The following is a 42,033-nucleotide window of genomic DNA, read 5'->3' as shown; positions in this document are numbered from 1 at the left end:
GATGAGGGGGATGTGGAAACGGGGATTGCAGAATTGGGCAACAAAAGGCACCGGCTCGTAGCTACGAGGCGGCCAACGGCAAATGCTTCAGGATGAAATCTACCGCGCCACATCTCTACTCTACGCACAGGAGCCGACTGTGCCGACCTTCTGATTTTTCGTGGTGGATGACTGCTTTGGAGAAATTGGCTCAGCGAATGGCCGCTTATGAGCACTGATTCCCAATGGCAGCATCTGGTCGATGGCAGGTGCCTGCTTTGACGAAGTGCCCGTCACATTGCTGCCCTTCATTGCCGGTTTGCCAACGGCTGCTTTGGAGCAAACAAATCGCAAATTTCTATGACCGGATACGCTGCCCTGCCGACCGCCAAACGAAAAATTTGATCCTGAAATTTGGATGACTGCTTTGGCTTGTCCGGCCGAACCCGCGAACGACCGGTCCCCACTTTGCCCACTGACTCCTACGGGCACCGACACGCCGATGGCCAATGTCAGCTGTCCGGCATTTCCGCAGTCAGAACGAATTGACTATTTGCGCAACCAGTCCACAGTGGTCTTCCCTCAATTTTTAGGAGAACACTGTGGACACAGCAATCGCCCCACCTGCCAAGATTCCATGGAACAAGGGCAAAATTGTTGGCCAAAAGTCCCCGCTCAAGCTCAAGGACATCTGGGCCATCAGGATTCGGCTACAGCTCAACAACAGAACGCGAGAGCTTGCGTTGTTTGATCTGGGGCTTGATAGCAAACTCAGGGCCTGCGATTTGGTGAAATTGCGCGTCAAGGACATCTGTCATGGTGATCGCGTTTCAAAGCGCGCCATCGTCTTGCAGCAAAAAACGTCATTGCCGGTACAGTTTGAAATTACACCGCCGACCCGTGAAGCGATTGAGGCTTGGATCAAAGAGTCATCGCTGCAGCCAGATGACTACTTGTTTCCGAGCCGTGTTCATGAGTCACCGCACCTGGGCACGCGGCAGTACGCCCGAATTTTGGAGGGTTGGATCAAGGAAATCGGTTTAGATCCTGCCCAATATGGAACCCATTCCATGCGCAGAACCAAAGCGACCCTGATCTATCGCCGAACCAAGAACCTTCGGGCAGTTCAACTGCTGCTGGGCCACACCAAAATTGAGAGCACTGTGCGTTATCTGGGAATCGAAGTCGAAGATGCACTGGAGCTCGCCGAGCAGACAGACATCTGACTGACCAGTTTTCTCTTTGATTTGTTGCACCAGGAATGGCGAAAAACCAGCAGTGCTCCGTTGGCACACCAGATGGTCCCTGCTGAAAGGGATTACTGATGCAGCAAATTGACAGAGCAATCTGGCTGGCGGACAGCAACTGGCCCGTTGCTCAAGCCGACCCAAAGCGGATGGGGCTGATTTCGAACGCGGCGCCATTTAGTCGACATTTGCTGATGCCATAGACCACACCGCATATACCTGCTTACCTGGGAGACTCCTCTTTCAGACAGGCGTAACGTCTTGAGCCATGAACAGCCGCTGTTCAATCAGTACAGTCGACACACATTCAGCGCCTTTCAGGCTGGTTGCGCCAATGTCTGAAACCTACGACTTATTTTGAGATATTTATCGCCGCATGCAGGCCGACGGCGGGTAGCCGAAGGTGCGCTGAAAGGCGGAGGAAAAGTTCGATACGGTCGAGTAGCCAGCACGGTAACCTGCCTCGCCGACGGTCAAGCGTCCTTCCCGCAACAGTGCGCGGGCCGCGTTCAGGCGTTCGGTGCGCTGGAACGCCATCACCGACATGCCATAGGCGGCCTTGAACAGCCGTTGCAGGGTGCTCACGCTCATACCCAGCTCCTGGGCCAACTGCTGCGGCGTGGCATTCTGATGCGCCTCGCTCATCAGAATGCGGTCTCTGATCATGCTGGCCCGGACCATGTCACGGTCATTGACCTGAAGGGTGGCAGCCGGCAGGTGTGGGCGGGTCTCTTCATGCGTGATACGCAAGGCCTGCTGGAGCATGGACAGACCGGCAATAGAGGACTGCAAGGAGTGCATGCTGTTGCCCGGTCGACCGCGCTGGGTCAGGATGTCCTGCGCGCAGCGCAGGGCCTGCGGCGACGGCGACCAGCTTACCACGCTGGGGCGCGGGGTATCCAGACCGATGTGCTCCCGGAGTTCACTGGGTAACTGAATGCTCTCCACACCTTCCATAGGCACGGTGATATTGACCTTGCGCACACGCTGACCGGCCTTGATGTGACGCACCAAAGCGCCGGGTTTCGTCATCAACCAGAGATAACCTGTAGGACCGTCATGGGCGGACATGCGACAACTGGTCTGGTTGATCGAAACCTGGATGTCGCCTTCAAGCAGCAGCATCACGGTCAGTTGGGCGGGAATGTCAAAGCGCTGCGACAGGGACTTGCGCTCCAGTGTGTCGTTGGCATGGATCTGCATTTGAATGGACAGGGTATCGAACACACACAGGCCATCCACTTTCTCGATCAGTGTGTTCGGCGCAGGCAGATCATTGGCGTGCGCCATCCCCTCGCCAGCCTTGCTGGGCCCAAGCTTGACCTCAGCTTGCCTTCCACGCAAAAGCACTTGACTGTTTTGCATAAGTGCTAACAAATGAGAATGATTACTATTGACACATCCAAATTGTAGCGGCTGCAGTACCGCGCCGTTCACCATCACCCACCCAGAGTATGTCCATGTCACCAGTCATCAACTTCAAACGTCCGGCAGTTGCCACGTTGCGCCGTCCTGTTCCCTCCGCTCTTGCCCTGGCTGTGCACTGCGCCATACTGGCCATGCCAACCCTCACCTTGGCCCAGACGACTGAGGCCCCGCAACTGTCCACCGTGACGGTGATGGGAGAGAAGATGGGGCGAACAGAGCAGGACTCGGTGACAGCCGTCACCGTGTTCACAGCCGCTGACATCGAGGCCAAGAACAAAAAATCCGTGCTTGAGCTGGTGGCCGAAGTGCCCAACGTGACCATCGGCGAGTTCGGTGGTGTGGCCAACATCCGCGGCAGCAACGGCGCCGGCCCAGGCTTTTCCTCGCTGGCCTGGAAAGGTGCCACACGTGCCAGAACAGCCACCATCGTCGACGGTGTCAGCCAGGTGTGGACAGGGGGCAACCTGCTCAGCACCGATCTTTGGGATATCGAACAGATGGAGGTCCTGCGGGGACCGCAATCGACCATGCAAGGGCGCTCAGCAGTGGGCGGGGCCATCGTGCTAAAAAGCAAGGACCCGACGTTCAAACAGGAGGGCGCGGTGCGCCTCGGCATGCAAGAGGCCAACGGCAAGCTCCTGAACCAAGCGGCGGCGGTCCTCTCGGGGCCGCTGTCTGATAGCCTGGCCTACCGCCTGAGTGTGGATGCCACCCGAGGCGACAGTTTCATCAACTACGTGGACAACAACACCCGTGCCGGGATGGATTTTTCATCGGACCCAGGCAAGGTGGAGCGAAACGACGTCAAAGCCAAGCTGCTCTGGGCTCCCAGAGACAACCCCGATCTGGTCAGCCGACTGGACTTGCAGCACCAGTCGCAAAAAGGCCCGTACCTGAATCAGGTCAACGTGGGCGACAACGGGGACTACACCGCGTCGATGGACAAGTTGAATCACCGCATTGGTGACACCACGATGAACACCGTCATCTCGAACACCAGCTACCAGATTGACGAACACCGGTCAGTCGAAGTTCTGCTCTCTGCGTCCAAGCTGGATGCGGGTTTCATACACAACCAGACCGCCGGTGCGATCAATACGAGCAACTATTTCAATGCGAGGTCGACCCAGGACGGGGTAGGGGCTGAGGCCAGGCTGGCCATGAGTTCGCCGAACTCTGCCGTCAAGTCGCTGGTGGGTATGTCGTACTTCAAGGACGACCTGACGGTGTTGGCTAAATCCTATGCCAACGCGATCCGCTACTCGGGTGACACGCATACCGATGCGGTGTCGATCTTTGGTGAGGTGGACTACCCGCTCAATGATCGGTGGGCGCTGATTGCCGGTGGGCGGGTCGAGCGCGAATCCCAGAACCGTTCGATCACCGATGGCACGGTGACTCAGGCGCGCGAGGCAAGTGACACCTATGCATTACCCAAGATGGGTGCACGCTACAAGTTCGATGCCCAGACGGTGCTTGGCCTGGATGTGCGGCGGGGTTACAACCCGGCGGGCATCAGCATGGACACCGACAGCGGCGCCATCTCCAGCTACGAGACCGAATACGTCACGGCCACCGAAATCAGCCTCAAGCAGTCCTTCAACGGTGGCAAAGGGTCCTGGTCGGTGAATGTGTTCAACAACGCGTTCAAGTACTACCAAGCCAGGAATGGCACCTTGATCTCCAACATCGACGAGGCCAACATCCGCGGCATTGAACTGGCGGTGTCGTCCGAGCTGGGTCGTGCAACCCGGGCCTACGCCAATGCCAGTCTGCAAACCAGCAAGATCGAGAAGTTCTCCGCGAACAGCGCCTATGTGGGCAACAAACTGCCCTATGCAGCGCCCAGAACCTATGGTGTGGGGATCTCCCACCAGTTGACGCCCGATCTGCAGCTCAGTGCCAATGCCAAATACGTGGCCTCCTACTACGTGGACATCTCCAACGCGGCAGGCAGCACGGCGGGTCAGAAAGCCAAGGCAGGCGACTACACCCTGGTGGATGTCAGTGCGAACTACGCCATCAACAAGAAAACCTCGGTGCGTGCCTATGTGAACAACCTGTTTGATGAGTACGTGGTCAATACCTACTTCCAAGGAACCACCACACAGGACGTGCTGGCCCCGCGCACGGTGGGTGTGCAACTCGATTACAAGTTCTGACGGTGCAGTCACGTTTGGGTAACCCTGCCGGGCTGAACCTGCCCTTTGTGCAGGTTCATGAGTTCCTGGACCCGGCCACAGGCGAGCGCAGAGAGCTGTTCCTCAGCGAAGCCAAATCAACCGCAGGCGCGGCCGCTCGTCTGCTGGTGCTGCTTGACGGGAATCTCAGTGCAGTGCCCGCCGCGCTGATGCAGCATGCGCGCATGGAAAGAGGTCTTGGCAACCCGCCACCGTGCACGGTGGTGGGTGTCGGCTACCCGGATGTGCAGTTTTATGACCGCGCGCGACGCACCCGCGACTACCTGCCGCCAATGCCTATGGGGCTGGATACCTCGGCCTGGCAAGGCGGGCGGGCTGACACTTTTGCTCACTTCCTCGATGCCAGTCTGCTGCCCTGGCTGGAGGCGCGCCAGGGCGCTGCGTTCTCCGAGGTCGGCCTGTTCGGTCACTCCTACGGTGGCCTGTTCGCTTTGCATAAACTGTTGCACCAGCCGGGCCGCTTTGATGCCTTTTTCAGCATCAGCCCTTCGCTGTGGTGGGCCGATGGCTGGCTGCTGGACCAGCTGCCCGGTGCCGTCGGGCGCTGCACGGGCCGCACACTCTTTCTGGGCATCGGTGCAGACGAGCGGGCCATGCCTGGAGACGATGCCCAGCGCCAAGCTTTGCACCAAGAGCGCAACCTGCAAGCACGGTTTGCCCGCCTGGTGGCCGAGCTGCAAGCGCAACACCTGTGCTTCACAGCCGAAACCTTTGCCGGTGAAGACCATGGATCGGTGCTCTACCCCGCGATCTCCCGCGCGGTGCGCTGGCTCATGCGGCCAGCACCGGGCGACCAACACAACACAGACCAACACCAAGACATCACCCGACCGTGAACTACGCCTCCACACAGATCCCGACCGCCGAAGCCTCCAAATACATTCACAAGCTTTGCCGCCACTTTGCGCACAAGGTGTCGGTGCTGTTCAGTGAGCAGGATGGACAGGTTCAATTCCTTCAGGGCCAGTGCCTATTGCAGGCAAACGCCCAGTCCCTGAACATCTACATGCAGGCAGAAGCCCCCGAAGGCATCCCGGCCATGCAGTTCATCATCGATGACCACCTACGGCGTTTCGCCCGTTTCGAGACCCTGTCCTACCAGTGGGGCACCGAAGTCCCGATGGCGGTCAAGACAGAACTCGCAGCGCTCACCCAAGCTGGGAGTGCCCCATGAACCGGCGCCTTGCCCAACTGCTGCTGGCCAAGCTGCTGTGCCTGGCTGTCTTGCCGGTGGCTGCGGCCAGCTGGCCCGTGGTGCATCGCAACCCGGACGGATCACAGGTGTCCATCCCCGCGCCGCCCAAGCGCATCTTGTCCGCTTCGGTCACGCTCACCGGTTCGCTGCTGGCCATCGACGCACCGGTGGTCGCCTCGTCCCTCAATGGCAACCGGCGTTTTTTCGACCAATGGGCGCAGGTGGCCGAATCGCGCAAGGTGCGGCGCCTGTGGGCACTCAACGCGGTGGACCTGGAGGCGGTGTACCTGGCCAAGCCGGACCTGATCGTGGTGTCGGCCAGCGGGGCAGACTCGGCGCTTGAGTCGGTGCGTGAGCTCTCGCAGATTGCGCCGACGATTGTGGTCGATTACGCAACCCACAACTGGCAGGAGACCACCCGCCAGCTCGGTCGCGCCACTGGCCTGTCGGAGCGGGCAGAACAGCGCGTGGCCGAGTTTGCCGAGAAAACGCGCAGCGTCGCCCAAGCCATTCGTGTGCCCGACGGCCTCACGGCCATCATCAGCTACAACGGGCCTGGCATGATCAACCCGGTGGCCATGCCCAAAGGCTCACACGGTTTACTGCTGTCGGCCCTGGGCTTTCGCATGGAGTCGCCCGACCCGCACTGGCACAGCGGACTGGACAGCGCCGACGATTTCGTCAAAGCGCAGTACGAACACTTGAGCACACTCAAGGCCCGCACCGTGTTCCTGCTGCGTCAGGATGAGAACGATGTGGATGCCTTGTTGCGCGACCGTGTGTTGGCGCGGATGCCGGCCGTGCGAACCCGGCAGGTTTATGGCCTGGGCAAGAACTCCTTTCGCATCGACTACTACAGCGCCAACGAGATCGTGGATGCGATCCGCCGCCGTTTTGCCAAGACCACTTCGCCCCAATGACCCGTCCCGCTGTTGCCCCTGCAGGGCTGGCGCTGCGCCAGCGCCGCCTGATCGCCAGCTTGTTGTTGCTGAGTCTGCTGCTGCTGTCGCTGGCCGGGCTGGCGCTGGGCTCCAAGCCCGTGCCCTGGGCCACGGTGGTGGAGGCCCTGCACTCGTTTGACCCGGACAAGCCCGACCACCTGCTGGTGGTGCACCTGCGCCTGCCGCGCCTGCTCATGGGCCTGCTGGTGGGCGCTGCGCTGGGTGCGGCGGGGCTGCTGATTCAGGCCGTCACACGCAATCCGCTGGCCGATCCCGGCCTGCTCGGTGTCAACGCGGGCGCCAGTCTTGCCATGGTGGCGTCGCTGGCGCTGTTCGGTCAATTGGCCATGGGGTTGCAGATCGTTTTTGCCATGTTGGGTGCTTTTCTGGCCGGCCTGGTGGTGCTGGGTCTGGCCGGTGCGGGCACGGTGCGCACCAGCCCGACGCGCATCGTGCTGGCGGGTGTGGCGGTGTCAGCGGTCTGCCTGTCGTTCTCGCAGTTGGTCATGCTCAACAGCCTCGACCAGGTCTTTGATCACTACCGCAACTGGGTGGTGGGTGCGCTGGAGGGGCGTGACCTCGGGGTGCTGCAGACCAGCCTGCCCTTCGTGCTGGTCGGGCTGGCGCTGGCTCTGTATGTGGCCAGGCACTTGGACGCACTCGGCCTGGGACAAGATCTGGGCAGGGCGCTGGGTGTGCACCGCCACCGCATCCTGGGCCTGTCGCTGCTGGCCATCGTGTTGCTGGCCGGCGCGGCCACGGCAGCGGTGGGGCCGATTGCCTTTCTTGGCCTGATCGCGCCGCATCTGGCACGTGCGCTGGTCGGGCCCAACCACGGCTTGTTGTTGCGCTGGTCGATGCTGCTGGCGATGTTCACCCTGCTGTTGGCCGACGTCGCGGGTCGCGTGTTGGCGCCGCCAGCCGACCTCGGGGCCGGCCTGATGGTGGCCCTGATCGGCGGCCCGTTCTTCATCATGCTGGCCCGGCGCGACCGGCTGACCGACCTGTGATGGCTGCTTTGGACTGGACAAAACCGCGTGTGCTGCGCCGAGGTCACCTTTCGCTGCAATGGGTACCACGGCAACTGATCGTGGTGTTACTGCTCTTGACGGCGCTGGCCGTGTTGGTGCTGCTGGCCATGGGCACCGGGCGGATATCGCTGGGTTTGCTGCAGGTGCTGGACATCGTTTTTTGGGGCGACGGCTCGGCGCTGGAACGCAAAGTTGTTTTCGACATCCGGCTACCGCGTGTGCTGACGGCCTTGCTCACCGGGGCGGCGCTGGCGGTATCGGGGGCCATCTTTCAGTCGCTCTCACGCAACCCGCTGGGCTCGCCCGATGTCATTGGTTTCACCACCGGCGCTGCTTCGGGTGCGGTGGTGTACTTTGTGCTCGGTGGCACCTCCAGCGTCACCTCGGCGGTGTTTGCGGTGGGTTCGGGCCTGCTCACCGCGCTGGTGGTTTTTGCGTTGTCGCTGCGTGGTGGCGCGGTGGCCAGCTACCGGCTGGTGCTGGTGGGCATTGGCGTGGGGGCCACGCTCTCAGCGCTGAACGAAGCGGTGCTGCTGCGCGGTGCACTCGAACAAGCGCTGTCGGCGCAGCTGTGGCTGTCGGGTTCGCTCAACACCCGCACCTGGGGGCATGCGCTGCCCCTGCTGGCGGGAGTGGTGGTGATACTTCCCCTGGCGCTGCTGGGCCAGTCGCGCCTGATGCTGCTGGAGCTGGGCGACGACCTGGCGCGCCAGTTGGGTGTACCCGCACTCAAGGTCAAGGCCTTCATGGCTTTTTGTGCTGTGCTGCTGGCCTCGCTGGCCACCGGTGCGGCGGGACCCATCGCCTTCATCGCCCTGGCCGCGCCACGTCTGGCCGCTTTCCTGACCGGCGAACACGGTCGGCCACTGTGGCCATCGGCGCTGACCGGTGCCTTGCTGTTGCTGGGCGTGGACGTGCTCAGCCAGACCCTGCCTTTTGAACTGAACCTGCCGGTGGGCCTGATGACGGCGCTGATCGGTGGTGTTTATTTGGTGTTTGCCATTCCCCGACTGAGATCTCTCTGATGCATCCCCTATTTGTTGGCGCCGGTCTGCGCCTGTCCTACGAGCAGCGGGTGGTCTGCGATGGCCTGGACGTGCAGATTCCGCGCGGCGCCATCACCACCATCATCGGCCCCAACGGCTGTGGCAAGTCCACACTGTTGCGCGCCCTGTGTCACCTGATCGAGCCGCGCGCCGGGCAGGTGACATTTGACGACCGTGCACTGGCAGCCTACGGCCGACGTGAACTGGCACAGCGTCTGGGTTTTCTGCCCCAGGTGTCCTCCGTGCCACCGGGCATCAGCGTGCGTGAACTGGTCTCGCGCGGGCGCTTTCCCTACCACGGCTTTTTGCGCCAGTGGAGCCGCGAGGACGAAGCCGCCGTGGCGCACGCGCTGGCCGAGACCGGCCTGACCGACAGCGCTGAGCGCCTGGTCGAGCAGCTCTCGGGCGGGCAACGCCAGCGGGTCTGGATCGCGTTGGTGCTGGCGCAAGACACCGATGTGTTGATGCTCGACGAGCCCACCACCTACCTGGACATCGCCCACCAGCTGGAGGTGCTGGAGCTGTGTCGGCGTCTGAATGCCGAGATGGGCAAGACGCTGGTGATGGTGTTACACGACCTGAACCTCGCGGCCCGCTACTCACACCACCTGATTGCCATGAAGCAGGGCCAGATCGTGGCCGCTGGCACACCGACCGAGCTGCTGACACCACAACGTGTGCAAGAGGTGTTCGGTATCCAGGCGCAGGTGATACAGGATCCGGTCACCGGCTCACCCTTGGTGGTGCCGGTGGCCTCACTACAGGGCGCCTCAGCCGATGCGCCTCCCCATCGTTGAAGGAGAGATGTATGACAACCCCCATGATCGCCGGCCTGTCGCTGGCCAGCACCTGGCTCTCGGGCAGCGCCTGGCGCCGCGCTGACAGCCAGGCAGAACGCCACCACGACGTGGACCTGTATGTTGGGCTGGCCCAACGCGCGGAACGGGCCTGCCTGGACTTTGTGTTCCGACCGGACACGGTGTTTCTCGACCCGTTGTCGCAGGCGCAAGGGCCGGGCACCAGCGCGCTGGACCCGACCCTGTTGTTGACCTGTGTGGCACGTGCAACCCAGCACATCGGCGTGGTGACGACGATGTCGACCAGTTTCCAGGACCCGTTCCACATCGCACGCAGTCTGGCTTCCTTGCAGACCATCAGTGCGGGCCGGGTGGCGTGGAACTTGGTCACCGGCCTGGAAGGCCAGGGCAATTTTGGGCACCGGCCCTTCCTGGAAGCCAGCGAGCGCTACCGCCAGGCCGAGGAAAGCCTGCAAGTTGTGCAGGCGTTGCTGCGCAGCTACCCAGCCGATGCGCTGCGGCTTGACCGCGACAGCGGCCTGTATGCCGACACACAGGCGATCCGCCCCATCGATCACCAAGGCAAATACTTCCAGGTGCAGGGGCCGCTGACACTGCCCGCTGGCCGTTTCGGGCGGGTGCCGATTTTTCAGGCGGGCGCCTCCGCAGACGGGCAATCCTTCGCAGCGCGTTTTGCCGACGCGGTGTTCGCCGCCGCGCCGACGCTGGCCGTGGCGAGTGAACTGCGTACCGGCTTGCGGCAACTGGCCGCGCAGGCGGGCCGCTCACCGCAGGATGTGCGCGTGCTGCCGGGGCTGAGTCTGTACCTGGCCAGCACCCGCGCCGAAGCACAAGACCTGTTCGAGCAGGCGCACACACACCTGGATAGGCCACAGCGCCTGGCCAAGCTGGCATCCATCCTGGGTATCGCGGTTGATGGCCTACCGAATGACCGCCGCCTTGGCCCCGAAGACTTTGCGGCGCCAACACAGCCGGTGCGCAGCCGCACCCATGCCGAGCTGCTGCTGCGCCGCATCGCCAGCGACCGGCCCACGCTGGAGACCCTGCTGGCCCTGCCCGAGGTGGTGTCGTCTGCGCATTGGCAGGTGATCGGGACACCCGCTGATGTGATCGAGCAGGTCCTGGCTTGGCGAGCGGCCGATGCCATCGACGGGTTCATCGCCCTGCCCGGAGGCAGCCTGGGTTCGCTGGCGCTGTTCCTGGACCAGGTGGTCCCAACCTTGCAGGCGGCAGGTGCCCTGAAAACCGCCTATCACGACGTCGGGCTAGGGCGTGTCATCAATCAATCCCCCTGTAATTGAAAGTCACGAGCCAATCACCATGTAGAGTGCATGAGTAAAAGATATGCCCTCAGTGATGCCCAATGGGACTGCATCAAGGATCTGCTGCCCGGTCAGGCAGGTCAGCCTGGAGCCACAGCAAAAGACAACCGACTCTTCGTAGATGCAGTGCTGTACCGCTACCGCGCAGGCATACCCTGGCGTGATCTGCCTGCGCGCTTTGGCGATTTTCGCGTCGTACACACCCGCCACTCGCGCTGGAGCGAAAGCGGCGTTTGGCAACAGGTGTTTGAGGTCTTGGTACAGGACGCGGACAACGAGTACACGATGATCGACTCCACCATCGTGCGAGCCCACCAGCACAGTGCTGGGGCAAAAGGGGGGATCCAGACAAGCAGGCCATCGGACGCAGCCGCGGTGGCCTGAGCACCAAGATCCACGCCACTGTGGATGCACTGGGCAATCCGACAGGTTTTCTCCTCACGCCAGGGCAGGAGCATGATCTCAAAGGAGCCGATGTGCTGCTCAAGGACACGCCAGCGCAAAGCGTCATCGCAGACAAGGCCTACGATGCCCACGCTCGGCTGATCGAGCCGCTGCTCACCAAAGGCAAGGCGGTGGTCATTCCTTCAAGGGCAAGGAGCAAACAGCCGCGAGACTATGACCGCCATCTGTACAAGGCACGCCATCTGATTGAGAACTTCTTCGCACGCTTGAAGCAGTACCGCGCTATTGCTACGCGCTACGACAAGACGGCTAGCAACTTTCTGGGTGCCATCCACCTAGCTGCATCCATCGTGTGGCTCGCATGAGCGGTGCTAAACCCTTCGCACCATCGGAATTGATTGATGACACACCCTAGGGAAACAATAGGTAAAAGCGTAGCCGCTGGTTGGAGCCTAAACTCACAACAGCACCAAACTCACGTCCCCAAAGCTGTCACTCACAAACGACAGCAACTGGCCCGGACATGTCGCGGCAGTCGACCCAAGCCCGACCTAGAGCCAATCGAATTCAACTCCCGGAAACCGACATGCAAGCAATTCAGGGGCGCAGGCGCTTGTTAGGAGCCGTGCTAACGGGCTATGCGAGATCCGACGAGCGATTGAAAAAGCTGGAGAATGTCAACCTTTGTTCGTCCGCTGCTGATATCCGTTGGGCACTGGGTGGGTGCGTCGAGAATGTCCTCACCGCCACGACGTGGTTTGCAAGGTCAGTCACCGCACCAACGTTTTTTCTTCATCTTCCTACAATCCGTCCCGCTCGGGACCATAACTTGATGTCTGGACAACCGCGATCCAGATCGTCTTCTATTAATCCATCCGGTGTCCTGACCCGTTTGAAGTTGTCTCTTTTTTCCCTTTCTATCCAAGGACCTGCTCTCCATGCCAATCTCCCCTTCAACCCTCAGTACCCTGCAAAAGCTCGGTGCCGCCGCTTTCAATGCTGATGAAAAACTGAAGAACGAAGTCGCTGCCTACGCCCAACGCGCCAACGCCGCCATCTTCAACAACCCTTACAACCTGGGCAACGCCGCCCTGATCGAGAGCTGGCAAGTGGCTGCACGGCTGTCCAAAAAGCTGTCGGGCATCGAAGAAGAGTTGCGCGAGCTCTATCGCATTGCCGGGGAACTGACCGAAGAAGACCTGCCCATCGTGCGCGAGACCCGCGCCCTGAGCGCACCGGCCAGCGCGAGCACCAAGAAGGCGGCCAAGCAGACTGCCACCGAAGCCGTCGACCTCAGCGCCACCACCGTCAAGGTGAAAAAAGCCACCAAGAAACAGACGGCCAAGGCAGCCAAGGCGCCAACTGCTGCGTCCACCGCCAAAACGGCCACACCGCCAGCCAAAGGTAAAAAGACCGCGGCCAAGACTCCAGCTGGCAAATCGGCAGCTACCCCCACTGCACAAGCTGCTAAACCCGCCAAACCGGCCAGCAAAGCGCCTGTGACCAAGTCCGCGACCAAAGCCATTACCAAGGGCGCAAAGGTCAAGGCCACCAAAGCGGCAACTGCCACTCAGGAACTCCAAGGCAACCCAGCCAAGCTCCTGGCCCATCTGTTGAAGGTTCTCAACACCGACAGCTTCGAACACATCATTCAGACCGTGGTTGCCAAAGAAACAAACATTCCCTTGGGCTCCATGACCGCCGCGCTAGCTCGCCTGACCAAAGAGGGCCGACTGGTGGCCGGTCCTCAGGGCAGCTACAAGCTGGCCAAGGTGGTGGTCAAGGCAGCTAAGAAGAGCCCGGCACCGGCAAAGACATCAGCTGCAGCACCTGAGAAGACCCCGGTACCAACAACAACCGCAGCACATACACCAACACCTGCCCAGCCCGAAGTCCAGGCAGTGGCGACGCCTGAGGCACAGGCCTAAGCTGGACGATCTCTCAGGCGTATGAAGCTGCTTGTGCGCCTTCTGGGTCTAGGCTTGTGCCTGAGTCTTTGGCTCGGTGCATCCCAGGTCCAGGCCTGGGGCGTATCTCACTGGCGACTACTCGTAATACGATATCAGCCTGGCTGCACCCAAGCCAATCATCTGTCACGCTACGTTTGCGCCTCCACCCTGACCTGCTTCACCATCAGGCGATAAGTTCGGATCTGTTGATTGCGGCCATTTGTCAGTAGTTGGTTGGAAGTAACTTGTGGCAATACTTCAGAGGCCTCCGGCGGCCTGGCGGGGGCCTCTTTTAAAAGTACCAAATCCGAAGCCCCGGGTTCCGACAACCCCGCCCTGGCAACGCAACTGAGGTGGGCACTCAGACACAGGCGATCAATACCAGGATGGTTTGATCTATCGTTCAGCCAAGTGCAAGGTGGCTTTTTTGAACCGGAATGACCGGCAAGGTCGGGGCCGTAATGGGTGGCTTTTTTGAATCGGAATGACTGGCCGGTTTGAATCGGAACAGCTGGCTTTTTTGACTGGAATACGCAGGGGCGTGAGCAGGCGTGCGCGAAGGCGTGAAGTCTTGTCCGAAAGCCGGATGCGGGAAATCTGCACGTCCGGTTTGATGAGGGGGATGTGGAAACGGGGATTCTTATGATGGGCAAAAGTAGGCACCGAGTCGTAGCTACGAGGCGGCAAACAGAAGCGGCTTTATCACTGGAGCTACCGCGCCACATCTCTACTCTACGCGATCCGGGTCTACGATTTTCCACGTTCCGGACGTTCAATTTTGATAGGCCTGATAGGCTGCTTCCGAGAAAGTTGGCGGCCTCATAAGGGGCAAATCAGGTATAGGCCGACACCACATGTAGAAACACATCGCCGCTGGTGGGGTTCGGCCACAGACGGATGCAAAGCAGGTCGCCAGCCTCGGAGATTTCGATCACTTCCGAGGCTTGACCGGCGTAGCAGTGCCACGCCTGACAGATGACCTTGGGGCTATCACCTCAAACCATTTTCGATCAAAGCGTGACGCAAAATCGCAAGCGTGGCTGCAGACTTGCCGCAACTCCATACGCGAGGTCTTACCCGATCCGATCGCTGTCAAAATTAGTGCTCGGTAGTGATCACGCTTTTCGGTCAAACCCGCAGTCTTTAAGATGCGGTGCTGACTTGGCAAAAAACTGCTCAACCATTGGCGATCCAACCGCAATGCGTTTTGATAGAGGGTCGCATTTATTCCCTTAAGTTGACTGCGTGAAGTGCAACCATTGGCAATAACCTTCTGAATTTCACCTCTCATTTTGCAAATTTTTTCTTCTAGGTTCGATGGCTCTCTTTTGTTGACTTTGGATTTTCTGTCAGCCGAGCCCTGTCGATACTGACGAACGCGGTCGACGAATTGCTCGCGTGCCTTCTGGCTTAAGCCTTCCAAGATCAGAAATACGTTCAAACCGCCTACCAATTCGGTCGCCAACAGGCGGTTGCCCTCAGCTAAGTGGTCTGCCACGTTGTCGGGAAGATGAAAGCGCCTCGCGATCACTTCAATTTCGGCATGAAGGTTGTCCTCCGAACGAGGCTCGACATTCACCGTTCCCACCAAGATTCTCGGTTCGATCTTCCCATTCTCCAATATATCTTGGCGGTCAGACTCAATGGTTTGCTCCCACGCGTAAGCAATGACGGCGGTCAGAAACGAGATACTGATTGTGGCGCAGCCATCGCGAAATAGTTTGAATGCACCCCTAATCCCGATACGGCATTGAAGAATCGCCTCCAAATCACGCAAATTCAAAACATTCCAATAGTCCAGAAATCGAAACAGCAGTTCAGTTGGATCCGAATTCGTTTTGAAAATATGGCGTCTTAGTAAACAGGTCCTGATTTCTGGCCTAAGCTCTGGTGCTTGTCCCTGAATTGCACGACTGATCGTGGCTGCAAGAGCCCGGTAACCCTGGCTTTCCGGCGCAAAAGGCATCGGTTTTGTTTGACTATGACCACAACGAATGCAAGGCTCTCCAGGTAGTCCCCAGCCTGATTCAACTCCGAAATTAGCTCCACAACCAGCGCATTTATCGTGCAGTACCTGGTTGTGAACATCACAAGTGTGAACGGCAGGAATCTGATGCATGACGTGCCAATGCCCAGTGCCATATTTTGCTTTGTCTTCTAGAACACAGGCCGTACATTGCCGAAGCCCTTGCGAACGACGAATCCCATCACGTGTCACTGAGTTGAATCGGCGGTAGGCATCTGGATGGCCGCTGACCAATGCTGCGCACCAACGCTTAGTCACGTCGGACGTGAGGAAGCCGGAGATAAATGGAAACATCGAATGACGCTCAATCAATGCCTCTGGCGGCACTGTCCCATCCAATGCCCGTTCAACGAATTCATTTGCTCTATACCCAAATTGGTTATCGAGATTTACCTTGGCCCCATAGAAATCATTGGAAGAAGATTGGAGGCTGTAACAGCGCCCTACGCGCAGACATGCCAAATGGATTGACAAAATTGTGGCATCACACGGGAAGGTTGGAATCATCAACGCTGACAAGGGGTTTTGAGAATATGTTTTAAGCCCGAACTTCAACTTCGAATGGAATTGTCAACAATGTTAAGAATTTGCATCGTGAGCAAAAGACTTTTTATTTGACATTTCCCTGTGATGCAATTTTGAGAATTTGTTATCAGCAGCCTAAAAGATGGCTGAGAACAGATGGCTGAGAACAAAGGATTTGTTTTCTCTGAGTATGCCTCTGATCACACCCAGCACGCCTTGTCTATCCGGGCACTCACCATTGACCCTCTGTCATCAGCCTGTGTTTGACGAATAACGCCGTCAATGAGCCACAAGTCGCATCGCATATGATGCGAGTAATTCGCATTTACATGTTTCCTTGCGCGCCACTCATGCACATCCACTATTACCGAGAACTGCTGAACTTTTGTGCCCAGGCACTCAAGGACCGCGACGCTGCGGCTGATGTGGTTCAGGAAACTTACGCGCGCGTGATCGCACTTAGCCGGGCACAGATCGTGACCGAACCACGTGCGCTGCTCTATCGCGTGGCGCGCAACCTGCTGACAGACCAGCATCGGCGCGATACCTTGCGCCTGCACGACAGCCTTGACACGCTGAGCGAACTGGAGCACCCACACGCGCCACAGATGTGCCAGCCCGAGCAGGCGCTGGACGCTCGCCAACAAGCCCTCGCCATGCTCGAAGCCATCAACAAGTTGCCCAAGCGTTGCCGTGAAGCTTTTATGTTGAACCGTTTCGATGGCCTGTCGCACCAGGAAATTGCCGACCAGATGGGCATCTCGCGCAACATGGTGGCGCAACACGTCATCCGGGCGGTCCTGGCCTGCAAGGCATGTGATGCGCAAATGCAGGGCAACCACAACGGCAAGCTCTAGACCCCATTGGATGCTGCAAAAGGCTGGCACACTCGTGTTTGACGTGTGGCTTGTGGACGGTGACATCCACTGATGTCACGTTCATGCGTCTACTCTTTGAACAGCCTGCATCACGCCCATGCCCCACCGTCCTTCTTCGCCTTCTTCGACGCATCGTTTGCACACGGACGAAGCGGATGAGCATTCGGCGTTCATGGCGCAGCAGAGTCCGCTGGACGCTGCTGCGGCCGAATGGCTGGTTCGCCGCCAGGATGGACTCACACCTGAGGAGGAGAGGCAGTTCCAGCTTTGGCTGGCGGCTGATGAGCGTCATGTCCAAGCCTTCCAGCAGTTTGAGCTGCTTTGGGAGCGACTGCCTACATCTTCGGTACCGACCCCGGCACCCGTGAAGCAGAAGGTGGCTCAAAGCCGCTGGCGTTTTGGCGAGACACTGAACGCGTGGTTGCCCCAGCTTTCGGCAGCGGCCATCGCCTTCGCCGTGGTCAGTGGCGGTTGGTGGGGCTGGGAGCAGTGGCATGATGCGCCCACTTTCACAGAAAGCTACGCCACCGTGCGAGGCCAACAGAAAAAAATCCGCCTGCCTGACGGCAGCCAACTGTGGCTGGACACAGCCACCCGTGCCGAGGTCACTTACTACCGCGACCGGCGCGAAGTCAAGCTGCCCGAAGGCCAGGCACAGTTTGCTGTTCAGCCAGATCCTGAGCACCCATTCAACGTGTTGGCCGGTGCGGTCCGGGTGACTGTTGTTGGCACACGTTTCTCGGTGCGCAACACCCGCGCTGGTTTGCACGAAGGCGATGTGGGTGTGGTGGTGGAGCAGGGCCATGTGCGCGTGGCGGCCAACAGCAAGGCCACTGCCAGCGCGCACCAGTCCAGCATGGCCGACCTCACGGCCGGGCAATCGCTTGTGGCCAATGCCGTGAACGGACTCGGCCCGGTGCAACAAGAAGACACGGGCCAAGCCGCTTTGTGGCGTGAGGGTCGCGTCAACTTTGACAACACACCGCTGGCCGTCGCCTTGGCCGAGTTTGGTCGCTACAGCGATGTTCACCTGGTGGTTCGTGACCCGCGGGTTGCGGCGCTGCGTATCAGCGGCAGCTTCGACCTGCGCCGACTTGACGCTTTTGAACGGGCGTTGCCACAGGTGTTACCGGTCCGACTACACAACGCAGACGGGGTGACCGAGATCGTTGCCAGCCGGACCTGAAGCATGGCGCCTGGGTGCGGCTTCGTACAACGCAAAATATTTCATATCAGACATCAACACGCATGCATCTGGTGCGTCTCCAAAGCAGAACCTCATTTTTCTGCTTCTGGAGCTTTACCCACATGGTGCACCCCCATTTTCGCCCCGCCCCTGTCGCCCTGGCCATGGCCTTGGCACTTGTCAGCCTGACAGGTACCGCTGTTGCCCAGTCTGCGGCACCCGCACCAATCGTCAGCCTCTCGCTCTCGGCGCAACCCTTGGGTAGTGCGCTCAACCAACTGGCCCGGCAAGCCCGGCTGCAGCTGCTGGTCAACCCCGCACTGGTGGACGGCAAACAGGCACCAGCGGTACTGGGCAACCTGACGGTACGCCAGGCGCTGGACCAGTTGCTGACAGGCAGTGGTTTGGAGGCCAGTGTGAAAGGCGCCGAGGTTGTGGTGCGCCGCGCCGCGCCTGCATCTGGTGGCGATGCCACGCTGGCGGCTGTGACCGTCACCTCACAAGCTGTAGGTCTGGCCACCAGCCTCAAGAGCAAGGCCTCTTCAGGTGCATTGGGCAGTCGCAGTGTGTTGGATACACCGTTCTCCATCAGCTCGGTTGGCAGTGCCGAGTTGGAGGAGCGGCTGGTTACCACCACCGAGCAGGCCTTACGTTACGACGCTTCCACACAACAAACTGGTGGTGAATACGGCCAGAGTGCTTCATTCAGTGTGCGGGGGCTGGGTCTGGACGACAGCAATGGCTTCAAGATCGACGGCCTGCCTGTGGCCAGCTGGGGCAACACCATGCCGATGGAGGCGTTTGAGCGGATTGATCTGCTCAAAGGCTTAAGTGGCTTCATGTATGGCTTTGGTGCGCCTGGCGGCACCGTCAACTATGTTCTCAAGCGCCCGACCGAAGACACCCAAACCAGCGTCGCCGTGGGCTACAAGTCGGACTCGCTCTGGTCCGAACATCTGGACATGGGTGGACGCTTTGGTGAAGACAAACGTTTTGGCTACCGTTTTAACCTGGCCCATGAAGAAGGCGACACCTATGTCAACCGTGGCAGGCTGGACCGGACCACAGCCTCGCTGGCCATGGACGCACGCCTCACCAACGATCTCACGGCCACGTTCGACGTGTTGTATTCCAAACGCCTGTCCAACGGCAACAACTTCTGGGGTGTTGACCTGAGTGCACTGCAGGCCATGCCAACGCCGGTCAACCCGACACTGGCCACACAGCCGGATGGCAGCTACTACAACACGGTCGACCGCATCGCCACTGCGGGTCTGCAGTGGCGCATTGCACCCGACTGGAACGCCAACTTCTCCTGGCGCACCACGCGCCGCGACATCGACTACAACTACAGCACGCTGTATGTGAACAACCTCAACGGCAACTACACCGCCGACCGTTCCGATTACCGCTTCGCTTCGGACTACGACGTGCTGCAAGCCATAGTCCAAGGTAAGTTGCAGACCAACGGTATCGATCACGACCTGACCTTCGGTGTCTCGCGCCAGGAACTCACCACGCGATCGGACCGCGCATCAAGCTACACCGACGACATTGGCTCCGCCAACATCTACAGCGATTCAACACTCGCCATCACCGGCAGTGCGGCAGATCATCCGCTCTACAAGAGCAGCGTTATCACACAAACCGCCTTGTTCGCCAGTGACACGCTGGCCTTCAATGACAAGTGGTCACTGATCCTGGGTGCGCGTTACACCAAATTCGACCAGGTCAGCCTCAACCGGGCCGGCGCCACAACGACGCGTTATGAGCGCAACCCGCTCACGCCCACCGCCGCACTGCTGTTCAAACCCAGCACCGACACCACACTCTACGTGAGCGCTGTCGAGTCGCTGGAAAAAGGTGGTACCGCCGGTGTGACAACCGCCAATGCGTATGAGGTGATGGGCCCCATCAAAAGTCGACAGTACGAAGTGGGTTACAAGATCGAGCACGCTCACTGGAGCGGCTCCGTGGCACTGTTCCGGCTGGATCGCACCGCCGAATACACCAACGCCGCCAACTACTATGTCCAGGACGGCATCACACGCTACCAGGGTCTGGACATCAATGGCCGCTTGAGCCTGACACGTGATCTGTCGCTGTTGGGTGGTGTGATGCTGCTGGATTCAACCTATGTCCAAAACACTTCGGGGCTGGAGGGCAAACGCACCACCGGCACACCACACGTGCAGGCTGCATTACGCGCCGATTGGCGGGTTGCGGGGGTGCCCGGCCTGGGTCTGTCGCTGGGAGGCAAGTACGTTGGCTCGGCCGCGATGAACACCACCAACAGCTACAAGATTGCGGCCTACACGGTGCTTGAAGCAGGCGCCAATTACGTCACACGCATCAGCGGCAAGGAGGTGACTTTCACCGGTGCCATCCAGAACCTGGCTGACCGCCAGTACTGGGTCTACAACGGTGACAACTACGCTATGCCCGGTGCACCGCGCACGCTGAGCCTGTCAGCACGGATTGCGTTCTGAGGTACGCCGTGACATTGGGTCCCGGCCAGCGTCTGGCGGTGCGCGTGCTGCTGGCGGTCTTCGCTGGCTACGCGTTGGCCTCGGCCTTCGCCGTGGCGTTGCCGCCGCTGTTGCCCATGCCACGCGCGCAGGCCGTGCTGACCGCCACGCTGTTGGGTTTTGTGGTGCATTTGGTGGCGGCACTTTGGGTGTTCACAGAACCCGACTTGCGGCGCGTGGCTACAGGCCTGCTGTTGCCCGCTGTCCTGTTGACCACTCTGGGCTTGGCGCTGCAACGGACCGGCACATGAGAGCGACACACACGCCTGAAACCGGGGCGGCAACTGGCGGTTTGCGCCAATCGATGGCCTGGCTACACACTTGGTGTGGGCTGTGGTTCTCTTGGCTGCTGTTTGCGGTATTTCTGACGGGGTCGCTGGCTGTGTTCGAGGAGCCGATCACACATTGGATGACGCCCGAACACCATGCCGAAGAAGAAGCAGAAGAAGCTGCCCGCGCCTCTTTGCCAGCCACCGCCCCCGTTGCCAGCCGGGCCCAGCGCCTGGCCTACGCCATTGACTACATGGCCAAACACCACCAGAGCAAAGACATGTGGGAGATCTGGCCAGCTGATGCCGAAGGAGGCGGCGAACTCAAGGTGTATTGGTTCGATGACCAGCACCTCTATGCCCAGGCCAAGTTGGATGCCAACACTGGTGCGACACAACTCGAACCACCCCCGGCGCTGCCTGCGCGCGGCACCTTGGGCGGGCAGCATTTCGTCGACTTTCACTACAACCTGCACGGCGGCACATTGGGTCTGTGGGTGGTGGCCTTCGCCGCCATGGTGATGCTGGTGGCTCTGGTCTCCGGCGTCATCACTCACAAACGCATCTTCAAAGACTTTTTCACCTTCCGGCCGAAAAAGGGCCAGCGCAGTTGGCTGGATGCACACAACGCCGTGGCCGTGCTGAGTTTGCCGTTCCAGTTCATGATCGCCTACACCGGCATCGTCTTCACTGCGACCACCTACTTGCCAGCCGGTGTTCTGGCGCACTATGGCAACGACACAGGAGCGCACCTGCGTTACACAACTGAGTTGACCGCGCCGGGCCTGCAGCCACGTAGCGGGAGACCTTTGCCCGTACCCGGGCTGGAGCCGTTCGCGGCACAGGCTGAGGCCTTGATAGGACAGCCGGTGCGTGCTGTGGTGGTGGATCATCCGGGAGATGCCAGCATGCGCATCAGCGTTTATGGCTGGAACGATCCAGAGGATCTGGTGCGGCGTATGTCAGACACCACCGGCATGGTGGCATTTGCGCCCGATGGCAAGGTATTACACATGCGGATACCGGGCGGTAGTGCCGACGGTGTCGCCAGTTTCACCAACCAGGTCATGAGCAACCTGCACATGGCCGGGCTGGGCGGATGGCCCATGAAGTGGCTGTTTTTCCTGTGTGGACTGGCGGGCACCGCCATGATGGGCACGGGTGCTGTGCTGTTCACAGTCAAGCGGCGCAACAAATCTCTGAACGAGTTCGGCCCTCGAACCGCAAGCGTGTATCGGGGTATTGAGGCCCTCAATGTCGCGGCCATCGCTGGTCTGGCCCTTGCCTGCATGGCCTACCTTTGGGCCAATCGCTTGCTTCCCCTGGCGACGTATGAACGCGCTGTGATGGAGTTGCAGGTGTTCTTTGGCGTGTGGCTCATGACACTCGTGCATGCTTGTGCACGGACACCACAACGCGCGTGGCGCGAACAGCTCTGGGCGCTATCGGCACTTTGCCTGCTTCTGCCTGTGCTCAACGGGCTGACGGCTGGAGATCACCTCATTGCCGAGATCTCGCGCGGGGACTGGGAAAGCGCCGGAGTTGAGCTCACCAGCATGGCTTTCGGCCTGCTGGCTGGCTGGGGTGCACTGCTGCTGCGCACAGACAAAGCAGGGCAGCCGCGTCGTACGGCACACCCCTCTCTGGGTCCAGCCGGAGAGAGACCATGAACCTGCTGCCCGCAACCGTGCTGGCTCTGAGCTTGGCCTATGCCGGCATGGCTGGACTGTGTATGGCCATGGACCGCCACCATGAACAGCTGACCGGGCGCCGAGACGTGCCGATTCGCCTACGGTGGGCGCTGCGTCTGGCAGCTGGTCTGTTGCTGCTCGCCTCATTACACGTCAGCATCGACGGTTGGGGCCCAGGCGTGGGCTGGGTGGCCTGGCTGGGTTATCTGACGACAAGCGCTTTGCTGGTGGCTGGCCTGTGGGCCTGGCGGCCACTCCTGGCCATGGGCATCGCCGCGGCAGGTGGTGCCTGCAGTCTGCTGGCGTTTGTGGCGTCCCTCCAGTCAGGCGTGCCAGCCTGACATCCGTCCCATCACCATCGTGGCCAGCACCCCCACCGCCAACACAACCAACACCCCACCCGACACCCGCTCCAGCCACGGCAGTGTTTTGCAAAATCGGCTGAGAACCCTTGTATTTCCTATCGCTACCGCTATCAAAATGTCCCACAGTAGCACCACACAAAACATCCACAGACCGTAGCCGATCTTGACAGCCGGGCTGCTTTGGCTGGCACCCACCAGAGTGGCCAGGCTCGCATAAAACAGCGCGTTCTTCGGGTTCAGGACACCCGACACAAAACCCATGCCGGCGCCGCGCCACCACAGGCGGGCCGCCGCTGCGGGTTGTCCGGTGCGAGCTGCCATCGGGCGCAACGGGCTATGGCCCGCATGGCGGATGAACATCACCCCCATGTACAGCAGGTACAGGCAACCACACAGCTGCAGCAGCATGAAGAGGGCGTTGCCCGGCTGCAGAACAGCCACCCCGGCAAAAGCCACCACGATGAACACCCCGTTGGCCAACGCGATGCCCAGGCAGACCCCGCTGGCCACGCGCCACCCGGCAGACATGCTGGTGCGGGCCACCAGAAAGAAATCCGGCCCGGGTGACAACAAGGCCAGAAAATGGGCAAGGGCAAACATCACAAACGACTGGATCATGGTCCAACTTTCTCAAGAGCAAAACCCTGGAGTCTGCAGACCGCCATCGCCAATGTCTTGAAGAAAATTGCGACCTTGGGTGTCGGACGCCGCCCCGCCACTAGGCCTTGTAGCGCCCGGGTGTCACACCCACATGAGCCTTGAACACCCGCTGGAAATGCCCTTGGTCGGCAAAACCCAGGCGATAGGCAATGTCAGCCAGCGGCTCACCTGCACGCAAGTGATGGCGAGCCTGGTTGATGCGTTGGTTCAGCTGGTAGGCATGGGGGGTCAGGCCGGTGGCTTGGCGAAAGGCGCGGATCAGCTGGTAACGGCTCATGTTGGCCATCTTGGCCAGTTCGGTCAACGAGATCAGGGCACCCGCCTCGTGTTGCAAATGTGCCAGAAGAGGCTGCAACTTGTGGCGACTGTCCGGGGCCAGGGACGGCGACAGGGAAGGCTGTCCATGGCTGGCGCAGTCTCCCAAAAACGCGATCAGGGCGATTTCCTTCTCTGGCGCGCTGGCGTCAGAAAACAAAACAGCATTGAGCTGGCAGAACCGTGCGTAGATACCGGCATCCTGGGTCAGCTGCACCGTCTGCAGTGGAGGCACGCCGGATTCCTGCCACAGGGCCTGCAGCCAGCTGGCCTCCAGATGCAGCATCTGGTAGCTCCAGGCCAGGTTGGGCAGGGGGTTGCAAGCATGGACGTGGGCGGCTGGCACAAACACAACGGTGCCGGGCTGGATGACCGACGACCCGGTGCCCGCGCTGGTGAAACGGCTCGAACCCTGGTCCACCGCGCCCACGGAAAAGCTCGGGTGGCTGTGGGCTTTGTAACAGGCGCGGCTGTGGCAAGCCCGGCGGCTCTCGGCATACGGTAGGGTCGGGTCACGCCAGAACTCGGCGCTGGCGGGTGGTGGGGCGGGCATGGCTGGGCAGCTGGCCATCACGGATCAGCAGGCCTCGCAAGCTTGCACCGCGCTGCTGGTTTCCCGGCGTGTGCGCTCGGTCAAAAACTCCAGGAACACACGGGTGCGTTCGGGCAAGAACTGGCGGCTGGGCAAGGCCGCATACAGCGCCAGGCGGCCGGTGATCCAGGGGCGCAGCACCCGGATCAATTGGCCACTCGACAGGTAAGGTGCGGCCAAATCCACCGCCACCGAGGTGATGCCTGCACCATCCAGTACCGCCCGCATCAGGGTGTCGGTGTGGTTGCTCCACAGAACGGGCTGCACGGCCACATCCAGCACCTCATCCTGAAGCGCCGAATTGAACAGGCGCCAGCTGCTCTGTGGACGACCCGACATGTTCAGGCGCAGCACCTCGTGGTGGGCCAGGTCTTGCGGGATCACCGGTACATTCTTGCGCTGGATGTAGGCGGGTGAGGCCACCAGGATGGCCTCGGTGGCGGAAATCTTGCGGGCAATCAGGTCGGCATCAAAGTCCGCCTCGGTGGGCAGCAAGGTGATGTCGTAGTCCTCAATCGGTGGCTCCTTGAACGAGGCCACCTCAATGTTGAGCTGGATCTTCGGATGCAGCTGCCTGAAGTCCGCAATCAGCGGCGCGAGCACATGGGTGGCCAACACCGGTGGTGCCAGCACCCGCAAGATGCCTTCGGGCTCATGTGTTTGTGAACTGGCCAGGCTGTCGGCTTCATCAATGTCCTGCAGGATGAGGCGTACCCGCGTCAGATAGGCCTCTCCCGCCACGCTGAGTGACAAACGCCGGGTGCTGCGGTGTAACAAACGTGTGCCCAGATGGTCTTCCAGGTCGGCTACCAGGCGCGTCACCACCGCAGGCGAGATGTCGAGCGCACGTGAGGCAGCCGCAAAGCCACCTTCGTCGATGACTTTTTGAAAAACCCGCATTGACAGCAATCGGTCCATGGTGCCTCGAGATGAAATTTCAAGGCTTTGATTATTTCGCAAATAGCAACACAGCGATGACGCAGACGCTATTTTTCTTCTTAAACAGAAACTTTACAGTTCATCCCATCGACGAAACACCTTCAACACCGTGTTTCGAAGAACCCGGACGGACCTCAAAAAATTGTCTGCCGAGATTTTTAAACTCTTTCAGGAAATACATCATGAACCGCAAAACACTCTCTGCTCTGACCCTCTCTTTGGCTGCTTTGGTGGCTGGCAATGCCTTCGCTGCCGACTTGTCCGCCCCCAAAACACGTGACCAGGTCCGTGCTGAGTTGCTGGAAGCCCAACGCACCGGCAACATCCAGGCCAACGGTGATTCTGGCAAGTTGCTCAACGAGTTGTACCCCAGCCAATACCCAGCCAAAGCCGTGACCCAAGGCAAGACCCGCGCCCAAGTGCTGGCCGAGCTGGCAGAAGCGCAACGCACGGGTGACATCGTGGCCGACGGTGACTCCGGCAAGTTGCTCAATGAGCTGTACCCCAACCAGTACCCTGCCAAGACTGTGACACAAGGCGTGCCCCGTGCCCAAGTGCTGGCCGAGCTGGAACAAGCACAACGCAGTGGCGACGACTTCAGCAAGATCTACGGCCACCACTGAGATAGCAGTGGCCGATCTGGCCACCGGGCCTGGGGAAACCCAGGCCCATCAAGGGTTCATTGTTTCGAATTTGGAACAGTATTTCCCAAATCAGCTGGTTATCAAAATATATCGCCAAAAATAGAATCAATGAACCCTCAGCACCGCTGTGCTGGGTTTTCCACCCAACCCGAGTTTTCACCATGAAATTACTGCACATCGACTCCAGCATTCTGGGCACCTACTCTGCTTCGCGCCAGCTCACCGCCGAGGTGGTGGCGCAGTGGCTCAAAGGACATCCCGACACCACAGTCGAGTACCTTGACGTGGCCGCCAACCCGATTGGCCACTTCGGCGCGGATGCGCTGGCCATCAAAGGTGTGGCCCAAGCTGAGCCGACCGAGGCACAACGTGCTGAAAACGCTTTGTCCGAGAAGCTGGTGAGCCAGTTCCTGGCCGCTGATGTGATTGTGGTGGGCGCGCCGTTTTACAACTTCTCGATCCCGACCCAACTCAAGGCCTGGATTGACCGTCTGGCCCAGCCGGGTCGCACCTTCACCTACACCGACAAAGGTCCGACCGGTCTGGCCACCGGCAAAACGGTGATCGTGGCCTCCACCCGCGGTGGTGCTTATTCCACCAGCGAAGGTGGCCAAGCCATGGAACACCAGGAAAGTTACCTGAAGGTGGTGTTTGGCTTTTTTGGCATCACAGATGTGCGCATCGTGCGTGCCGAAGGTCTGGCCATGGGTGATGCCGCCAAGGCCACAGCCATGAACGCGGCTCAAGGCGAGATCGCCACCGCCGCCCACTAAACTGTCTGTGTTTCTTGGCTTGCCGCGCTGCTTGCGGCAGATTCACAGAGGTCCTCAACGTGCTCAGAACCCTTTACACCCTGTCTACTCAACGCCGCTCCTGGCTGCTGCTGGCGGCCCTGGCGCTGGCGCTGGATGGCATCGCCCTGTTTTTGCAACATGTGTTGCACGTCGAACCCTGCAACGAATGTATTTACATCCGTGCCGGGGTGCTGGGCATTGCGGTCGCCGGGCTGGTCGGTGCCTTGGCGCCCAGATTCTGGCCAATGCGGCTGCTGGCCTTGGCCGCCTGGGTGGCTGCCTTGGCTTGGAGCTTGTCGCGTGCGGTGTTGTTGCTGGACCTGGAGCGCATCGTGGCGGCTGGCGGAGACGCCAGTTGCAAACGTTTCAAGGGTTTCCCGGACTGGCTGCCGCTGGAGCAATGGTTGCCCAATGTGTTTGAGCCACGGGCCATGTGTGGCACCGTGAGCTGGACCTTTCTGGGCGAGTCGGTCACGTTCTGGATCGGTATCGCTTTGGGCGGTATGGCCCTGCTGGCTGCTGCGGTGGTGGCGGCGCAAATGTGGCCCAAAAAAGGGCGTGTGTAAGCGGGTGCTGATGCATCCAGCCATAGCCAAGGATGCATCAGGTGCGTTTTAAGCCGACGTCTGGACGGTTGCCGCAAGAAGGTTCATAACCAACACAAGCCTCACAGACAGTCAACGGCCCTCAACATACTGGTTTACCAGCTTGTTTGCCATTAGCCGACACGGACGCCACTGGCCTGGCGGTCGCGGCATTCACACGCTGACCCGTGCCAAAACAGTCAGATGCTCAATTGAGTTGGCGCTGCGGTTGCCGGAGCTGCTCCATCAGCGCGTCTGGCTGGCCGCCTTGCGCGAGGTGGCTTTTGTACCAGACCGTCAGGATGCTGGTCACCACCGGCCCGGGGTCCTGGCAGACCTTGTCAAAGTCCAGGCCGTTGATGCTGCAGATCAGCTTGACCAGATCCATGTCCAGGTCAATGGCGTCGTCCGCGCAGCGGCGCAGCTTGAGATCGGCAAAAGAGTAACCCTCGGGCAATTTGAGGGTCAGCAGGGCGTCTGTTGGCATAGGCAGGCAAAAAAATCAGCGGGTCAAAATTGCTACACGGTTAATAGCTGCTTGAGCAATCTATAAAAGGGCTACAACCCGAAAAGCATCATAACCCCAATGCGCAGCCAGGTCGCATGGCATGCGCTACCTGTCAGACCCTGGCTTGGGTTGATCCGCGCACCATCAACTCGCCACGCAGCACCACCCGGCGCACCGCCCGCTCGGGCATCACCACCCGCTCCAGCAACAGACGCAGCGCGGTCTGGCCGATTTCATTGGTGGGTTGGCGGATCACGGTGATGTCCGGCGTCACCAGACTGGTCCAGGGCAGGTCGTCAAAACCGGCGATGGCGATGTCATTGGGCACCGTCACCCCGGCCTCCTTGACCGCCTCAACAACACCTTGCAACACCAGCCCACTGCTGGCCATCAATGCGTCGGGCAGGGGCCTGCGTCGCAACATGCGCTCGGCCACCTCGCGGGCGCGTTCGCTGCGCGGGATGATCGGCTCGGCCTCGGGTGTGATGCCAGCCACCGACATGGCGGCCAGGTAACCCTGGTAACGCTGCGGTCCGGTGGAGCCGACCGAACCATACAAGAACACAACACGGCGGTAACCTTGTGTGATCAGGTGTTCGGTCAGGCGGTAAGCTGCGTCAAAATTGTCCAACATGACGGCATCTGCTTCCACATCGCGCTCGCAGCGGTCCACCAGCACCATCGGAAACGGGTGATCCTGTGGCCGAAAGTCTGTCAGCAGCGACAAGGTGGGCGAGAGAATGACACCGCTGACGTTTTCATCACGCATCATCTCCAGGTAAAAAGCTTCTTTTTCGGGGTCTTCGTCGGCATTACACAGCAACACACGCATGCGGTGTTGGTAGGCCACATCTTCCACTGCGCGGCTGATTTCGGTGAAGAAGGGGTTGCGAATGTCCGACACGATCAGTCCCAGCGTGTCGGTGCGCCCGGAGCGCAGGCGCCTGGCGGCCAGATCGGGACGGTAACCCAGTGCCTTGACCGCCGCATTGACGCGTTTACGGGTCTCTTCGCTGACGCCGGGCAAACCTGAAATGACCCGGGAGACGGAGGCTGTGGACACCCCAGCCTGCTTTGCCACATCCACGATCTTGACCATCACGCCTCCGAACTTACCATGTAATCGATTCCATTTATTGTGCATCAGAACCGGTTATGAAGCGCCTTTTCAAATCTGCAAGACTCCAAATTTAGGGTAAACCCTAGTATTTTTCACCCAAAAATCGCACAGAAATCCGATGATTTGGTCGACAATGAATATGTAAACGATTACATCATTTTGCAAAAACCTCGAAGTACGCCATTGATCTGCAAGGAGACACGGATGGAAACCATGACAACCGCCTGCGTGAAACTGAACGCCCAGGCCAGCAACAAGACCGAAGCGGTGCGCCTTGCCGGGCAACTGCTGGTGGATGCGGGTTATATCGACCCCGGTTATGTGGACAGCATGCTCAAACGCGAAGAGGTGGCCAACACTTTTCTGGGTTCGGCCGTGGCGATTCCACACGGCATGGTGGAAGACCGGCATCTGATCCACCACACCGGGGTGGCGGTGGTGCAGTTCCGTGATGGCGTGAGCTGGAAAGACGGTGACCGGGCGCAACTGGTGGTGGCAATTGCCGCCAAATCGGACGAACACATCGTGCTGCTGCGCCGCCTGACACGCCTGATGCAGCGGCCACAAAGCATCGAAAGCCTGGTGGCCACCAACGACGCCCAACTGATTATGGGTACCCTGGCTGACGAACCGGTACAAACGACCAGCCCGGTCACAGCCGTGCAGGAATGGCCCAACGATGCGCAATCTGTCTGGACGCTGGACTACCCCAATGGCTTGCATGCGCGCCCGGCCACGCGCTGGGTCGACACCGCCAAACGTTTTGCTTGCGAATTGCGTGTCTACAAAGGCCAGGAATTTGCCGACGCAAAGGCGCTGACCGGCTTGTTGTCCTTGGGCGCGTCGCGTGGCGACAGCCTGCGTTTCGCTGCCCGTGGCCCGGACGCCCGGCGCGCGGTGGATGCCTTGCTGGATGTGGTGCACTCCCTGTCTAGCGAAGAGAAGGCCGATGCCGAACGTGCCCGCCGCAACGCGCTGGCAGCACGGCGCAGCGCCCCCGACTGGCTGCCCGGTGGCAGCCCACAGGCGATTTACGGCATTGGTGCCAGCCCCGGTTTGGCGATTGGCGCCCTGGTACGGCACGTCAGCCACCAGTTTGATGTGCATGACATCCCGGGTGATGTGGTGGCCGAGGGTGAAGCCCTGGAGGCTGCGGTGCTGGCCATCAGCCAGGAACTCGAAACCCTGGAGGCCCAGACCCGCAGCCGCCTTGGCGCCACCGAGGCCGCCATTTTTGCCGCGCACCGCGAACTCATCGCAGACGCCGACCTGCTGCGCGACGCGCTGGCCAGCATTCTGCGCGGCCATGGTGCCGCCTGGGCCTGGCAAAACGCTTTGCAGACCCGGGTCGAAAAACTTCAGGGGGTGGCCGACCCGCTGCTCGCCGCACGGGCGCTGGACCTGCGCGATGTGGGTGAGCGGGTGCTGGCCCGTATGCTGGGTATCGAGCGCCAACGCCTGGTGCTCACGCAACCCAGCATTCTGGTGGCCGAAGACCTGACCCCGTCTGACACCTTGCAGCTCGACATGGCCTTTGTGGTGGGCCTGGCGATCAGCAGCGGCGGCCCGACCTCGCACACCGCGATCCTGGCGCGCACCCTGGGTCTGCCAGCGGTGGTGGCAGCTGGCAGCGCGCTGCTGGCGGCACCAGAAGGTCAGCTCGCGGTGATCGACGGCAGCGTCGGCGCGGTTTATCTGGACGTCTCGCAGAGCGACCAAGACGCCGCCGCAGCGGTGATTGAACGCCAACTGGTCGCACGCAACACCTTGCGTGAAAGCCGCTACCTGCCCGCCACCACCAGCGACGGCCACACCATCGAGATCGCCGCCAACGTGGCCAACGCCAAACAGGCCAGCGTCGCCATCGAAGCGGGTGCCGAAGGGGTGGGCCTGATGCGCACCGAGTTCCTGTTTCTGGAGCGCAACAGCGCACCGGACGAAGACGAGCAGTACCGTGTTTACCGTGAGATGACCGAAGCCATGGGTGGTCGCACCCTGATCATCCGTGCGCTGGACATCGGTGGTGACAAGAAGGTGGCCTACCTGAACCTACCACAGGAAGAAAACCCGTTTCTCGGGGTACGTGGCGCACGCCTGTTGTTGATTCGCCAGGACCTGCTCTACACCCAGCTGCGCGCGCTGTACCGTGCCGCCGCCCACGGCCCGATCCGGATCATGTTCCCGATGGTCACCCACACCAGCGAGATCGAAGCGCTGCGCGAGCACTGCGAACGTGCCCGCGCCCAGGTCAACGGCCCCGAACTCAAGATCGGCATCATGGTTGAGGTGCCTGCGGTGGCGGTGATGGCTGACAAGTTTGCCCCGCTGGTGGACTTCTTCTCGGTGGGCACCAATGACCTGACCCAGTACACCCTGGCGATTGATCGCCAGCATCCGGCGCTGGCCGCCCAGGCCGACAGCCTGCACCCCGCCGTGCTGGACCTGATCGCCCGCACCGTGGCCGCTGCCAAAAAACACGGCACCTGGGTCGGTGTCTGTGGCGGACTGGCCGGTGACCCGCTGGGTGCCCGCATCCTCACTGGGCTGGGCGTGGATGAGCTCTCGATGAGTGCCCAGGACATCGCTTCCGTCAAAGCCACCCTGCGCGGTGACTCCTTCAACGCCATGCAACAGCTGGCACAACGTGCGCTGGCCGCAGGCAGCGCCGATGAGGTGCGTGCTTTATGAACCCCTCCATGCACAACAGCCACCCGCGCGTGGTCGCGGTGGCGCTGAACCCGGCGCTGGACCACACCCTGGAAGTTGATCAGCTGCGCCTGGGCGAGGTCAACCGCGCTGTGCGCATGCAGGTCGACGTGGGTGGCAAGGGCATCAATGTCGCCTCGTGCCTGGCTGATTTTGGTGTGGCTACCGCCGTGACCGGCCAGATCGGCCGCGACAACGCGGCCCAGTTTGAGACCCTGTTCCATGCCAAAGGCATTGACAACCGCTTCTTCTACCTCGATGGTCTCACGCGGATCAACACCAAGCTGGTGGACAAACGCAGCGGGGACACCACCGACATCAACATGCCCGGGCCCACACTCGAGCCCGAGGCCATCCAGGCCTTGTTTGAGCGTTTGCTGGCACGTATTGACGGCATGGTCAGCCCAGGCAGCTGGGTGGTCGCCTCGGGCAGCTTGCCACCCCAGTGGCCGGCCGACACCTACCAGCGCCTGATCACCCATGTGCACAGCCTGGGCGCCCATGTGTTGCTGGATGCCAGTGGCGCGGCACTCAACGCCGGTGTGGGCGCGGCGCCCGACATCATCAAACCCAACCGGGCTGAACTCTCCGAACTGATCGGGCAAACGCTGACCGACGCCGACTCGGTGGTCGCGGCTGCACGTGAACTGCTGGCCCGGCCCAACCCACCGGACACGGTGGTGGTGTCCATGGGCGGCGACGGTGCGCTGTTTGTCAACCGCAAAGAGGCCCTGCTGGCACACCCCATCCCGACCGAGCTGATCAGCACCGTGGGTGCTGGTGACGCCATGGTGGCCGGCATCGTTGCGGCACAGATTGCTGGGCTGGGCTTGTCTGACTGCGCCCGCCTGGCAACCGCGTTTGCGGCTGGCAAGCTGGCGCGGCTCGGGCCCCATCTGCCCGCACCGGACACTGTGCGGGCATTGGCCCAAATGGTCCATATCAGTTCATTCAGCTGAATCGGCTGACTCCCTTTCCCTCACTGACCCAAGGAAACAAACCATGTCAAAAATAGTCGCAGTGACCGCTTGCCCGACCGGCATCGCTCACACCATCATGGCCGCCGAGGCCCTGCAACAAGCTGCTGACCGCACCGGCCACAGCCTGCGCGTGGAGACACAAGGCTCCGTCGGCACCCGCAACACCCTGAGTGCCGAGGACATTGCCGCTGCCGACGCGGTGATCATTGCGGCCGACACCCGTGTCGACACCGCACGCTTTGCTGGCAAATACATGCTCGAAGTCAGCACCGTCGCCGCCATCCGTGATGCCGAGGCGGTGATCCGCCATGCCCTGGGCCAAGTCAACCCAGGCGCACAGACTGCCGCCGCCGCTGCACCCGCACGCGACCCGAGCCTGCCGCAAATTGTGGCCATCACCTCGTGCCCGACCGGCATCGCCCACACCTTCATGGCCGCCGAAGGCCTGGAGAGTGGCGCTAAAGCCAACAACTACAGCATCAAGGTCGAAACCCAGGGCTCGGTCGGTGCGCAAAACACGCTCACCGCCGCTGACGTGGCCAACGCCGACATCGTGCTGATTGCTGCCGACACCAATGTCGACATGAGCCGTTTTGCCGGCAAACGCATTTACGAGACCAGCACCAAGGCCGCCATCAAGGACGGTGCCCTGGTGGTGCGCACCGCCATGGTCGAGGCCAAGGCTGCTGCCCCCGCGACGGGTGTGGCTTATGCCGACCAGGTCAAGGCCGCCAAGGCGCAGCAGAGCGCCAGCCGCACCGGTGCCTACAAACACTTGATGACCGGTGTGTCTTACATGATCCCGTTTGTGGTGGCCGGTGGTCTGTTGATCGCCCTGGGCTTTGCACTCGGTGGCATTTATGTGTACGAAGACGCCAACAAGGGCACACTGGCATGGACCTTGTTCACGATTGGTGCCAAGAGCGGTTTTGCACTGATGGTGCCGATTTTGGCGGGCTTCATCGCCCACTCGATTGCCGACCGACCCGGTCTGGCACCGGGCATGATTGGCGGCATGATCGCCGCCTCGATTGGTGCCGGTTTTATTGGCGGTATTGCGGCTGGTTTCCTGGCTGGTTACACCGTCAAGTTCCTCAACGACAAGATCCAACTCGGCCGCAACCTCGACGGCTTGAAACCGGTGCTGATCCTGCCGCTGCTGGGCACCGCCATTGTGGGCCTGCTGATGTATTACGTGGTGGGTGAACCCGTCAGCCTGGTGTTGGCCGCAATCACCGCTTGGCTCAAAGGCCTGCAAGGCTCCAACGCGATCTTTCTGGGCTTGCTGTTGGGTTCGATGATGGCGTTTGACATGGGTGGACCGGTCAACAAGGCAGCCTACGCTTTTGCCACTGGCCTGATCGCCAGCGAAGTTTATGCGCCGATGGCAGCTGTGATGGCCGCCGGTATGACACCGCCCCTGGCGCTGGCCTTGGCCACCGTGGTGTTCAAGAACCGTTTCACCGCCGACGAGCGTGAAGCTGGCAAAGCCACCGCCGTGCTGGGTATCTCGTTCATCACCGAAGGCGCGATTCCCTTTGCTGCCAAGGACCCGCTGCGCGTCATTCCAGCGCTGATGATTGGCTCAGCCGTGGCCGGTGCCCTGTCGATGGTGATGGGTAGCGAGTTGCGTGTGCCGCATGGTGGCGTGTTTGTGCTGCCAATTCCCAATGCCGTGACCAACCTGGGCGCCTACCTGCTGGCCATCGTGGCTGGCACCGTGGTCAGTGCCCTGGCTTTGGCCGCCCTGAAGAAACCGCTGGCCGCTAACGCCGCTTAAACACGGCACGTCAGCAACAGGCCCGGCTGTGATGCGCATCACAGCCGGGCCTTTTTTATGGGGCCATGTTGGGCGTGATCGCGTTCAAACCTCTGGCGGGTAGGCACTGAGCAAGCGCTGCGCCACCAGGTCCAGCGCGGGTTTGACGTTGCCTTGTTTGTCGGTCCAGGCCTTGGGCGTCAGGCTGCCCGACAAAGCCACCGAGTCACCATCACGCAGCAACAGCAAGTCGCGGCAACACGTCGCCTCAAAAGCAATCACGTTGACGATCAGGTGCTCACCATCCCCGGCCTGTGCCCGTACCTTGGCCACCACATAACGACTCTCCCCCTTGCCCAGACGCTGCTCGGGGTCTCCCAACAACTTGCCTGCAATCAAACCGTCAATCATTCTTTTCCCTCAGTCATGTGTCTGCGGCAGCTCATCCACCCGGATGACACTGCCTTCTACCGTCCGGCGGCTAGTAAACGCGACCGGATGTTTTGAGTATGCCTTGGCGTGATGCCACATTGGGTGGCAAGCTGGTTTTGAACCTGTTGGATCTGGCCAGCAATCGATCTGCAGCATCTTCCTGGCACCGTGGCCAGGGCTGCCGCATCGCGTAAATGCTTTGCACAATTTCCAACGTTGAATTCAAACACCATAAGCACACAAGCATTGGATTTATCTCTTTATTTTTGCAGAATTCGCTATTCGCGAATAGCGAATCAGTGTTTAGAATCAACACATGAGTCGCGCCAAAAGCAATCCACAAATCGTCTTGCGGCCACAAGATGTCGTCGTTTTGTTGCGCCTGTCCTTGCAGCAAGACATGGCACCTACTTATGCCACGTTGGCGGGCGAGCTCAAGCTCACCGCGTCTGAAATCCACGCTGGGGTTGAGCGGGCGGTGACGGCTCAACTGGCCCGCAAAGACGCCAGCGGACGACCCGTGGTGTTGCTGGAACCTTTGCGCCTGTTTGTGCAGTACGGACTGCGCTATTGCTTTCCCGCGACGCGCGGCGAACTGACACGCGGCGTGCCGACCAGTTATGCAGCCCCGCCGATGCGCGCGTTGATTGTCCAACCCAATGAAACCGAGCCGGTATGGCCGCACAAGCTCGGCTCCGTACGCGGTGCCGCGTTTTACCCGCTGTATCCCACAGCGCCAGAGGCCGCGTTGGCCAACCCGGCGCTCTACGAACTGTTGGTGCTAGCGGATGCGGTACGCGGCGGAAGCCCGCGTGAGCGGGCGCTGGCCATAGCCGAACTCGACAAACGGTGGGCGACATGATGCCAACGCTGAACCCGAACGACCCCAATGTGGTCATGCTGGAGCTGGTGGCACACCGGCTTGGCCCACAACTGTGTCATCAGTTTGTTTTTGTCGGCGGGGCGGTGGTCGGCCTGCTGATCACCGACCCCGCCAACCCTGCCATTCGCCCCACGGAAGACGTGGACATCGTGGCCGAAGTGCTGGCGCTGGCGGACTATCACCGCATCGAGGCAGCGCTGCGTCAACTGGGCTTTACGCAGGACATGCGCGCCAGCGCGCCCATCTGCCGTTGGCAAGTTGGAGGCATCACGGTGGATGTGATGCCGACACTGGAAGACATCCTGGGCTTTGCCAACCGCTGGTACCCGCTGTGCCTCCAAACCGCCCAGATGTTCAGGCTACCAAGCGGGGCAGAGATCCGTGTCATCCAAGCACCCGTGTTCATCGGCACCAAACTGGAAGCGTTTTATGGCCGTGGTGGCGGTGACTACCTGTTCAGCCACGATCTGGGCGACATATTGAGCGTGGTGGATGGACGCGTGAGCCTGATCAGAGAGTGCAGGCAAATGCCTCGAGAATTGCAGGTCTATCTGGCTAAGCAGTTTGCTCAACTGCTGGCTGATCGCCGTTTTCGGGATGCGTTGCCGGGACATTTGCCAGGTGACGCCATCAGCCAAAGTCGGCTTTATGACCTCGAAGTCAAACTTCAAGAACTGTCCTTGCTGAGCCCACCATGACCTCCACCCTCTGGCAACAACCCATCTCCGTCGAAGCCGTCACCGCTCTGAGCGCCAACACCGCAGTCAGTCACTTGGGCATTGAATTTCTGGAGGTAGGTGAGGATTTCATCAGCGCGCGGGTGCCGGTGGATGCGCGCACGCGCCAGCCCTTTGGCCTGTTGCACGGTGGGGTCAGTGTGGTGCTGGCCGAAACCCTGGGCTCGGTGGCAGCCAACTACGCCTGCCCGGTCGGCTACCAGGCAGTGGGGCTGGACATCAACGCTAACCACCTGCGCGGTGTCAGCAGCGGCTGGGTCACCGGCACAGCACGCCCGGTGCACATTGGCCGCACGACCCAGGTCTGGCAGATTGAGCTGCGCAACGATGCGGGTGAACTGAGCTGTGTCTCCCGCCTGACCATGGCGGTGCTGGCACCCAAATAGATTTACAAGGCTTTTTGGCCTCTATCCCTTATAAATCAAGGGCTAGTAGCTATTAATTTCATATTAACCAGCAACCAGAAACGATAACAACAGCACAAGCCACCCAGGCAGCTTGCGCTGTTTTTTCAGACCAGGTCGAAACGGTCGGCGTTCATGACCTTGGTCCAGGCTGCGACGAAGTCCTGCACAAACTTGGCCTGGTTGTCATCCTGCGCATAGACCTCGGCATAAGCACGCAGGATTGCGTTGGAGCCAAACACCAGGTCCACCCGCGTCGCGGTCCACCTCACCTGGCCGGTCTTGCGGTCCACGATCTCGTAAGAGTTGCGGCCAGTTGGCTTCCAGCTGTAGGCCATGTCGGTCAGGTTGACGAAGAAGTCATTCGTCAACACACCTTCGCGGCCGGTGAACACACCCTGTTTGTTGCCGCCATGGTTGGTGCCCAGCACCCGCAGGCCGCCCACCAGCGCCGTCATCTCGTGCGCAGTCAAGCCCATCAGTTGGCTGCGGTCCAGCAGTAGTTCTTCCGGCTTGACCGTGAAGTTCTGTTTGAGCCAATTGCGAAAACCGTCGTGTACAGGCTCCAGCGGCTCAAAGGACTCCACATCGGTCAACGCCTGGCTGGCATCACCCCGGCCCGGTGCAAACGGCACCGTCACCTCAAAACCCGCCGCCTTGGCCGCCTGCTCGATGCCGGTGTTGCCAGCCAGCACAATCACATCGGCCACACTGGCGCCGGTTTCAGCTGCAATGCCTTCCAGCACGGCCAGCACCCGGGCCAGGCGCTCTGGCTCGTTGCCTTGCCAGTCCTTCTGCGGCGCCAGCCGGATGCGGGCACCATTGGCCCCACCGCGTTTGTCCGAACCCCGGAAGGTGCGGGCGCTGTCCCAGGCGGTGGCCACCCGGTCGCTGATGCACAAGCCACTGGCGTTGATCTTGGCCTTGACCGCGGCCACGTCGTAGCTGGTGGCGCCTGCTGGCACCGGGTCTTGCCAGATCAGATCTTCCTGCGGTACATCGGGGCCGATGTACCGCGCCTTCGGACCCATGTCGCGGTGGGTCAGCTTGAACCAGGCGCGGGCAAACACGTCTGAGAAATAGGCCTGATCTTTGGCGAAACGCTCTGAAATCACGCGGTAGGCCGGGTCCATTTTGAGCGCCATGTCGGCATCGGTCATGATCGGGTTGAGGCGGATGCTGGGGTCTTCCACATCCACCGGCCGGTCTTCCTCGCTGATGCTGACTGGCTCCCACTGCCAGGCACCGGCCGGGCTCTTTTTGAGTTCCCAGTCGTGCTTGAGCAGCATCTGGAAGTAGCCGTTGTCCCACTGCGTCGGGTGGGTGGTCCAGGCGCCCTCAATGCCGCTGGTGACGGTGTCGCGACCGATGCCACGGCCGGTGTGGTTGACCCAGCCCAGGCCTTGTTCATCCACATCCGCACCTTCGGGTGCCGGGCCCAGGTTGGCTGCGCTGCCGTTGCCGTGTGCCTTACCCACGGTGTGGCCACCGGCGGTGAGCGCCACGGTTTCCTCGTCGTTCATGGCCATGCGCAAAAAGGTGACACGCATGTCCTGGGCGGTCTTGAGCGGGTCGGGGTTGCCGTCCACGCCTTCAGGGTTCACATAAATCAGGCCCATCATCACAGCAGCGAGCGGGTTTTCCAGATCACGCTCGCCCGAGTAGCGGCTGCCCGTGCTGCCGCTGGGTGCCAGCCATTCTTTCTCGGCGCCCCAGTAGGTGTCTTGCTCTGGGTGCCAGATGTCTTCGCGGCCAAAGGCAAAACCAAAGGTTTTTAAACCCATCGATTCATACGCCACGGTGCCCGCCAGCAGAATCAGGTCAGCCCAGCTGAGTTTGTTGCCGTATTTCTTTTTGATGGGCCAGAGCAGGCGGCGTGCTTTGTCCAGGTTGCCGTTGTCGGGCCAGGAGTTCAGTGGCGCAAAACGCTGGTTGCCATGGCCACCACCGCCCCGGCCGTCCGCCGTGCGGTAAGAGCCTGCCGAGTGCCAGGCCATGCGGATCATCAGGCCGCCGTAGTGGCCCCAGTCAGCCGGCCACCAGTCCTGGCTGTTGGTCATGAAGGCGTGTAAGTCTTTTTTGAGGGCTGCCACGTCGAGCTTCTTGACTTCTTCGCGGTAGTTAAAGGCCTGGCCCATCGGGTTGGTCTTGCTGTCGTGCTGGTGCAGGATGTCCAGGTTCAGCGCGTTGGGCCACCAGGCCATGGTGGACTGGCCGGTGGCGGTGTTGCCGCCGTGCATCACCGGGCATTGGCCGGCGGGGGTGGGGGGGGTTGTGCTCATGGTCATCTCCTTGGGTACGTGGTCAATCGGGTTCGTCGCTGTCGGGGATCAGTGTAGGAAGAACCTGCCTTCAGCGGGATCGTTTTTGCAAATCATCGCGATAGCGCAAACCCGCCCGCAGCGGGCCAGACTCAACGCGGTCTGAGTCGCAGCAACATGCCCTGGGGGCTGTCGGTCAGCAAATAGATCAGCCCGTCCGGGCCCTGGCGCACCGCGCGGATGCGTTCATTGAGTTGTTGCAGCAGCTTCTCTTCACGCAGCACTTGGCCGCCCTGAAGTTCGAGCCGGGCCAGATAGCGGAACTTCAGCGAGCCCACCAGCAAGCTGCCCTGCCAGGCTGTGCCGTACTGTGCGCTGGTAACAAAAGCCAAGCCAGAGGGCGCCATCGACGGCGTCCACTGGTGCAGTGGCTGCAGCATGCCGACCTTGGCCTGAATGCCCTGGCCAATCGGGCCACCTCCGTATTGCTCGCCATAGGTGATGACCGGCCAACCGTAGTTCTGGCCGGGCAACAGGCGGTTGAGTTCATCTCCGCCTTGCGGGCCGTGTTCTGTGGTCCACAAAAGACCGTCCGGGCCCCAGGCCGCACCTTGCATATTGCGGTGGCCCCAGCTCCAGATCCCTGGCAGCGCCCCGGCTCGGCCCCGCAGCGGGTTGTCAGCGGGGACGCTGCCATCTTTGTTCAGTCGCACCACCTTACCCAGGTGGTTGTCCAGCGTCTGGGCGTCCTGCATGTGGTGGTAACGGTCACCGAGCGTGAGGAACAACTTGCCGTCCGGGCTTTCCACAATCCGGCAACCAAAATGTGCGCTACCGGAGAGCTTGGGCTGTTGGCTGAAGATCACCTGGACCTTGTCCAGGCGGCGCTCATCCTCCGACAGTCTGGCCGAGGCCAGCGCGGTAGAGTTGAGTTTGCCGGTGGCGTCGGGTTCGGTGTAGCAGAAATAGACCGTGCGGTTGCTGGTGAATTGGCTGTCGGCCAGCACATCCAGCAGCCCACCTTGGCCTGCCGCCTGGATCGGTGGCAGCCCGGTGACGGCGGGGCCGACTTGGCCCTGCAGCGTGACCACCCGCAGGCGCCCGGGTCGTTCAGTGACCAGCAGGCGCTGGGCATCGATGAAGCTCAGCCCCCAGGGATGCGCCAGGCCTTTGGCCAAGATGTCTGGCTGTGGTTGCGCGCCAGATACCGCGGGGGTAGGCCGTGTAGCCGCAGCGTCGGGCACCTGGGCGTTGGCACCCAGTGCGCCAAGGGCGCTGCTCAGAATCCACACCAGATACTGTTTCATCGTTACCCATTCGTGTGCTGTTGACAGGCGTCCTGGGCGGCAACTCTGCCAGCGCCAAAAGGGGGCTGCCCGGATCGCATCACATGCTAACCAAGCCCGCCCAGGCGCGCCAAACGCCAAATCCCCAGGCCGTGCGGGGCATGGGCCTTAACCAGCGAAAGCGTAGCTGGATTTGCTGCGTTTGGCCTTGAACATGGCGTGGTCGGCGCTTTTGAGCAGGGCCTGAGCCGAATCGCCGTGTTTGGGGTAGATCGCGATCCCGATGCTGGCCTGAACCACCAGGACACCCTGCGCCAGCTGGCAAGGGATTTGAATGGCCTGGATGATTTTTTGCGCCACCCGCAGCACATCGCGCAGGTCGGCAAACTCGGCCAGCAGGTAAACAAACTCGTCACCCCCCAGGCGGCTGACGGTGTCGGCTTGGCGTGTGGTCTCCTTGAGGCGGTCGGCGATGGTCTGCAACACCATATCACCCACATCGTGCCCATACACATCGTTGATCTGTTTGAACTCATTGAGGTCCAAAAACATCACCGCCAGCGCCCGGTCATACCGTTTGGCCTGTGCCAGCCCGAGCGTCAGCCGGTTCTCAAACAACGAGCGGTTGGGCAGACCGGTGAGCGGGTCGTGCAGTGAGGCGTGGCGTGCGGCGGCTTCGTCCAGAATCACGGCGGCCAGTTGTTCCTCCAGGTCGTAGCGTGATTGCCATTCGGTCTCCAGCGCATCGTTCATCAGCGCCAGCTTGTCGGTCGCGTCTTGCACCTTGCCCTCCAGAATCTCGCTGTGCTGGATGGCGCTGTCAATGCTGGACTGGCGGTTGGGGGCGCTAAGCTCCTGCTTGAGCACCAGATTCACCGACGACAGCCCTTCAGCGAACTCCTCCATCAGCGTTTTCACATCCTCGGCATGACCCATCAACTGGGTGAGCGATTCAAGCTGCTGGGCGGCAGCTGGACGTGGTTTCTGCGGTCGGCGGGAAGACATGGGTGTTGCAGCCAGTGGCTGTCGGGTAAATCGACCAAATCGCGCATGCTACCCACCACCCGCCCGCTTGTTTGTGCGCTGCCACACGCAGCTGGCGTCGCGCCAACAGCCGAGACCGCTTCAGTGCGTGGCCTGCGGAGGCGCCAACACCCGGCGCGAGCCATACGCATTGGCATACACCCAGGTGAATTCAGCACCAATCAGAAAAATCTGCGCCGAGTAATAAACCCACAGCAACACCACCACCAGCGAACCCGCCGCGCCAAAGCCCGAAATCACCCCGCTGCGCCCGATGTACAGACCAATCAAAAACTTGCCAAAAGTGAACAAGGTGGCGGTGAACAACGCACCGGTCCAGACGTCTCGCCACTGCACCCGCGCCCGCGGCATCACC

General features: G+C 60.8%; 38 protein-coding genes (1 of these 38 cut by a window edge). 26 read left to right on the top strand and 12 right to left on the bottom strand.

Annotation, left to right across the window (positions count from 1 at the left end; translation table 11 throughout):
- Positions 1–581 precede the first annotated feature (581 nt).
- A complete protein-coding gene (locus FDG13_RS07140; RefSeq protein ID WP_180126142.1) occupies positions 582–1,205 on the top strand; it encodes a tyrosine-type recombinase/integrase in 624 nt (207 codons plus the stop codon).
- 387 nt (positions 1,206–1,592) lie between these two features.
- On the opposite strand, the gene FDG13_RS07135 is transcribed toward FDG13_RS07140, so the two are convergent.
- Complete coding sequence (locus tag FDG13_RS07135) at positions 1,593–2,516, bottom strand: AraC family transcriptional regulator (RefSeq protein ID WP_180126139.1); 924 nt, start codon at positions 2,514–2,516, stop codon at positions 1,593–1,595.
- Positions 2,517–2,686: 170 nt separating this feature from the next.
- Here FDG13_RS07135 and FDG13_RS07130 point away from each other — a divergent pair, with 170 nt between their 5' ends.
- The 10 genes from FDG13_RS07130 to FDG13_RS07085 all read left to right on the top strand — a co-directional run bounded on the left by FDG13_RS07130 (position 2,687) and on the right by FDG13_RS07085 (position 13,541).
- On the top strand, positions 2,687–4,816 hold the full coding sequence (locus FDG13_RS07130; RefSeq protein WP_180126137.1) for a TonB-dependent receptor: 2,130 nt from the start codon (positions 2,687–2,689) through the stop codon (positions 4,814–4,816).
- 2 nt (positions 4,817–4,818) lie between these two features.
- Positions 4,819–5,691 carry an alpha/beta hydrolase-fold protein gene (locus tag FDG13_RS07125; protein ID WP_180126135.1) on the top strand — a complete coding sequence of 291 codons (873 nt, stop codon included), beginning with the start codon at positions 4,819–4,821 and terminating at the stop codon, positions 5,689–5,691.
- Positions 5,688–6,029: a DUF2218 domain-containing protein gene (locus FDG13_RS07120; protein ID WP_180126133.1), complete on the top strand. Its 342-nt coding sequence runs from the start codon at positions 5,688–5,690 to the stop codon at positions 6,027–6,029. Before FDG13_RS07125 ends, FDG13_RS07120 begins: the two co-directional genes overlap by 4 nt.
- A complete protein-coding gene (fepB, locus tag FDG13_RS07115) occupies positions 6,026–6,970 on the top strand; it encodes a Fe2+-enterobactin ABC transporter substrate-binding protein (RefSeq protein ID WP_180126131.1) in 945 nt (314 codons plus the stop codon). The genes FDG13_RS07120 and fepB overlap by 4 nt, the downstream gene beginning before the upstream one ends.
- Positions 6,967–8,001: an iron ABC transporter permease gene (locus FDG13_RS07110; protein ID WP_180126129.1), complete on the top strand. Its 1,035-nt coding sequence runs from the start codon at positions 6,967–6,969 to the stop codon at positions 7,999–8,001. Before fepB ends, FDG13_RS07110 begins: the two co-directional genes overlap by 4 nt.
- A gap of 80 nt (positions 8,002–8,081) precedes the next feature.
- Positions 8,082–9,047 carry a FecCD family ABC transporter permease gene (locus FDG13_RS07105; RefSeq protein ID WP_370528182.1) on the top strand — a complete coding sequence of 322 codons (966 nt, stop codon included), beginning with the start codon at positions 8,082–8,084 and terminating at the stop codon, positions 9,045–9,047.
- Positions 9,047–9,865 carry an ABC transporter ATP-binding protein gene (locus FDG13_RS07100; RefSeq protein WP_180126124.1) on the top strand — a complete coding sequence of 273 codons (819 nt, stop codon included), beginning with the start codon at positions 9,047–9,049 and terminating at the stop codon, positions 9,863–9,865. The genes FDG13_RS07105 and FDG13_RS07100 overlap by 1 nt, the downstream gene beginning before the upstream one ends.
- Positions 9,866–9,876: 11 nt before the next feature.
- The gene (locus FDG13_RS07095; RefSeq protein WP_180126122.1) at positions 9,877–11,187 is read left to right on the top strand and encodes an NtaA/DmoA family FMN-dependent monooxygenase; all 1,311 of its coding nucleotides are present in this window, start codon (positions 9,877–9,879) and stop codon (positions 11,185–11,187) included.
- 30 nt (positions 11,188–11,217) lie between these two features.
- Positions 11,218–11,978 (top strand): IS5 family transposase gene (locus tag FDG13_RS07090; protein WP_370528181.1). Its coding sequence is split into 2 segments (ribosomal slippage): positions 11,218–11,542 and positions 11,542–11,978, totalling 762 coding nucleotides; the frame shifts between segments, so codons are not numbered across the junction.
- Positions 11,979–12,551: 573 nt separating this feature from the next.
- Positions 12,552–13,541 carry a hypothetical protein gene (locus tag FDG13_RS07085; RefSeq protein ID WP_180126120.1) on the top strand — a complete coding sequence of 330 codons (990 nt, stop codon included), beginning with the start codon at positions 12,552–12,554 and terminating at the stop codon, positions 13,539–13,541.
- A gap of 952 nt (positions 13,542–14,493) precedes the next feature.
- On the opposite strand, the gene FDG13_RS07080 is transcribed toward FDG13_RS07085, so the two are convergent.
- The gene (locus FDG13_RS07080) at positions 14,494–16,107 is read right to left on the bottom strand and encodes a TniQ family protein (RefSeq protein ID WP_180126118.1); all 1,614 of its coding nucleotides are present in this window, start codon (positions 16,105–16,107) and stop codon (positions 14,494–14,496) included.
- Positions 16,108–16,463: 356 nt separating this feature from the next.
- Here FDG13_RS07080 and FDG13_RS07075 point away from each other — a divergent pair, with 356 nt between their 5' ends.
- The 6 genes from FDG13_RS07075 (at position 16,464) to FDG13_RS07050 (ending at position 23,006) form a co-directional block, all read left to right on the top strand.
- A complete protein-coding gene (locus tag FDG13_RS07075) occupies positions 16,464–16,970 on the top strand; it encodes a sigma-70 family RNA polymerase sigma factor (RefSeq protein ID WP_180126116.1) in 507 nt (168 codons plus the stop codon).
- Positions 16,971–17,088: 118 nt separating this feature from the next.
- Complete coding sequence (locus tag FDG13_RS07070; protein ID WP_218942648.1) at positions 17,089–18,177, top strand: FecR domain-containing protein; 1,089 nt, start codon at positions 17,089–17,091, stop codon at positions 18,175–18,177.
- 122 nt (positions 18,178–18,299) lie between these two features.
- Complete coding sequence (locus tag FDG13_RS07065; RefSeq protein WP_180126114.1) at positions 18,300–20,666, top strand: TonB-dependent receptor; 2,367 nt, start codon at positions 18,300–18,302, stop codon at positions 20,664–20,666.
- A gap of 8 nt (positions 20,667–20,674) precedes the next feature.
- Positions 20,675–20,956 carry a hypothetical protein gene (locus FDG13_RS07060; RefSeq protein WP_180126112.1) on the top strand — a complete coding sequence of 94 codons (282 nt, stop codon included), beginning with the start codon at positions 20,675–20,677 and terminating at the stop codon, positions 20,954–20,956.
- Positions 20,953–22,644 carry a PepSY domain-containing protein gene (locus tag FDG13_RS07055; protein ID WP_180126110.1) on the top strand — a complete coding sequence of 564 codons (1,692 nt, stop codon included), beginning with the start codon at positions 20,953–20,955 and terminating at the stop codon, positions 22,642–22,644. Before FDG13_RS07060 ends, FDG13_RS07055 begins: the two co-directional genes overlap by 4 nt.
- Positions 22,641–23,006 (top strand): DUF3325 domain-containing protein, encoded by a 366-nt coding sequence (locus FDG13_RS07050; protein ID WP_180126108.1) that lies wholly within the window; start codon positions 22,641–22,643, stop codon positions 23,004–23,006. The genes FDG13_RS07055 and FDG13_RS07050 overlap by 4 nt, the downstream gene beginning before the upstream one ends.
- Here FDG13_RS07050 and FDG13_RS07045 read toward each other — a convergent pair.
- The 3 genes from FDG13_RS07045 to FDG13_RS07035 form a co-directional block, all read right to left on the bottom strand.
- Positions 22,989–23,648 (bottom strand): LysE family translocator, encoded by a 660-nt coding sequence (locus FDG13_RS07045; protein WP_255435133.1) that lies wholly within the window; start codon positions 23,646–23,648, stop codon positions 22,989–22,991. The genes FDG13_RS07050 and FDG13_RS07045 overlap by 18 nt on opposite strands.
- 100 nt (positions 23,649–23,748) lie before the next feature.
- Complete coding sequence (locus FDG13_RS07040; protein ID WP_180126106.1) at positions 23,749–24,558, bottom strand: AraC family transcriptional regulator; 810 nt, start codon at positions 24,556–24,558, stop codon at positions 23,749–23,751.
- A gap of 24 nt (positions 24,559–24,582) precedes the next feature.
- Positions 24,583–25,515 (bottom strand): LysR family transcriptional regulator, encoded by a 933-nt coding sequence (locus tag FDG13_RS07035; RefSeq protein WP_180126103.1) that lies wholly within the window; start codon positions 25,513–25,515, stop codon positions 24,583–24,585.
- 203 nt (positions 25,516–25,718) lie between these two features.
- Between FDG13_RS07035 and FDG13_RS07030 the strand changes: the two genes are divergently transcribed.
- From FDG13_RS07030 to FDG13_RS07020, 3 genes are all read left to right on the top strand, one after another.
- Positions 25,719–26,159, top strand: a complete 441-nt coding sequence (locus tag FDG13_RS07030; RefSeq protein ID WP_180126101.1) for a DUF4148 domain-containing protein — start codon at positions 25,719–25,721, stop codon at positions 26,157–26,159.
- Between the two features lie 182 nt (positions 26,160–26,341).
- Positions 26,342–26,953, top strand: a complete 612-nt coding sequence (locus FDG13_RS07025) for an FMN-dependent NADH-azoreductase (RefSeq protein ID WP_180126098.1) — start codon at positions 26,342–26,344, stop codon at positions 26,951–26,953.
- A gap of 59 nt (positions 26,954–27,012) precedes the next feature.
- Entirely contained in the window at positions 27,013–27,540 is a 528-nt protein-coding gene (locus tag FDG13_RS07020; RefSeq protein WP_180126096.1) for a disulfide bond formation protein B, read from the top strand.
- Positions 27,541–27,766: 226 nt separating this feature from the next.
- On the opposite strand, the gene FDG13_RS07015 is transcribed toward FDG13_RS07020, so the two are convergent.
- Both FDG13_RS07015 and FDG13_RS07010 read right to left on the bottom strand, forming a co-directional pair.
- On the bottom strand, positions 27,767–28,045 hold the full coding sequence (locus FDG13_RS07015) for a hypothetical protein (protein WP_180126094.1): 279 nt from the start codon (positions 28,043–28,045) through the stop codon (positions 27,767–27,769).
- Positions 28,046–28,178: 133 nt separating this feature from the next.
- Positions 28,179–29,129, bottom strand: coding sequence for a LacI family DNA-binding transcriptional regulator (locus FDG13_RS07010; RefSeq protein WP_370528180.1), 951 nt, complete (start codon positions 29,127–29,129; stop codon positions 28,179–28,181).
- A gap of 261 nt (positions 29,130–29,390) precedes the next feature.
- Between FDG13_RS07010 and ptsP the strand changes: the two genes are divergently transcribed.
- Genes ptsP through FDG13_RS06995 form a run of 3 tightly spaced genes read left to right on the top strand, consistent with a single transcriptional unit; the run spans position 29,391 to position 34,652 of the window.
- Positions 29,391–31,874, top strand: coding sequence for a phosphoenolpyruvate--protein phosphotransferase (gene ptsP, locus FDG13_RS07005; RefSeq protein WP_180126090.1), 2,484 nt, complete (start codon positions 29,391–29,393; stop codon positions 31,872–31,874).
- Complete coding sequence (gene pfkB, locus FDG13_RS07000) at positions 31,871–32,851, top strand: 1-phosphofructokinase (RefSeq protein WP_255435131.1); 981 nt, start codon at positions 31,871–31,873, stop codon at positions 32,849–32,851. The genes ptsP and pfkB overlap by 4 nt, the downstream gene beginning before the upstream one ends.
- A 43-nt stretch (positions 32,852–32,894) precedes the next feature.
- Positions 32,895–34,652: a PTS fructose-like transporter subunit IIB gene (locus tag FDG13_RS06995; RefSeq protein ID WP_180126088.1), complete on the top strand. Its 1,758-nt coding sequence runs from the start codon at positions 32,895–32,897 to the stop codon at positions 34,650–34,652.
- 84 nt (positions 34,653–34,736) lie between these two features.
- Here the strand turns inward: FDG13_RS06995 and FDG13_RS06990 are convergent, their stop codons facing one another.
- Positions 34,737–35,042, bottom strand: coding sequence for a single-stranded DNA-binding protein (locus tag FDG13_RS06990; protein ID WP_180126086.1), 306 nt, complete (start codon positions 35,040–35,042; stop codon positions 34,737–34,739).
- A gap of 337 nt (positions 35,043–35,379) precedes the next feature.
- Here FDG13_RS06990 and FDG13_RS06985 point away from each other — a divergent pair, with 337 nt between their 5' ends.
- The 3 genes from FDG13_RS06985 to FDG13_RS06975 are packed head-to-tail and all read left to right on the top strand — an operon-like array spanning position 35,380 to position 37,069.
- Positions 35,380–35,925: a hypothetical protein gene (locus FDG13_RS06985; RefSeq protein WP_218942647.1), complete on the top strand. Its 546-nt coding sequence runs from the start codon at positions 35,380–35,382 to the stop codon at positions 35,923–35,925.
- Positions 35,922–36,644: a nucleotidyl transferase AbiEii/AbiGii toxin family protein gene (locus tag FDG13_RS06980; RefSeq protein WP_180126084.1), complete on the top strand. Its 723-nt coding sequence runs from the start codon at positions 35,922–35,924 to the stop codon at positions 36,642–36,644. Before FDG13_RS06985 ends, FDG13_RS06980 begins: the two co-directional genes overlap by 4 nt.
- The gene (locus tag FDG13_RS06975) at positions 36,641–37,069 is read left to right on the top strand and encodes a hotdog fold thioesterase (protein ID WP_180126082.1); all 429 of its coding nucleotides are present in this window, start codon (positions 36,641–36,643) and stop codon (positions 37,067–37,069) included. Before FDG13_RS06980 ends, FDG13_RS06975 begins: the two co-directional genes overlap by 4 nt.
- A 125-nt stretch (positions 37,070–37,194) precedes the next feature.
- Here the strand turns inward: FDG13_RS06975 and katG are convergent, their stop codons facing one another.
- The 4 genes from katG to FDG13_RS06955 all read right to left on the bottom strand — a co-directional run.
- Positions 37,195–39,369, bottom strand: a complete 2,175-nt coding sequence (gene katG / locus FDG13_RS06970; protein ID WP_180126079.1) for a catalase/peroxidase HPI — start codon at positions 39,367–39,369, stop codon at positions 37,195–37,197.
- A gap of 131 nt (positions 39,370–39,500) precedes the next feature.
- Positions 39,501–40,655, bottom strand: a complete 1,155-nt coding sequence (locus FDG13_RS06965) for a PQQ-dependent sugar dehydrogenase (RefSeq protein WP_180126078.1) — start codon at positions 40,653–40,655, stop codon at positions 39,501–39,503.
- A 147-nt stretch (positions 40,656–40,802) separates the two neighbouring features.
- On the bottom strand, positions 40,803–41,639 hold the full coding sequence (locus tag FDG13_RS06960; RefSeq protein WP_180126077.1) for a GGDEF domain-containing protein: 837 nt from the start codon (positions 41,637–41,639) through the stop codon (positions 40,803–40,805).
- 120 nt (positions 41,640–41,759) lie between these two features.
- A protein-coding gene (locus FDG13_RS06955) for a YihY/virulence factor BrkB family protein (RefSeq protein WP_370528179.1) crosses the window boundary here: on the bottom strand, positions 41,760–42,033 show its final stretch. 608 nt of this gene lie beyond the right edge of the window; the window shows 274 of its 882 coding nt (coding positions 609–882); its start codon lies off the right edge, out of view; the stop codon is at positions 41,760–41,762.

This window comes from Rhodoferax sp. BLA1 (genome assembly GCF_013416775.1).
Lineage (GTDB): Bacteria > Pseudomonadota > Gammaproteobacteria > Burkholderiales > Burkholderiaceae_C > Rhodoferax.
This window is presented reverse-complemented; position numbering and strand designations above follow the sequence as displayed.

Coding starts and splice junctions, on each gene's coding strand:
- FDG13_RS07030 (WP_180126101.1), top strand. CDS start 25,719: ATGAACCGCAAAACACTCTCTGCTCTGACCCTCTCTTTGGCTGCTTTG.
- pfkB (WP_255435131.1), top strand. CDS start 31,871: ATGAACCCCTCCATGCACAACAGCCACCCGCGCGTGGTCGCGGTGGCG.
- FDG13_RS07075 (WP_180126116.1), top strand. CDS start 16,464: ATGCACATCCACTATTACCGAGAACTGCTGAACTTTTGTGCCCAGGCA.
- FDG13_RS06965 (WP_180126078.1), bottom strand. CDS start 40,655: ATGAAACAGTATCTGGTGTGGATTCTGAGCAGCGCCCTTGGCGCACTG.
- katG (WP_180126079.1), bottom strand. CDS start 39,369: ATGAGCACAACCCCCCCCACCCCCGCCGGCCAATGCCCGGTGATGCAC.
- FDG13_RS07085 (WP_180126120.1), top strand. CDS start 12,552: ATGCCAATCTCCCCTTCAACCCTCAGTACCCTGCAAAAGCTCGGTGCC.
- FDG13_RS07055 (WP_180126110.1), top strand. CDS start 20,953: ATGAGAGCGACACACACGCCTGAAACCGGGGCGGCAACTGGCGGTTTG.
- FDG13_RS07035 (WP_180126103.1), bottom strand. CDS start 25,515: ATGGACCGATTGCTGTCAATGCGGGTTTTTCAAAAAGTCATCGACGAA.
- FDG13_RS07135 (WP_180126139.1), bottom strand. CDS start 2,516: ATGGCGCACGCCAATGATCTGCCTGCGCCGAACACACTGATCGAGAAA.
- FDG13_RS07050 (WP_180126108.1), top strand. CDS start 22,641: ATGAACCTGCTGCCCGCAACCGTGCTGGCTCTGAGCTTGGCCTATGCC.
- FDG13_RS07100 (WP_180126124.1), top strand. CDS start 9,047: ATGCATCCCCTATTTGTTGGCGCCGGTCTGCGCCTGTCCTACGAGCAG.
- FDG13_RS07040 (WP_180126106.1), bottom strand. CDS start 24,558: ATGCCCGCCCCACCACCCGCCAGCGCCGAGTTCTGGCGTGACCCGACC.
- FDG13_RS06985 (WP_218942647.1), top strand. CDS start 35,380: ATGAGTCGCGCCAAAAGCAATCCACAAATCGTCTTGCGGCCACAAGAT.
- FDG13_RS07110 (WP_180126129.1), top strand. CDS start 6,967: ATGACCCGTCCCGCTGTTGCCCCTGCAGGGCTGGCGCTGCGCCAGCGC.
- FDG13_RS07070 (WP_218942648.1), top strand. CDS start 17,089: ATGCCCCACCGTCCTTCTTCGCCTTCTTCGACGCATCGTTTGCACACG.
- FDG13_RS06975 (WP_180126082.1), top strand. CDS start 36,641: ATGACCTCCACCCTCTGGCAACAACCCATCTCCGTCGAAGCCGTCACC.
- FDG13_RS07095 (WP_180126122.1), top strand. CDS start 9,877: ATGACAACCCCCATGATCGCCGGCCTGTCGCTGGCCAGCACCTGGCTC.
- FDG13_RS07025 (WP_180126098.1), top strand. CDS start 26,342: ATGAAATTACTGCACATCGACTCCAGCATTCTGGGCACCTACTCTGCT.
- fepB (WP_180126131.1), top strand. CDS start 6,026: ATGAACCGGCGCCTTGCCCAACTGCTGCTGGCCAAGCTGCTGTGCCTG.
- FDG13_RS07130 (WP_180126137.1), top strand. CDS start 2,687: ATGTCACCAGTCATCAACTTCAAACGTCCGGCAGTTGCCACGTTGCGC.
- FDG13_RS06990 (WP_180126086.1), bottom strand. CDS start 35,042: ATGATTGACGGTTTGATTGCAGGCAAGTTGTTGGGAGACCCCGAGCAG.
- FDG13_RS06980 (WP_180126084.1), top strand. CDS start 35,922: ATGATGCCAACGCTGAACCCGAACGACCCCAATGTGGTCATGCTGGAG.
- FDG13_RS06995 (WP_180126088.1), top strand. CDS start 32,895: ATGTCAAAAATAGTCGCAGTGACCGCTTGCCCGACCGGCATCGCTCAC.
- FDG13_RS07045 (WP_255435133.1), bottom strand. CDS start 23,648: ATGATCCAGTCGTTTGTGATGTTTGCCCTTGCCCATTTTCTGGCCTTG.
- FDG13_RS07015 (WP_180126094.1), bottom strand. CDS start 28,045: ATGCCAACAGACGCCCTGCTGACCCTCAAATTGCCCGAGGGTTACTCT.
- FDG13_RS06960 (WP_180126077.1), bottom strand. CDS start 41,639: ATGTCTTCCCGCCGACCGCAGAAACCACGTCCAGCTGCCGCCCAGCAG.
- ptsP (WP_180126090.1), top strand. CDS start 29,391: ATGGAAACCATGACAACCGCCTGCGTGAAACTGAACGCCCAGGCCAGC.
- FDG13_RS07065 (WP_180126114.1), top strand. CDS start 18,300: ATGGTGCACCCCCATTTTCGCCCCGCCCCTGTCGCCCTGGCCATGGCC.